The following is a 54,374-nucleotide window of genomic DNA, read 5'->3' on the forward strand; positions in this document are numbered from 1 at the left end:
ACCCATGCCCTTGGGGCCGTTGAACTTGTGGGCGCTCATGGACAGCATATCCACGCCCAGCTCCTTCACATCCACGGGGATGGCACCCACAGCCTGCACCGCGTCGGTGTGCATCCAGACACCGTGCTTGTGAGCGACCTCGGCGATCTCCTTGATGGGCTGGATGGTGCCGATCTCGTTGTTGGCCATCATGATGCTGACCAGCGCGGTATCGGGACGGATGGCAGCTTCCACGTCCTCGGGACGGATGTAGCCCTCGGCGGTGGGCTTGATATAGGTCACTTCAAAGCCCATGCGCTCCAGTGCAGCCATGCTGTGCATGATGGCATGGTGCTCAAAAGCGCTGGTGATGAGGTGCTTTTTGTTCTGGCGTGCCTTGGTGAAGGCGGTGCCCTTTACGGCCCAGTTGTCAGCCTCGGAGCCGCAGCTGGTAAAGAAGAGCTCAGCCGGACTTGCATTGATGGCCTTTGCCACCTGCGCACGACCGGTGTCCACGAATTCCTTAGCCTCATAGCCCACACTGTAATGGCTGCTGGGGTTGCCGCAGGCACCGCTCAGGGCTTTGACCATCATTTCCAGTGCCTCGGGAGCACAGGGAGTGGTGGCAGCATTATCCAGATAAACCACTTTTTCCATGTTTTCCATAGGAATGATCCTTTCTTATTGAATGCGTCTGCGGGAGCCTTGAATGCCCTGTGCAGATGCGGAATCCTTTCAACGGATAAGTTATACCATATCATTCCCTAGTATGTCAATATGAATACTGGATTTTCGTGATTCAGTCACCTTTTTTGCCCTTTCCGGTCAGTTTTCCCAGTACCACCTTCCACTTGGGGTAGCCCCAGCGCTTATCCTCGGCAAAATCGTCCGCCAGCTTCCACGGAAAATTGCTGCCGTCAAAGTAAAGATTGCCCGTCTCGTCCACGCGGTCCAGCTTTTGGGGCAGATACGCCTCGTCGTAGTAGCTCTTGCGGCGGTCGGGCAGCACCCAGTGCAGGGTGCCGTCCTCGTCCATGCCGGACGCCCATACGCCGAACACGAAGGTTGCGGCTTCGCCGTAGCAGTGCTGCTCAAAGCGGATGGCACCATCGTAATAGAACTTGATGACCTCCAGCGTGCCGGATTCCTTTTTGCCGTCGCGGCCCAAGGTGGGGCGGTAGTCCTGCTGGTAGCGGCAGCCGCAGTGACTGCCGGCAAAATCTTTTGCGTGGAACGACATGGAGTTATCCTTCTTTCTTTTTAAAAATGCCCTTCAAAGTCGCCCTCGATCTCATAGGGCCAGCTCAGGATGCCGCCCAGATCGTACAGGCGGGTGTAGCCAAGGCTTTCCAGCTTGCGCACGGCATCGGCACTGCGGCGGCCGGTGCGGCAGTAGACCAGCCATACAGCGTTCTTATCCGGCAGCACCTCAGCCGCACGGCTCAGCACCTGACCCAGCGGCAGCAGCTTTGCGCCGGGGATGTGGCCCACGGCAAACTCGTCCGGCTCCCGGACATCTACAGCAGCCGCCTCGTGTGCATCCAGCAGACGGATGGCATCGGCAGCCGTGATCTTCTCACTCATACTCTCACTCCTTATAATATCCTCTTATCCATCCTATGATAACAGACCTTTTTTGTTTGCACAAGAGGATACCTTTGCAAAATCCGAGCAACGTGCTATACTATAGGAAGCAATAAGGAGAGGATCGCCATGAAATTTTCGACCAAAAGCCGTTATGCCCTGCGCCTGATGGCCGAGCTGGCACGTTATGCGCCGGGCACCACCGTGAGCCTGAAGGAGATCAGTGAGCGGCAGAACCTGAGCCTGAAATATTTGGAGCAGATCGTGACCCCGCTGGCCCGTGTGGGCCTTGTAAAAAGCGAGCGCGGCAGTCAGGGCGGCTACCGCCTGACCAAAGCCCCTGCCGACTACACCGCCGGCGAGATCCTGCGCGCCATTGAGGGCAGCGTGGCACCCATTCCCTGCCTTGGCAGCGAGACCAACGAGTGCCCCATGTGGGAGCAGTGCTTCACCCTGCCCTTCTGGACCGGCCTTGATGAGGTGATCAACCAGTATATCGACAGCGTAACGCTGGAACAGCTTTCCAGCCAGCTGCCTGCATCCGATAAAAAAGAAGGCTGTTGCAGCTGCGGCACGAAAAATGCCTGAATCTTGAAAGAAATGCTTGACATTCGCCTTTGCATCGGCTATAATAACAAAGCATTCAGCGAATGCCTATAGGGGTATAGCTCAGCTGGTAGAGCAGCGGTCTCCAAAACCGCGTGCCGTGAGTTCGAAACTTACTACCCCTGCCATAAACGCACAGGTTCTTCGGAGCCTGTGCGTTTTGTTTTTGTACTCAAAGCAATCCGCGCTCCGTCAGCCTGCTTTTGCAGTCATACAACAAAAAAACACCCCGAAGTCCTAAGGCTTCGAGGTGTCTGCTATGGAGCTGCTATCCAGATTCGAACTGGAGACCTCATCCTTACCAAGGATGCGCTCTACCAACTGAGCTATAGCAGCAAATGGCGACCCGGATCGGGCTCGAACCGACGACCCCCAGCGTGACAGGCTGGTGCTCTAACCAACTGAGCTACCGGGCCATGATCGCTCAAGTTTCGCGCGGCGCTTACCGCCGGAACGTGCTTTATTATATCGAAAAAGCGTCCGCTTGTCAAGCATGAATTTACGAAAAACGCAAAAAAGCCTGAAAGAGCAGTTCAAAGCCCGCTCTGCCCTGTTCCGGACCCGCACAGCAGAAACGATCTACACAAAGAAAAACGCCCCGAAATCTTTCGACTTCAGGGCATCTGAGCTGGAGCTGCTATCCAGATTCGAACTGGAGACCTCATCCTTACCAAGGATGCGCTCTACCAACTGAGCTATAGCAGCGCAATCACAGCTCAGTTATAATACCACAGTTTCCACCGTTTGGCAAGAGGTTTTTGCAAAAAAATCTGGATTTTTGCAAAAAAGTCGTTTTTTACGCAAAAACTCCCCCAGTCTGCTTACGCAGACAGCCCCCTCGGAGATGGGGCCTTTGGCAGTACGGACAACTTTCCGGTTTTGCCAAGGGCTCCCTCTCTGAGGGAGCTGGCATCGCGCAGCGATGACTGAAGGAGTCTTACTTTATCACTCGATCAGGCCGTTCAGCAGGGACAGGCACTTGCGGCTGTGCAGCTTGCGGATCGCCTTTGCCTCGATCTGGCGCACACGCTCACGGGTAACGCCAAAGTCACGGCCAACCTCTTCCAGCGTACGGGGACGGCCATCGTCCAGACCAAAGCGCAGGCGGATGACCTTCTCTTCACGAGGGGTCAGGCTCTTGAGAGCCAGATTGATCTGCTGTGCCACCATGGCGCGGTCTGCGGCCTTGCCAGGGGCTTCGGCGTTTTCGTCTGCGACGAAATCGCCCAGAGAGGAATCCTCTTCCTCACCCACGGGGCTTTCCAGACTTGCCGGCTCCTGTGCCATGCGCTGGATCTCGCGCACACGCTCCACGCTCATATCCATGGCCTTTGCCAGCTCTTCCGGGGTCGGCTCGTGGCCGTTCTGGTACACCAGCTGGTTGGTGGCCTGACGCATCCGGTTGATGGTCTCCACCATGTGCACCGGAATGCGGATGGTACGGGCCTGATCCGCAATGGCACGGGTGATGGCCTGACGGATCCACCAGGTTGCATAGGTGGAGAAGCGGAAGCCGCGGTCACAGTCGAACTTCTCGGCAGCCTTGATCAGGCCGATGTTGCCCTCCTGGATCAGATCCAGGAATGCCAGATTGTGGCCCACATGCTTTTTGGCAATGGACACCACCAGACGCAGGTTCGCTTCGCTCAGGCTGCGGCGGGCGTTCAGGCCATCGCGGCGGGTCTTGAGCAGCTCAGCGCGCTTTTCGTCGCTCAGGGGGCCGTTCTCCACAGCCTCCATAGCTTCCTCTTCGGCAGCCTTTTCCTCGGCATCCTCGCTGGGCTTCTCGTTGCCCTCCTCGTCCAGATCTTCGGTATAGCTGCGGCTGTTCTCATCCTCTTCAAACGAGAAGCGGGCGCTGTTCTTTTTGATGTACTCCGGCCCGCCGTACTTCTGGCGGTCGGCCTGCAGGATGTGCGCCGCCTCGGCACCGGCATGGATGCGGCGGCTCAGCTCCACCTCCTGCTCCGCGCTCAGCAGCGGGATCTGGCCGATCTGCTTGAGGTAGTTCTTAACGGGGTCGTCCAGCAGTTCGTCCATGGCAGCCTTCAGGTCTGCAGGGTTCTCCTCGCTCTGCTCTTCCTCGTCCTCGCTGATGCCCATATCATCGTTGTTGTTCTCGGCATTCTCGACCTCGGCCATGATGCTGTCCACATCCAGCGTAGGCTCTGCATCCTCTTCCAGAACCTTGATGCCGCGTTCTTCCAGAAGGGTGTAGAGCGTTTCCTCATCCATTCTGCACTGTGCAGCCAGCGCCTTGGCCTCCTTGGCCGAAATGGTGCCTTCGCCTTTCGTCAACAGTTCCTTTAAAGTCATGCCCATTTTGCTCTCTCCTTCTTGCTCCGGGGATGCTCCCGCCGGGGGAAATCCTGTAATAAAGTGTTCCTGCGCATCAGATCACAAGTCCTCCGTTCACGCCGAACACCTGACCGGTGATGTAGCCCGCACCCTCGCCGGCAAGGAACACCAGCAGCTGCGCCACTTCGTCTGCGCTGCCAAGACGGCCCACAGGGGTCTCTTCGGCCAGCGCGGCCTTATCCTCGGCGGTGAATGCTGCCATCATATCGGTATCAATGACCCCGGGCGCAACACAGTTCACTGTGATGCCGCTTGGGCCTTCTTCTTTGGCCAAAGCCTTGGTCAGGCCGATCAGGCCTGCCTTTGCTGCAGAGTAATGCACCTCGCAGCTGCCGCCGGTCTGGCCCCACATGCTGCTCACGGTCAGGATGCGTCCGGCCTTGCGGCGGATCATACCCGGCAGCACCAGCTGACACAGGTGGAACGCACCGGTCAGGTTCACGTCCAGCATATGCTGCCACTCTTCCGGGGTGATGTCGGTGAACAGCTTCTGCTGGGCGATGCCCGCATTGCTCACCAGCACATCCACACGGCCCAGTGCCTGTTCTGCGGTGCGGAACGCAAGCTCGCAGCTGGCGCGGGACGCCACATCGCACTGCACGGCGGTGATGCCGGGCAGCTGTTTTTCCAGCTCTGCAGCGGCTTTGGCATTGCTGTGGTACAGCACCGCCACGCGGTAGCCCGCCGCATAGAACGCCCGGGCCGCAGCGGCACCAATGCCGCGGTCACCGCCGGAGATCAGCACACAGCGGCCATTGGCTGCTACCTGCACGGTAGGTGCCGGTGTTTTCTCCGGCTCTTCCTGCACAGGCTCCGGCATTTCCGGCTGCGGCGCAGGCTGGGGCTTTTCCAGCACCATCACCCGGGTGGGTTCGTCCACCACGGGTGCTGCCGCCTTTGGCTTTGGCGGTACGGGCGGCTCCTGTGCAGCCTGTTCCGGCTGCGGCTCCTCACCCGACAGATTGAACGTCAGTTCAAATTCATCTTCGTACAAGAGTATAGTCCTCCTGTCGTGATCTCTGCACTGCAAAGGTATGCCGTGCAGGAGATGTCTGTGCGGCCCATCGCCGTCCGTTCAGCGTCCATTTCTTATCCGGTCAAAGTCCGGTGCTCGGCGCGGCAGACAGCTGCATAAGATGGGTTTCGACAAAACACCATTAAATAATATAGCACAATTTGCCGAAAAAAGAAAGTGGAAGCCGCCTACTTTTTCACGCAGCTTCCACTTTTTTACGGTTTCTTCATATTCCATGCCGGTCATACAGGCGGTTTCCACTTCGGCCGGGCCGCAAGCCGTGCCCGCAGATCCTTGAAAAACGCCTGCAGCAGCTCCTGTGCTTCCTCTGCGCGCAGCCCCTGCTCCACCACCGGGTGGTGGTTGAAGGGCATTGCAAACAGGTCGGTCACACTGCCGCAGCAGCCCGCCTTGGTGTCTGCCGCGCCGTATACCACCCGCCGGATGCGGCTGTTGATGATGGCCCCGGCGCACATGGGGCACGGCTCCAGCGTGACGAACAGCTCGCACTCCCACAGCCGCCAGCCGCCCAGCTTTTTGCAGGCGGCATCAATGGCCAGCAGCTCTGCATGATGCAGGGCGTTTTTTTCGGTCTCGCGGGTGTTGTGGGCGGCAGCTACCACCTCGCCGCTGCGGGCCACCACGGCCCCTACCGGCACCTCGCCCAGTGCAGCCGCCTTGCGGGCTTCTTCCAGCGCAAGGCCCATCAGTTCAGAATCGGTCATAGGTTCCCCTTTATCCTGCTGCAAAAACCAGCAGATTATTCAATGTATGCAAAAGCATCCCCGGCCATACCCTGCCGGTGCGTTCACGAAGTGCGCCCAGCACAAGGCCGCAGCCAAGCGCCCACGCCATGCCCGCCGGGGTGCCGTGCTGCACCGCAAACAGTACCGCCTGCAGCGCCGCGGCCTGCCATCTGCCCAAGGGCTGCGCCAGCTGCTGGATGGCCCCGCGGAACACCAGTTCCTCCACGACAGGTGCAGCGATGCAGTGGTGCACAAAACTCAGCGCCCGCACATCCCACGCCGGGGCAGGCAGAAATGCCAGCACTTTTCCTGCCAGCAGGTAGGCCAGTGCGCAGCCGAACGCAGCCAGCAGCGCCCTTGTTTTTGCCTTTTGCTCCATGGCCTGCCCTCCCTGCCGTGCGGTTCTCAGCGCCTATCTTATCATAAGCAGCGGCTTTTACGCAAGTATTTTGCGCTGGGACGAAGCAATTTTCGCTCAGGTAATTGACTTTTCCCTGTGGATTCTGGTATAATGTTTCCCGACGTTTTATTGCAAAGCGTCGGGAAACATGACTTGAATTTGTTTTTACCGGAAATCCGGAGGTATTTTATGATCCGTATTCTCACCGATTCTGCGTCCGACATCCTGCCCGCCGAAGCCGAGCAGCTGGGCGTGACCGTGATCCCTCTGAACGTGACGCTGGAGGATGGCAGCATCCTGCGGGATGGCATCGACATGACCCCAACCGAGTACTATGCCCATCTGGCCAGCTGCCGCAAGCTGCCCACCACCAGCCAGCCCAGCCCGGAGCTGTTCGAGAAGTTCTATCTGGAAGCCGCTGCCGCCGGGGACGAAGTGCTGGGCATCTTCCTGTCCCACGAGCTGTCCGGCACATGGCAGTGCGCAAAGCTGGCCGCAGACCTCGCCAATGTAGACAACGTGCTGTTTGTGGACAGTGCCACCGTGTGTCTGGGTGAATCGCTGCTGGTGCGTCTGGCCGTGCAGCTGCGTGACGCAGGCAAGACGCTGGTGCAGATCGCCACCGATCTGGAGCACGCCAAGGAGCACCTGCATCTGGTTGCCGCAATCGACGATCTGAAGTATCTGCGCAAGGGCGGCCGTCTGCCTGCCGCTGTGGCCGTCGCGGGCGGGATGCTGGGCATCAAGCCCCTCATCACCATCAAGGACGGTAAGGTAGCCATGGCCGGTAAGGCCCGCGGCCTGCCCGGTGCCTATGTGGCCCTGTTCAAGAAGATCGAAGAGCTGGGCGGCATCAGCCCGGACTTTGCCGCTGTTGCCGGTTATTCTTCCAACCTGCGGGAAGTGCAGCCCATCGAGAACTACTTCCGTGAAAATCTGCACATGAGCGAACCGTTGGTGCGCCAGATCGGCTGCGTCATCGGCACCCACGCAGGCCCCGGTGCATTTGGTCTGGCATTCTTTGACAAAGGGCTGGTGCTGGAATAAGCGACCACCGAAAAAAGATCATCCGAGCAAAGTCGGGCAGCCTGCGGGCTGCCCGGCTTGTTTTTTGCAGCGGGAAACGGGCGCAAACTCCCTCAGTCAAAACCTAACGGTTTTGCCAGCTCCCTCGGGGAGGGAGCCTCTGGCGCGCCCGGCGCTCACAGCACTGCGTCCGAGATGAGCTTGCCCAGCAGCAGCACCAGCACCACCAGCATCATGGGACGGATGAAGCGCGCACCCTTTTTCAGGGCGAAATGGGACCCCAGCAGGTTGCCCAGAATGTTGCTGACGGCGCAGGGGATGCCGATGTGGAACACCACCAGACCGTTCATCAGATAGGTGAACAGGCTGGCGTAGTTGCTGGCAAGATTCAGCACCTTGCCGTTGCCGTTGGCGGTGCGCAGGTCAAAGCCCATCAGGGTGGTAAAGGCAATGATGGCAAAGGTACCGGTGCCCGGGCCCACGATGCCGTCGTACAGGCCGATGCCCAAGCCGATGCCCAGCGCCAGCAGGATCTTTTTCAGGTTCAGGGTTCCGTCGTCCCGGTTCTTGTCCGGCAGGTCGCGCTGCCACAAAATGACCACCGCCGCCACTGGCAGGATGAGGAACATCATGGTGCGCAGCAGTTCATCGCTGAGCAGCAGCACGATATGTGCCCCCAGTGCACTGCCCGCAAAGCTGCCAATGGCTGCAAGGATGCCCACCTTCAGGTTCATTGCACCGTTTTTGAAAAAGTTGGCTGTGGCAAAAGTGGTGCCGCAGGCGGCGCTGAATTTGTTGGTAGCATAGGTGTAGTGGGGCGGCAGCCCGGCAAACAGATAGGCCGGCAGGCTGATAAGGCCGCCGCCTCCGGCTGCCGAATCCACAAAGCCTGCAAAGCCCGTCATCAGAACGAGAAACGCCATCATCCATGGCGAGAGCGTGATCCCCATTGTTATAATTCCTTTTATTTTTCCAATTTTGTTCTTTGGGAGAACGTGCGTCTCAGGACAGGGACAGTCGTCCCTCACAGGCCAGCACCTGATCCAGGATCATCCGCGAGACGCGGGCACCGTACACCATGGCGGGGTGTTCATTGTACTCGATGATATCGTGAAAATCCTTGTTCATCAGCACGATGACATACTCGCCGTAGGGGGTGTGGACGATGCCGCCGTCGTTGCGGCAGGCGTTCATGCTGCCGCTCTTGCTGGCCACCCAGATCAGCTCCGGCGCTCCGGTCTCCTCGCAGTCCAGATAGTACTGGGGAAAATCGTGGGTCAGCATGGTGTTGTAGTGCTGCTGGCGCAGGATGGCAAGCATCTCCGCGCTGGCTTCCCGGCTGACCAGCTCCCCTTTTGCAATGCGGGCGAACAGCGCCGCGTAGTCGCGCGGCGTGGTGGTGCCAAGCCGGCGGTAGCGGTCAAAGTGCAGCGGATTGTGCAGCACAGTATGCGCAAAGCCCAGCTCCCGGATGCAGGCGTTGATGGTATCCAGTCCCAGATAGTCGATGATCATATTGGTGGCGATGTTGTCCGAGCAAATGATCATCATGGTAGCGGTGTCCTTCACCTTGAGCTTTGCGCCCACGCCCAGCGCGCGCAGCATACCGCTGCCGTCCACGAACTGGCTCTGCTCATAGGTGATCTCTTCGGCAAGGTCTGCTTTGCCGCGCTGCGCCTGCAAATACAATGTAGCGAGAATGAACGCCTTGATGGTGGATGCCGTCTCAAATTCTTCGTCCGCGCCAACCTCCACGGTATGGCCCTGCAGGTCGTCCACGAACACGCTCATTTTGCCCTGATAGCAGTACAGCTCCGCAGCAATGCGCTTTTCCAGCGTCATGTTTTTATCCATATCGGCATATTCTCCGTTGTTATTACAAGTTTTCTTCAAAAAAGCGCATGGCATTGCGGTAGTAGATACCTTCCACCTCGTCCTCGGTAAAGCCCTCTTTGCGCAGGGCATCCGCCAGCAGCGGCAGGAAGGCAGCATTTTCCAGCTGGTGGGGGCCATCGATGCCATCAAAATCGCTGCCAAGGGCAATCATCTGTGCACCGCCTACCTGCTTATAGTGGGCCGCATGCTTTGCAATCAGCTCCACCGTGCTGCGGCAGTTTTCCGGGTGGGTGGGGTCGGTGTCCAGAAAGGGCGCATAGTAGTTCAGGCCCGCAATGCCGCCGCGCTCCGAAAGGGCGCGGATCATCTCATCGGTCAGGTTGCGGGTGTGGGGTGCCAGTGCGCGGCAGTTGGAGTGGCTGGCCGCAAAAGGCCGGGTGCCGTGCTCCACGATATCCCAGAAGCCCTTGTCCGAAAGGTGGCTCACATCCACGATCATGTGCATCCGTTCCATCTCGGCCAGAAATTCAAAGCCCTTCCCGGTCAGGCCCTTTTCGGTCTGGGGCACCAGCACCCCGCCGGGGTTCCGCTGCGGGCTTGCCAGCTCGTTTTCGTGGTTCCATGTCAGGGTCATCATGCGCACGCCCAGCTCATACATCCGGCGCAGCACCCCCACGCTGCCCTTGCAGCAGGCGCCTTCCTCGATGGTGAGCATCCCGCTGATCTTTCCCGCCGCAGCATTCCGGCGGATGTCCGCCGCCGTGTACACCGGAGCAATTTTTTCCGGGTATGCCGCCATGATGCGCTTGAACTGGTCGATCTCTTCCAGCGCTGTCACCAGCGGGTCCGCTCCGGGCGTCTTATCACCCAGATTGACGAATGCTGCAAAGCACTGCAGCAGATAGTCGCCTTTCTGTAATTTTTCAAGGTCGATATGCAGATCGTTCTGCGCGAAGCTCTTGGGCCGGCCCGCATGTTCGGCTTTGCGCAGCTCGCTGAGGGTATCGCAGTGCAGATCCCAGACTTTCATGATGTTTTCTCCTCTTTATTCCTCTTGCAGCAGCTGCAGCAATTCCTCTGGTTTCATGGACAGGATCGCTCCGTCTGCCGAGCCGGTGACCGTCTCGGCAAGGTCCTGCTTTGCCTGCTGCAGCTCCACGATCTTTTCTTCAATGGTGTCCTGCGCAATGAGCTTGTACACCTGCACCGGATTGCGCTGGCCGATGCGGTAGGCGCGGTCGGTGGCCTGATTCTGCGCAGCCACGTTCCACCACGGGTCGTAGTGGATGACGATATCTGCCGCCGTCAGGTTCAGGCCGGTGCCGCCCGCCCGCAGCGAGATGAGGAACACGTCCGCTTCGCCGCTGTTGAACCGGCGCACAAGCTCTGCACGCACCGGCTTTGGGGTGGAGCCCTGCAGGGTAAAGTGGCTCACGCCCGCTTCGTCCAGCCGTTTTGCCAGCAGTTCCAGCATGGAGGTGAACTGGCTGAACAGCAGGATGCGGTGTCCGCCCTCCACAGCAGCCGTCACCAGCTCCATGCAGGCATCCAGCTTGGCACTGCCGCCGTCCCAGTTGTCTGCCACAAGGCGCGGGTCGCAGCAGATCTCCCGCAGGCGCATGAGCACTGCGAACACTGCCATTTTATCCTCCGGCTTTGCAGCGCGCAGCTTTTCCCGCGCGTCCACCACAGCGGCAAGGTAGAGCTTGCGTTGCTGCTCGTCCAGCTCGATGCGGTGGAGATTCTCGGTCTTGGGGGGCAGCTCTTTGAGCACCTCGGACTTCATGCGCCGCAGGATGAACGGCCCGGTGAGCTGGTTCAAACGGCGCAGTGCGTCTTTGTCGTCCTCCTGCACGATAGGCTTTTCAAACCGGGCGCAGAAGGTCTTGTAGGGCGGCAGATACCCCGGCATCAGGAAGGAGAAGATGCTCCACAATTCGCCCAAGCGGTTCTCCACCGGGGTGCCGGTAAGGGCAAATCGCACTTTGCTGTTTACCCCGCACACCGCCTTGTACTTTTGGGTAGTGTGGTTCTTGATGGCCTGCGCTTCGTCCAGAATGCAGGCGTAGAATTGCTGCCCGCTGTAAAGCTCCTCGTCCCGGCGCATCAGGTCATAGCTGGTCACCACAAGGTCGGCTTCCGCCCACTGCTTTGCCAGCTCTGCCCGGTGAGCAGCGTCGCCGTCCACAGCCACGCAGGAAAGCTGCGGCGTGAACTTCTGGCATTCCTCCTGCCAGTTGAGCACCAGCGATGCCGGGCAGACGATGAGGCTGGGCAGGCGCTGGCCGCTTTCCTTCATGGCCAGCAGGTAGCTGAGCACCTGCACGGTCTTGCCAAGGCCCATATCGTCGGCCAGAATGCCGCCCATGCCGTAGCCGTCCAGCGTGCGCAGCCAGCGGTAGCCATCCCGCTGGTACTTGCGCAGCACATTGTGCAGGCTTTCCGGCGGAGTATACTCGCTGTCCTTCACGGCGTGAAAGCTGCGGCTGATGCGGCGGAACGCATCGTCGCGGTTAAAACGCAGGCCGTTCTGGCCCGAGAGCGCCCAGTCGAGACTGGGTGCACGGTAGAGCGGCAGCTCGGCGTGGCCGCTCTTGAGCTTGGCCCCGGAAAGTTCCAGTGTATCGTTCAGTTCATCCAGCCCTTCCAGACTGTCGTCCAGCCGCAGCAGACGGCCGTCCCTCAGGCGGTGGTAGCGCTTTTTCTGGTGCAGGGAGTGCAGCAGGTCTTTCAGCTCTGCCACCGGGAACTCGCCGGTATCCACTTCCAGATCCAGCACACTGCCGTGCACCGAAACGCCCACCGTGATGCGAGGCGGCGCGGCCTGCAGGCTGCGGAAGGCATCCGTCAGGTATACTTCACCCTCGGCCAGCAGGGCCGGCACGCCCTCCTCCAACATGCGGTAGATCTCATCCTCGTCAGCGGTGCCGTACACTTCCTCTCTGCCGCCCACACCGGGCTGCAGATAAGAGGCCAGCAGCCGCTTTGCCCGGCTCTCGGCGCGCACATCCCGCAAAAGCCCTGCCGGAGACGGCACGAACGGCGTGACCTTATCCTCCCCATACAAAAACTCCGCGTGTGCTTCGATGCGGAAGCTGTCCGGTGCGTCCAGATAGAACTGCACCACCGGTTCCAGCGGGATCTGGTTCAGCAGCAGACGTTCCGGGTCCACGATGTTCAGCTTGCTGCCCAGCTCCGGCAGTACATAGCTGCAAAAGGCCGTGGCATCTGCGCTGGTAAAGAACAGGCTTTTGCCGCCCAGCGCCTGCAATGCGGGCAGGATGCGGGTGCACCCGGGCCGCTGCAGCCGCCAGAGCGTATCCTCGCTGAACAGGTAATCATAGTCAAGGCCCTGCACAGCGGAAAGTGCGGGTTCGCCTTCCACCTGCACACCGCCGCGGCGGCGCTCCACGGTCATGGTAATGACGGGCAGACCTTCCCGCAGCTCGTACCCGCCCAAAAAACCGGTATGCTCGTACAGCTGCACAAGGTCATCAAAGATCTCGCCGGTCAGGATCATGCCTCCCGCCGGGCCTTGTTCGGCCCCGCCGTACACCCGCACGGCGGCTTTGTCCATGCTCTGCCTTGCGTTCACCTGACGGCGCAGCAGCTGCAAAAGCGCACGGGACTCTTCATCAAAGGCATCCCACCGGTGCACAAAAGCCAGTGCCTTGCCGTAGCTGACGCTTTTGCCCATCTCGACGGCTTCCATCAGGTTCGGGATGCTTTTTACCACATACTGCCGCCCGCCGTCCGAGATGCGCAGCCGCAGCCATGGCTGTGCGCCGGGCACGAGGGTCAGCTCCGGTTCCAGATGGGCAAAGCCGGTGCGCTGGGCGGTCTCGTCCACGCCAAGGTTTTCAAGGGCTGCTTCCTTGTAGGTATCCAGCAGCCTGCGGGCCTCGTGATCCGACACCGGCGTTTCACCGTGCCACTTTTTTCCAAACAGCATTTCCAGCCCGGAGGCATAGCTGTCCCGCCGGGCCGGTTCCGGGGCAAGGCCCGCCGCGCCGCGCACAACACCGGGAATAGCATCCGGCTTTGCCGCCGGTGCAGGGGCATTCTTTTCGGCATCGTCCAGCAGCAATGCGCCGATATGCTTGCAGTAGGTGCCCTCGCCGTTCTGGTTATACGGGCAGCTGCAGGACGCACTGACAAAGCTGCCGTTCTCCCGCAGCCATGCCTGCGTATAGTAATAGCTGCCGCCGCTGCCCTGTACCATGGCCGAAATATGGCGCACGCCGTCCTCGTTCACGGTGCAGGTGCTCTGCTGGATGCGCTTGCGGTATTTCTTGGCCCGCTCAAAAATGTTATCGCCCAAAAGCGTGCGGATCTCGTCTGCATCCATGGCTGTTTCCTCCCGGTTTGGCTGTAAAACCTTCTTATCTTATAAGAATACCGCACCCGCACCCCGGATGCAAGAGGGATCTGCCGCCCAATTTCCATACAAAAAAATCCCGCTCCTTTTCAGGAACGGGATCATTTTACGATCTTGGAATGCTGCGGGGATCACTTGACAGTCTTGCCAAGCTCAGCATCCGTCTCAATGGCGCGCTCACGGATCTTTTCCAGCGTCTGCTCACTGAGGATATGCTCTGCCTTGCAGGCATCTTCGGCGGCGGTCTTTTCGTCCACGCCCAGCTGCATAAAGAAGTGGGTCAGCAGACGGTGACGGCTATAGATGCGCTCTGCGATCTCGCGGCCCGGTTCCAGCAGGGTCAGGTTGCCCTCGCCGTCCACCGCGATATAGCCGTTCTCGCGCAGCTTCTTCATGGCAATGCTGACGCTGGCTTTGGTAAAGCCCAGCTCATTGACAACGTCAATGGAGCGCACTTTGCCCATACGCTGACTCAGCATCAGGATCGTTTCAAGATAATCTTCTGCGGATTGGTGGATCTGCATGGTATGTTTGCCTCCTGTCTGTGCCGGGATGCAAAGCACCACGGTTTCATATAGTACAAGATATCACACTTTTTGCCGATGTGCAAGCAATTCGCGGAAGTTTGTTAAAGCAAACCAAATTTATCCTGCGCAAATCTGCTGTTTTGCCGTTTTTTAGTCGGCCGCGTTTTGTGCAAAGGCGATAAATTATTTTGCTTCCAGATATGCCGCCGGGCCGGACTGGTACAGGTCGCCGCCGTGGGCATCCAGGATCACCGTCAGCGGCATATCCTTCACAATCAGGCGGCGCACGGCTTCACAGCCAAGATCCGGCCACGCGATCACTTCCAGCGTCTGCACGCTTTTTGCCATCAGCGCACCGGCCCCGCCAAGCGCTGCCAGATACACAGCCCCGTTGCGCACCACAGCCGCCTTTACGGCATCGTCCCGCTTGCCCTTGCCGATCATGATCTTATTGCCAAGGTCCAGCAGGCGCGGGCTCATGGCATCCATGCGGCCGCTGGTGGTGGGTCCCGCCGAGCCGATCACCTGGCCCGGGCGTTCCGGCGTGGGGCCAACGTAGTAGATGGCGCTGCCGGTCAGATCAAAGGGCAGCGGTTCGCCTTTTTCCAGCGCTTCAATCATCCGCCTGTGGGCCTGATCCCGGGCAGTGTACACCACGCCGGAAAGCAGCACGGTGTCGCCCGCCTTGAGCGGGGCAAGGTCCTCGGCCGTGCAGGGAGTGGTAATTTTGTATTCCATAGCAATTCTCCTTTGGCATCCTCGCCCTCTCCGTCATCGCTCACGCGATGCCACCTCCCCCAAAGTGGGAGGCCTTGGCAGTCCACGCAAACTCTACGTCTTTGCCAAGGGCTCTCCCTTTGGGAGAGCTGGACGCAAAGCGGCCTGAGAGGGCGGAGACTCTTACAGTTCCGCGCTTGCACGGCGGGTCACATGGCAGGAAATATTCACCGCCGCAGGCAGGCCCGCCACATGGGTAGGCATCTGCTCAATGGCAAGGCCCAGACAGGTGGTCCTGCCGCCAAAGCCCTGCGGGCCGATGCCCAACTCGTTGATGGCGGCAAGCAGCTCCTGCTCCAGCTGTGCGTAATAGGGGTCGGGGTTCGGCACATCCAGCGGACGCAGCAGGGCCTTCTTTGCCAGATACGCCACCTTGTCAAAGCTGCCGCCCACGCCGATGCCCAGCACGATGGGCGGGCAGGGGTTGGAGCCTGCCAGCTTCACCGTGTCCAGCACGAACTTTTTGAAGCCCTCCACGCCGTCGGCGGGCTTGAGCATTTTGATCTGGCTCATGTTCTCGCTGCCAAAGCCCTTGGGTGCCACCGTGATGCGGCAGCCCTCGCCGTCCACCAGATGCACTGTGATGGCCGCAGGGGTGTTGTCGCCGGTATTGCCCCGGCGCAGCGGGTCGGCTACGATGCTCTTGCGCAGGTAGCCGTCGGTGTAACCCCGGCGCACGCCCTCATGGATGGCAGCTTCAAAGCTGCCGTCAATGTGCACATCGGTGCCAAGCTCCACAAACACGCAGGCCATGCCGGTATCCTGACAGATGGGCAGGTTTTCTTCTTTTGCGGCGGAAAGGTTCGACCACAAAAGGTCGAGAGTGCTCTTTGCCAGCGGCCACGGCTCTTCCTGCCGGGCCTTGTCCAGCGCCGCCTGCACGTCCTGCGGCAGGCGGGTGTTGGCTTCGATGCACAGCCGTGCAACGGTATCCGTGATCTCCTGTGCGGAAATGGTTCTCATAAACGCTTCCTCCGCTTACAGACGGGCAACGCCGGTCTCGCGGGCAGCCTTTGCCACGGCATTTGCCACAGCCTCGGCCACGCGGGGGTCGAACGCACCGGGGATGATGTTCTCCTCGCTGCGGTCGGCATCGGTGATGAGGTCGGCGATAGCGTAGGCGGCGGCCAGCTTCATCTCATTGTTGATGTCCCGGGCGCGGACGCTCAGTGCGCCCTTGAACAGGCCGGGGAAGCACAGCACGTTGTTCACCTGATTGGGGAAGTCGCTGCGGCCGGTGGCCATCACCCGCACGCCGCCGGCCTTGGCCTCGTCCGGCATGATCTCCGGGGTGGGGTTGGCCATGGCAAAAACGATGGCATCCTTGTTCATGGTCTTGCACAGCTCCGTGGTCAGGATGCCGGGCTTGGAAACGCCGATGAACACGTCGGCACCTTCCAGTGCTTCCTTCAGGCCGCCCTTGACCTGACGGGGATTGGTCACCTCACCCAGCCAGTTCTTGTGGGCTTCGGCGCTGTTGCAGCCCTTGTACAGGGTGCCGAACTGGTCCACTGCAATGATGTCCTTTGCACCGGCGGTCATGAGCATCTTGATGATGGCAGTGCCGGCAGCGCCGGGGCCGTTCAGCACGATGTGCACATCTTCCATCTTCTTGCCCACCACACGCAGGGCGTTGATGAGGGCAGCAGTAACAACGATAGCAGTGCCGTGCTGGTCATCGTGGAACACAGGGATGTCCAGCTCACGCTCCAGTGTTTCTTCGATCTCAAAGCACTCGGGGCTCTTGATGTCCTCCAGATTGATGCCGCCAAAGGTGGGCGCAATGGCCTTGCAGGCAGCAATGACGCTGGCAGCGTCGTGGGCATCGATGCAGATGGGGAAGGCATCCACGCCGCCGAACTCCTTGAACAGCACCGCCTTGCCCTCCATGACCGGCAGACCGGCTTCCGGGCCGATATCGCCCAAGCCCAGCACGGCGGTGCCGTTGGAAACGACAGCCACCATGTTGCCCTTGAAGGTGTACTTGTACACGTCGTCGGGGTTTTCCTTGATCTTGCGGCAGGGTTCGGCCACACCGGGAGTGTAGGCGGTGGACAGGTCATCGCGGGTGGCGACCTCCACCTTGCTTACGATGCCCACCTTGCCCTTGTGGGTCTCGTGCATTTCCAGAGCAGCTTTATTGTAATCCATTTGAATTTCCTCCAATATCTTACCGTCCTCGCCCTCTCCATTGCACAGCGATGACGGAAGGAGGAACTCCTCCAGTCTCGCATACGCTCGACAGCCCCCTCAGGGAGGGGCCTTATGTTCCCGGGAAGGCTCACTTATTTTTATTGTAACAGAACCGCCCGCCCATTTCCACCGGTTTTGGTCACTTTTGCGCCTGTAGACGGGCAAAAGTGATACAAACCCACCGCAGGATTTGTGGAAATTTTGCAAAGAACTTTCCTTTTGCCGTCAGAACGTATATAATAAATAAGTATCTGTTCTGCCTGTACCGGTCTTTTGCTGTGCATCAGGCCGATTTTTATGGAGGTATTTCTTTTGAAAAACAACACCAAAAAACTCCTGTGCATCCTGCTGGCCATCGCCGCAGCGGTGTGCGTCATTTTTGCCTGTTTCATGCTGACAAAGCACAAGCAGACCGACAGCGCTTCTTCGGCTGCCGCATCCGTCTCGCAGTTTGGCTCTGTTGCCGACTTCGACTACGAGGCCTTTGATTACAGCGATGGTCTGGACGAAAACGGCTATTGGAGCGGCATCAAAGCGCTGGACTATGTGACCCTGCCGGAGGACTTCGGCTCCATTGCCCTGAAGGAGAACGACCTGACCCCCACCGAAGATGAACTGCAGCAGCAGGTGGACAACCTGCTGAACCAGTACACCTCTTCCCAGCCCGTTACCGGCCGTGCCGCCCAGAGCGGAGATGTTGCCAACATCGATTACACCGGCACCGTGGACGGCGTGGCCTTTACCGGCGGCACTGCCACCGGCTACGACCTGACCCTTGGCAGCGGTTCCTTCATCGATGGCTTTGAGGACCAGATCATCGGGCACAATGTGGGCGATACCTTTGATGTGACCGTCACCTTCCCGGACGGCTACGGCGATTCCACCGATGCCGAGGGCAACACGATCACCCTCAGCGGCAAGGAAGCCGTGTTCAGCGTGACCCTGAACTCCATTTCCGAAAGCGTGACCCCTGAGCTGACCGACGAGTGGGTGGACTCCAACTTTGGCATCAGCGATGATCTGCACACCGTCGACCAGTTGCGCAGCTACTTTAACGATGCGCTGTATGCCACCAACTATGAGAACGCCATCGTGGACTACCTGATGTCGAACTCCACCTTCAAGGAGCTGCCCAGCGAGATCACCAGCTATTACATCCGCATGTTCCTGAACTACTACAACCAGTACGCCACCGCCTACGGCATGGATCTGAATGCTTTTGCCCAGACGCAGGGCTACACCGATGCCGATGCCATGCTGGCCGCATCCGACGCTTACTTTGAGCATCTGGCAAAGCAGGACCTGATCCTTCAGGCCGTGGCCGAGACCAAGAGCCTTGCTCCCACGCAGGAAGAGCTGGACGACGCCAACAGCACCTATGCCGACACCTACGGTGAGAACCGTGCGCACCTGAACGCCCTGCAGTCCTGTGTGCTGGACTGGCTGGAAGAGAATTCCACCGTAGCGTAAAAACACAAGAACCATTTAGAATGCCCTCCGCTTCGCTCTGGGCATAAATAGCGGAAATACTATTTTTTATTAGAGCAATACCGGACAGACTGCGGTCTGTCCGGTATTGCATTTTTCACAGAAGGGGCCGCAAAGAAAAACAGCATCTGAAAGCTCCGGCCCTTCCTGTGAAAAAGCAGCTCCGAAAAGCCCGCAGGCTTTTCGGAGCTGCAAATTAAAGATAAATTATCCTCTGAATATGCCCAGAGCAAAGCGGAGGGCATTTCAAATCGTCAGGCTTTTTCTTTCTTCCCGCCGTTCAGCTTCCAGAGCAGCCAAGCATAGAAGTAATTCATCAGCAGGATGGCGATGCACCACAGCACCGACGCCTGCACGCTCTGGTCATACACCTTCATGAAGGGATATGGCCCATCTACCACGCGCTGGATGTTCAGCCACAAAATGATGCCGCCGTACAGCACCGTGGGCAGCAGCGCCCACTTGACCGTACTGCGGGGCAGGCGCGGTGTGCGCTCCAGCAGCACAAAGGAGAAGATGGCCGCCAGCGGGTTGAGCAGGTGATGGTACAACATGGAGCTGGTGCACAGCATGATGTACCAGCCGTTGCCGTCCTCATACATGGGACCCAGCACGAACACCACCGTGAGAAAGGTCATGGTCAGGCAGCAGGTGGCAATGTACTTGAGGGTGTGCAGCCAGTGCGGCAGTTCCCTGCCGGTAAAGATGCACACCAGCTGGCCCACCGCTACCATGGCGCAGATGCAGGCCGAAAGGATGTTGGAATCCTCGGTGTAAAAAATGAACATCTGCTCTTTGCCCCAATCCCAGCTCATGGGCAGGGCAATGGGCTCCGCCCAGACGATGAACAGGTTCAGTGCGATGGAGAGCAGGCGGCGCACTGTATCAGCAAATTTCTTCATGGAAAGCCTTTCCGTCTTGTAATATTTCCTCGAAAATTTGAAAAAGGGCAGGTCTCCCTGCCCTTTTTCAAAAAACGCTTTATTTTGCGGTGTTGATGAAGCTACGGTTGTCCCACAGGTACTTGATGCCGGAAATGGCCGTCACGGCAGCCACCAGCCAGCACAGCACCATGGAAATGCTGATTACCAGGATCTGCCGCACGCCCTGCTCTGCGCCGGTAGCCGACATGCTTGCAATGGACATGCCAAAGAAGTAGAAGATGATGCTCAGCATCTGCAGCACGGTCTTCACCTTGCCCCACATATTGGCGGCGATCACCTTGCCGTCCTTGGCACCGGCTGCCACCATGCGCAGACCGGACACCGCGAACTCGCGGGCCAGAATGATGCACAGCACCACCGGGCTGCATACGCCGTCCCGCATCATGTAAATGAAGGCCACCGTGGTGAGCAGTTTGTCGGCCAGCGGGTCGGCAAACTTGCCGAAGTCCGTTACCATGTTCCACTTGCGGGCCAGATGGCCGTCCAGAAAATCAGTAAAGCTGGCAACAGCAAAGACGATGCCTGCGATCAGGTAATACGTCGGCTGGAAGGAGCCATCCGCGATGCCGTTCAGGCTGGTGAGAGACACAAAGACCATGAACACCGGCACCAGCAGGATGCGGGTCAAAGTGAGTTTATTGGGCAGATTCATACAGATTCCTCCAATTTGTTATTTTGCAACAGTACCATACAGATCGTAAAGGTCGCTGTCGTCCACCAGAACATCGTAGAACTGGCCGGGGTACAGCGGTTCCTCGCTGGAAACGCACACATTGCCGTCCACCTCAGGAGCATCGCCGGTGGTGCGGCACAGGTACAGACCGCTCTCCTCGTCGATGCCGTCGCAAAGCACATGCACGGTCTGGCCCACCTTTTCGGCCTGCTTCTGGGCCATGATGCCGGTCTGGATCTGCATCACCAGTTCGGCGCGCTTGTCCTTGACTTCCTGCTCGATCTGGCCGTCCATCTTGGCAGCAACGGTGTTCTCCTCGGCAGAATAGGCAAAGCAGCCCAGACGGTCGAACTTTACTTCCTTGACAAAATTGCACAGATCCTCGAACTGCTCCTCGGTCTCGCCGGGGAAGCCTGCGATCAGAGTGGTGCGCAGGGTGATGCCGGGGATCTCGCGGCGCAGCTTGCCGATCACTTCCAGCAGCTCGGCGCGGTTGGAGCGGCGGTTCATATTCTTGAGGATGGTGTCATTGCAGTGCTGGATGGGCAGATCGAGGTAGGGCACCACCTTCTCATTGCGCTTCATGGCGGCAATGAACTCATCCGTGATGCGCTCCGGGTAAGCGTACATAATGCGGATCCACTCGAGGCCCGGCACCTTGTTCAGCTTATCCAGCAGCTCGCAGATGCTGCCGGGCTTGCCCCAGTCCTCGCCGTAAGCGGTGGGGTCCTGTGCGACCACGATCAGCTCTTTCACGCCCTCACCGGCCAGCCAGCGGGCTTCGGCCACGCAGTCGGCCATATCGCGGCTGTGCAGCGGGCCGCGGATGCCGGGGATGGCGCAGTAGTGGCAGCGGTTGTTGCAGCCTTCAGCGATCTTTAAGTACGCATAGTGGGCAGGCGTGCCGATGACACGCTTGCCGCCCAGCGGAAAGTCCTTTTTGGCACCGTAGCTTTCCAGATGGTCCTCACCATGGAACAGGCGGGCCACGATGGTGTCGATGGCCTTGTTGGAGGCACAGCCCACCACCGCGTCCACCTCAGGGATCTCTTCCTCGATCTGGCTGCGGTAGCGCTCGGCAAGACAGCCGGTGACGATGACCTTCAGCTCCGGGTTCTGCTGCTTGTAGGAGCAGGCTTCCAGAATGTTTTCAATGGCTTCGGTCTTGGCGCTCTCGATGAAGCCGCAGGTGTTCACAAGGATCACATCTGCTTCGGCCAGATCGGCCACGGTCTCGTGGCCGGCAGACAGCAGGATGTGCACCATCACATCCAGATCGACCTGATTCTTGGGGCAGCCAAGGGAAATACACGCAATTTTCATAGGGGATGATACTCTCTTTCTCTTTTGAGGGGTGCTTTTTATTCTTCTTCCGCTCTTTTTATCGCTTCTTTTATGACCGAATACGCAAAGCCGCGGCGCTGCAGGGCAGCCACCACAAGGTCGCGGCGGCCATCGGCCAGCTTTTTCATGTAGCGGCTGCGCACCAGAGCGGCGGCAGCTTCCAGCTCCGGGCTTTCGCCGTCTGCGTCCGGGGCATAGACGCTTTCCAGCGCCTGCTCGATCTGCGCGCCGGAAAGGCCCTTCTGCCGCAGGTTCTGGGCCGCCGCACGGCGGCTCTTGCGGGCGGCAAGCAGGCTGTGTGCCCGGGCTTCGGCATAGCGGTCATCGTTTACGTAATCCAGCTCCACCATCTCAGCCACAGCAGCCGCTGCAGCCTGCTCGGTAAAGCCATAGCACAGCCGTTCATACAGCTGTGCCGAGGACATCTCGCGTGAGGCCAGCGCATCCAGTGCGCGGGCGCGGGCCTTGGCCGGGTCGGCGCACTTTTCTTCTTCCGGCTTCGGGCGGCGGCGTTTATAAAAGGACATTTAGTCCTCCACCATGATATCCAGTTCGCTCTCGCTGCTGCGGGCAGGAGCCTTGACCACCGGCTCCTTGGCGTCCTTTGCCGCTTCTGCAGGCTCTTCGGCCTTGGCCGCAGCGCCCTTGCCTGCCGGGCGGCGGGATGCGTACAGCTTGTCGGCATTGGCGCGGATCTGGCCCTCGATGTCATTTGCGATCTCGGGATTGTCCTTCAGGAACTGCTTTGCGTTGTCGCGGCCCTGACCCAGACGGACATCGCCATAGTTGAACCATGCGCCGCTCTTCTGCACGATGCCCAGCTTTACGCCCACATCGATGAGTTCGCTCATCTTGGAAATGCCCTCGCCGAACATGATATCGAACTCTGCCTCACGGAACGGAGGTGCCACCTTGTTCTTGACGATCTTGGCCCGGGTGTGGTTGCCGATGAACTGGCCGGAAGAGTCCTTCAGGCCCTCCACGCGGCGGATGTCGATGCGCACCGAGGCGTAATATTTCAGGGCGCGGCCGCCGGTGGTGACCTCCGGGTTGCCGTACATCACGCCCACTTTTTCACGCAGCTGGTTGATGAAGACGCAGACCGTGTTGGTCTTGCCGATGACCGAAGTCAGCTTGCGCATGGCCTGACTCATCAGGCGGGCCTGCAGGCCCACATGGCTGTCGCCCATTTCGCCCTCGATCTCAGCCCTCGGCACCATGGCGGCAACCGAGTCCACCACGATGGCATCGATGGCACCGGAGCGCACCAGTGCTTCGCAGATCTCCATGGCCTGCTCGCCGGTGTCCGGCTGGCTGACCAGCAGATTGTTGATGTCCACGCCCAGCGCTTCGGCATAGGTGGGGTCCAGTGCGTGCTCCACGTCAATGAAGGCCACTTCGCCGCCCTGCTTCTGGGCTTCGGCCAGAATGTGCAGAGCCAGCGTGGTCTTACCGCTGGATTCCGGGCCGTACACCTCAATGATGCGGCCGCGGGGCACACCGCCCACGCCCAGAGCCAGATCCAGACCCAGACTGCCGGTGGAAATGGCATCCACCTGCATGGAGGCGTTATCACCCAGCTTCATCACGGCACCCTTGCCGAACTGCTTTTCGATCTGGGCCAGCGCAGTGGCCAGCGCATCCTTTTTGGCCTCCGGCTCGGTCTTTTTGGTCGCCGGGGCAACGGTGTTGTTGTTCTGATTTTTTGCCATAGCGTGCTGCTCCTTTTCTTCCTGCTGCCCGCCGTGCGCGGGCTGTCCGTATACTTTCCAGTATAGTATACCACAAAATCAAAATATTACAACAAGAAGTTGTTTCTATTTTCACTTTTATTTTTCGGGTCTGTGGGCAATCATGCACCGGTCATTGCCGCCAAAATCCTTGCGGCACTCAATGTCTGCCCAGCCGTTTGCAGCCAGCAGTGCCGCCACAGCCTGCCGCTGCTGCCAGCCGATCTCCAGCACCAGCGCTCCGCCGGGCCGCAGTGCATTCTGGTAATGCTCTGCAAGGGCACGGTAAAACACAAGGCCGTCCTCCCCCGCTTCCAGCGCCATGGCCGGTTCCTGTGCCACCTCCGGCTGCAGGTGCCGCATTTCCTCGGCGGTGAGGTAGGGCGGGTTGGATACGATCAGATCAAGCTGCCCTTCCGGCAGGCCCTGCCAGTAGGTGAACAGGTCGCCCTCCACCGGCTGCACCGCATAGGCTGGCTTTGCCTTTGCGCGCAGAGCGTTCAGCGCCGGCCCCCAGTCAAAGGCCGGGACATCTGCCTGCTCAAACGCGGTAGGCTCCAGCAAGTCCTCCGTCTGCCCGCCCTGCCCTTTCAGGGCGCAGCGGCAGTTCTTTTCCAGATAAACAAAGGCTTCCGGGCTTTTTTCCACGCAGGTCACCTGCGCCGCCGGGCAGAAGCGCTTGACGCCCAGCCCCAAACAGCCGGTCCCCGCGCAGAGATCCAGCACCCGGGGCGCTGCAATGCCCGTCAGGGTATTGGCAGCCGCTTCCGCTACCACCTCAGTGTCTGCCCGGGGGCAGAGCACACCGGGGCCAACGGCAAGGTCAAAATCCAGAAAGCTCCAGATCCCGCACAGGTATTGCAGCGGTTCCCGCTGCTCACGGCGCGTGCAGAGGGCTTCCAGCTTTTCCGCTTCCTCTGTGGTCAGCACCCGGTCGGAAAGGCGGGCATCCCGCCCGGCTGCCACGCGGAACAGCTCCCGTGCATCGTAATCGGCATCCGGACACCCTGCAGCGGAAAGCCGGGCTTCCACGGCCCGCACCGCTTCGCGCGGGGTCAAACCAGCAATTACCATCTGCCATCCTCCGGGTCCTCGGGCAGCACAGGGGTCACAGCGGTAATGGCCACCTCGATCATGCTGTCGTCCGGTTCAAACACGGTCAGGTGCTGCACCCAGATGCCGGGCTGGCGGATGATGCGGGTGGCAATGTTATCGGACCGGCCGCACCACTTGAGCAGCTCATAGCTGATGCCCATGACCAGCGGCAGAAGCAGCAGCTTGAACAGCACCCGCAGGCCGATGCTGCCCCACGGCAGCACGCTGTAGAGGAACACGCTGACGATGACCACCAGAATGAGGAAGCTGGTGCCGCAGCGCGGATGGAACCGAGTGTACTTGCGCACATTCTCCACGGTCAGCTCATCACCGGCCTCATAGCAGGCAATGGTCTTGTGCTCGGCACCGTGGTACTCAAACACGCGGTGGATCTCCTTCATCTTGGAGATGGCCACCATATAGGTGAGGAAGATGCCAACTTTCAGCACCGCTTCCAGCACCACCTTGGCCCAGCGGCCCAATGTTACAAAGTGGTTCACGCCGCCCACGATGAGGGTGGGCAGCACGGTGAACAGCAAAATCGCCAGCAGTCCGCCCAGTACGGCGGCACAGGCCAGCAGTGCGTCCTCTGCCTTTTTGCCCAAGTGGTCGCCCACCCATTTTTCAAAGGCAGTCTCTTCCTCTTCAGGGTCGTAGTCGTCACCCATGCTCACCTGAGCCGAGTACATCATGTAGCGGTAGCCCACGATCAGGCTTTCGATCATGGAGATGGCACCGCGCACCAGCGGGATCTTTGTCCAGATGCCGTGGTTCTTCACAGGGTCGATCTTGGTCTCAATGGTGCCGTCCGGCTTGCGCACGGCGCAGCAGATGAGCTTCGGGCCGCGCATCATGATGCCTTCCATCAGCGCCTGCCCGCCGACGCTGGTCTTAAAACGTTCCTTTTTGGGTTGATTCATTGGGTTCTCCTATCGGATCATATTTTTCCCGGTTATTTTACCACAGAATTGTGACAAAATCTTCACGCCTTATGGTACAGCGGCAAGCCCAGTGTGACCACTGTGCCGCGGCCCAGCGTGCTCTTGATGTCCATGGTGCCGTCCAGTGCAGTCATGATGGAATCCACCAGCGCAAGGCCGATGCCGCTGCCCCGCACCGAATTGCTGCCCTTGTAGAACTTGGTCTTGACATTCTCAAGGTCTTCCGGCGGGATGCCGCGGCCCTGATCGATGATCTCCGCAAAAGCCTTATATTCGCCCGCCCACAGCTTGACCGTGATGCGCCCGCCGGGGGCCGAGTACTTGATGGCGTTGTCCATGATGTTGATGAACACCTGCCGCAGACGGTCCGGGTCGGCATAGACCGGGATCATCTCCTCCGGCTCGGTGTAGCTGAGCACAAGGCCCTCGCGCTGGATGCGTGCTTCACAGAACAGCACCGCATCGGTCAGCTCTGCCACAAGGTCCAGCGGGCGGCAGTCCATACGGATGCGGCCGTTCTGCAGACGGCTGAAATCCAGCAGCTCTTCCACCATGTTGTACAGGCGGCCCGTCTCGTTGTTGATGATCTCAAGGCCCTTGCGGTAGTTCTCGTCTGCCGGGTCGTCCAGTGTGCGCAGGGTCTCCACCCAGCCCCGGATGGAGGTGAGCGGCGTGCGCAGCTCGTGAGAGACGGAACTGATGAACTCGTTCTTCATCTTCTCGGTCTCTTCCAGCCCTTCGGCCATCTGGTTGATGGTGCCGCGCAGGCGGTCCACCTCGTCGTGCTCGTTGCCAGTGACCGGCAGGCGCACATCCAGCTCACCCCGGGCGATGCTGGCTGCGGTGCGCTCCACCTGTCCCAGCGGCACCACGATGCTGCGGATGAAGTACAGGCCGGACATCACGGTGAAAGCAAGGATCACCGCCGCGATCACAACACTTACCGCGAGGGCGTTCTTGATCTGCGCTCCCACAAGGGTCAGGCTGGTGACAAGACGCATCGCCGCCACATCCTCGGCGGCATAGGGCACCAGATAACAGGCCGCCATCACCAGCTCGCCGGACTGGGTGCGGTAGACCGCCACACCAAGGCCGTCAGAAGCCTCCTGCGCCTGCTCAAAGTCGATGCCGGTCACAATGCCGTCCGCATTTGTGCCGCTGGAGGACGCAATGACCCCGCCATAGCTGTCCAGCAGCATGAACTCGTATTTGTCCTTATCGGCAAACTGCTCCACCATGCGGCGCAGGGCCACGCTGCGGGTAGCCGCCGTGCTCTGCACCGTATCGCCGGTGTACATTTTCAGCTGGCCGGACACCGAAGAGAACCGCCGGTACATGGTCTGCTGCACGCTGTTATAATAGCTGCGTGTGTAGTTGTACAGGAACATGGTTTCGGCCAGCAGCACCAGCAGCACGGTGATGAGCAGGTTGCCCCGCAGCCACCGGCGGGTGATCCCGCTTCTCATTCTTCCCATCTGTAACCGTAGCCCCACACAGTAAGGATATGGGTGGGATGGCTGGGTTCATCCTCCACCTTCATGCGCAGACGGCGGATGTTCACATCCACGATCTTCACGTCACCAAAATAGTTCTCGCCCCACACGCCCTTCAAGATCTTCTCGCGCACCAGCGCAATGCCGGGGTTGCGGAAGAACAGCTCCATGATCTGGAATTCCACCTGCGTCAGCTCAATAGGCTGGCCTGCCTTGAGCAGCACGCGGCGGTTCTCGTCCAGCACAAATTCGCCGCTGGTGAGCATCCCCAGCGGGTTTTCCTTTTCTTTTTCGTCCCCGCCTGCAGTACGGCCGACGCGGCGGCACAGCGCTTTCACACGGGCCAGCAGTTCGCTTACGCTGAAAGGCTTGGTCATATAGTCATCGGCACCAATAGAAAGGCCGCGGATCTTGTCCTGCTCCTGTCCCTTGGCGCTGAGGATGATAATGCCGATCTTCTGATCGGTGCGGCGGATGGTCTCGCACAGGGAGAAGCCGTTCATGCCCGGCAGCATCACATCCAGAATGGCCGCATCGCAGCCCGGCTTCTTCTCCAGCAGCGGCAGAGCCGCCTCGGCGCTTTCGGCCTCCACAGCCTCCATGCCCGCAAGGCGCAGGTTCAGCGCGATCATCTCGCGGATGTTGGCTTCATCTTCAACGACAAGCACTCGTACCATGAACTGTTCCTCCGTTCTTTAGTTGAGCAGATACAGCGCCTTGGACAGGCGGTAATTTTTATCACGGATCTCCACATCCGGGGCAAGCTTCGCCTGCATCTGGCGGGATGCCACGATGCCAAGGCGGATCCAGCCCTTCAGGCTGGAGGTGGTGCGCACCAAACGCAGGGTCATTATCAGCTGGTCTTCGTCCACCGTGCGCAGCTCCACTGCACCATCATATTGTTCGCTGTCGGTCAGTTTGAGGTTGCCCTCCCACTCCATGGGCAGCTCGATATAGCAGTTGGTCTCTTCGTCCAGCAGCCCGAAGCTTTTTTCCGGGTGCGGGCTGGTATAGTCCATCCACACGATAAAATCCATGCGGCGGCTCTGGCTCATGTTCAGCAGGCCCGCTTCGTCCGGCTGGGTGGGGATCTCCACGATGCCGTCGCCGTCCAGATCCTGACTGACCAGACTGGGCACATTGCGCAGGGATGCGGTGTAAAGCTTTTCGGTGCTGATCTGATCGGCAGGCACCATCTGCTGCGTGTCCTCGTCAAAACGCAGCAGCACGCTGGCCAGATTGTTGCCGGAAATGCCGGTCCAGCCATCCAGCACCAGATAATGCCTGCCGTCCGCACCCACACCCGCCGCCACCGAGGCGCAGCCGGCGAACCGATTGGCGGAAAGGCCCATAACAGCCACCTGCTGGAAGCTGCCCTCTTTATCCACGGTCAGCAGTTCGATCTGCACGCCGCCGTCCTCCAGCGTAGACATCAGGATCAGATCCTGATTGCCGCCGCCGGTGATATCCTCCACCAGATACTGCTGGTACTGCTGCTCCAGGATCGTGGAAAGCACGCCGTCGGTGTAGGAATACACAGCCAGATAATGGTCGCCCTGTGCCGCTGTATAACCCACCACCAGTTGGGTGGCATCGCCGGGCTGCAGCTGGGCCAGCCCCACCGACTCTACCGTGTCTGCAAGGCCCTCTACGTTCTGGCGCACATGCCAGATGTCGGCATCATCCTTCTGCAGGATGGCAATGCACACGTTGGAGCTTTGGGCGGTGGTGTAAAGCACGGCGGCATCCTGCCTGCCGTCACCGTCCAGATCCTGCAGCAGGAAAGGCGAAAGCAGGTCGCCCTGCATGGGATATTTGAGCTGTGCGCTCTCCCCCAGCCAGTCGTTCAGGGCAGTCTGCACATCGCCGTAATCGCCGGAAAGCTTGGGCGCACGCAGAAGCTCTTCCACCTGCACCTGTTCACCGGGCATGCTGCAGCCTGCCAGAAGCAGGCACAGCAGCACGCAAGCCAACCACCGGCCAAAATGATTCGGATGTTTCAACCGCTGCGCCTCCTCTGTGTGGAAAACTTGTCCGGCCAAAGGCCGAAAACATGCTATTGTCAGTATACCACGGGGCGGGCGCAATTCCAACACCCGAAAACGAGAAAAGGGGCTGCTGCACCACATTTGGTGCAGCAGCCCCCTCGGGGTCCTGATTTTTATTCTTCGGTCTTGTCAAACAAGCCTTTTTCTTTTGCGGCGTTCCAGGTCAGGCAGGTGCGCAGCTTGCTGACGGGGAAGGCCGGGTGGAATTTATTGTTGTCCGCATCGTCCTTCATCAGATCCTGCTCCACTGCCCAGTGAGCAGCTTTCTGGGCATCGGTGTCGTCCTGCTCGATGTCGCTGTAGAGGGCGGTGCTTACAGGTTCCGGCTTGCCGGCGTGCTCCCACAGCAGCTCGGCCAGCTCGATACGGTTGGAGGGCATGGGGATGCCGGGCATATTGATGACGCGGTAGATGCCGGTGCCGGCTTCATAGATGATCGCACCTGCGGCAGCACCCACGACCACAGCAGAGATCGCGCCCTGAATGTTGCCGGTATCGCTGGGTCCAACCGGGTCGGGTTCAGGAATGGAGTCCTCCGCGAAGGTTGCCGTCACTTCCACATTCTTACTCGGCATGGTAAAGGTCGCCTTGGTGGGGTCGTTCTTGTCCGGGGTCAGGAAGTTGTCTGCTTCCTCACCGCCTACCTTCACCGTCCAGCCGGTGAAGTGCTGTCCCTCCGGCGCAATGGCTGTCAGGTGCACGGTTTCACCCACCGGCACAGTGCTGCCGCTCGGTACGGACGCATCGCTGCCGTCAATGTTCGCAGTCACATGATCGCCGATGTTCAGCGTGGGATTCCCCTCAAAGTTTGCCTTTATTTCCACGTTCTCAGCCGGCATGGTAAAGCTCACTTTGGCGGGGTCGTCCGTGTTCGGCTTCAGGAAGGTGTCCGGGTCTTGCTCAACACCATTCACCTTCACCGTCCAGCCGGTAAAGCGCTCGTTGGCTTTCAGCGCCCTGCGCGTTGCTGTTACAGTATCGCCCTTAGCAGCTTTGGTCTTATCCACAGTGCAGTTTACAGCCGTGATATTATACGGAATATCGCTATAATACGGTTCCGCCTTAACATTATAAGCGGGCATGGTCAGGGTCAGGGTCGCGGTGGTGGCGATGCCATTCTTCAACAGCTTGGCAAGTTCTGTTTCGTCCGTGATTTCACTCTCAGTATCACTTACATTATACAGCTTCCAGCCTGCAAATGTCTTTCCTTCGGGAGCATTTCCGGCAGTCAAAATCACTTCAGTGCCTGCGGCCACAGGAGCCTTCAGTTCTTCAGCTTCGCTCTCAAGCTTTGCAGTGGCATTGACTGTGGTCACAGTGTACAGCGGACGCACATAACCGCATGTATTGCAGTCCTTGTCTTTTGCATTGTCGTAAACATGGGGGGCTTCCTGCGCATCCGTCAGGCCCGGGCAGTTTGCAGTAGTGCACTCCCTCCAGTGTTTGGTACCGTCATGGTTCCACTTGTAATTATGCCAATGCACATTCAGTACGACATTCATTTTTTTGTTGTTTTGTCCGATATCATAATCGTAGCGGAACGTCTTGGAATTGGGGTCAACCGTAAGGATATTTTCATTTTCATTGATTGTGCCGCCACCTGTAGCAGTTGCTTTGCTTGCGTCAAATTTTCCCGGCAAAGTGGTAAGGTCAAACTTTCCATCACCTTCAACTGCAATATTATAGCTGCAGTCCTTCCCAATAAACGTCTCCAAAGCCGTATTGTTCGTTGCATCCAGCGACGTCAGATTTGTATTAGAAACATCCAACTTCTCCAGATTCGTGTTCGCACTTACATTCAATTCCGTCAGATTTGTATTAGAAACAAGCAACTTCTTCAGATTCGTGTTCGCACTTACATCCAATACACTCAGTGGATTTTTTGCGCAGCTTAACACTTCCAACTCTGTCTGATTTCCCAGATCCAGATTGCTCAATTTATTCTCATAACACCAGAACTCTTTAAGTTTTTTATTTTCACTGACATCCAATTTCGTCAGATTGTTGTGTCCGCAGACTAATCTCTCTAATTCCTTGTTTTGACTTACATTCAATGTACCCAAGGAGTTTTCTTTACAAGAAAAATCTTTCAGCTTCTTATTTTCGCTCACGTCGATCGACTGTAACTTATTACCGTCACAGTAGAACTCTTTCAATAGCGGCAGCTCGCTTACATCCAGCTCTTCCAATTTGTTGTATATACAGTTAATCTTTGACAGATTTTTGTTATTGCTCAAATCTATCGTTTCTATCGTTGTCAGATTATCATAATAGCACTCGAGGAGCCAGATGTTCGTAAAAAACTGGATTCCCTTTAAGTTACTTATTTCTTTATTATCACAAGTAATCCACTTTGCGTTCGCGATCTCACTTGGGCTGAAACGGTTGTCGAGATTTTTATCCCATTCTCCCGCCACATAGTCTCTAAAATTTTTGTCCGGAAAGTTTTTCTCGTTGATTGCAATATACCCCTCCGGCACAGCAGCATCCGCCTGCGCACTCACGCCATTTTCCGGTTCTGCCGCCCCCGGCTCCGCCGCAAATGCGCCCACCGGCAGAACCGACAGCATCATGCACACCGCAAGTGCTGCACTGAGAAGTCTCGTACTCTTTTTTCTCATGTTCTCTTCCTCTTTTCGTTTGTTATTTTGCAGGCACCCACCCCAAAAGGCACCGTCTGCATTTTAAGTTTACCCCCCCCCCCATACAACATATCAAGAGGCATTTTGCTAGAAAATAGGTTCGAGTTTTTTAGTGGAATTGTTGAAATGTTTGCGGTTTTGCCCACTATTCCCGGGAACATTCAGAAGCAATGAAAATGCCACGCAAAAAAAAAGCCCTCTCCCATTGCTGGGAAAGGGCTTTTGAACACTGTATCAAACAGTCAGAGCAGATCAGACGAGCTCCAGAACTGCCATCTCAGCAGCGTCGCCGCGGCGAGCGCCGATCTTGATGATGCGGGTGTAGCCGCCGTTGCGGTCAGCGTACTTGGGGCTGATCTCATCAAACAGCTTCTTTGCAACATCTTCCTTGGTGATGTAGGCATAAACCTGACGCTTGGTGTGCAGGTCGCTTGCCTTGCCAAGGCTGATCATCTTCTCGGCCATGGAACGAACGTCCTTAGCGCGAGTGACAGTGGTCTCAATCTTGCCATTCTCTAACAGGTAGGTAACCATAGCACGCATCATAGCGTTGCGGCTGTCGCTGGTTCTACCGAGCTTTCTGGTACCGGGCATCCCGTTTCACTCCTTAATTATTTTTAGTTATCGTCATCCGTGTTCAGCTTGAAGCCCAGAGAATCCAGCTTTGCCATGACCTCTTCCAGGCTCTTGCGACCGAGGTTGCGGACCTTCATCATCTCGTCCTCGCTCTTGCTGACCAGATCTTCCACCGTGTTGATGCCTGCGCGCTTCAGGCAGTTGAAGGAACGCACGCTCAGATCCAGCTCTTCAATGGTCATTTCCAGAGCCTTTTCCTTGTCGTCGTTGGTCTTCTCCACCATGATCTCAGCGCCGGCTGCCTCATCGGACAGGTTGACGAACAGGTTCAGGTGCTCGGTCAGCACACGGGCAGCCAGAGAAACGGCTTCCTGCGCATTGATCGTGCCATCGGTCCAAACCTCAATGGTCAGCTTGTCATAATCGATCGCCTGGCCAACACGGGTGCTCTCGACGTTGTAGTTCACCTTGAGCACAGGGGTGTAAATGCTGTCAACGGGAAGAGTGTTGATATCGTTCTTCTCGATGATAGCCTGTTTGTTGCGCTCTGCGGGCACATAGCCGCGGCCCTTATCGAAGGTCAGCTCCATGACGAGCTTGCCGCCCTCGCCCAGGGTTGCGATGTGCCACTCAGGGTTCAGAATTTCGATGTCGTCGCCCTGCTTGATGTTGTCAGCGGTGACCTCACAGGGGCCGACTGCCTCAACACGCACTGTCTTCGGACCATCGGTGTACAGCTTTGCAGCAATACCCTTCAGGTTCAGGACAATTTCGGTAACGTCTTCCTTGACGCCCTCAATGGTGGAGAACTCGTGAACCACGCCATCAATCTTGACGCTGGTCACGGCGACACCGGGCAGAGAGGAAAGAAGCACACGACGCAGGCTATTGCCCAGTGTGATGCCAAAGCCACGCTCCAGCGGTTCTGCCACGAATTTGCCGTAGCGGCCGTCCGGGGACAGGCTTGCCGTTTCGATTTTGGGACGTTCAATCTCCATCATATCTATGCCCTCCTTGTCAAACCGGCGCTGCCGCCGGCCCATTATTAAATTCTTTCAAAGAAAAGAATGCGAAAGTGAGCCGTCCACGGGGAAGGCCCAGCCTTCTTAATGGATTACTTGGAGTACAGCTCGACGATGAGGTGCTCTGCGACTTCGTAGTCGATATCGCTGCGCTCGGGCAGCTTTGCGACAACACCCTTCAGAGAACCGGTCTCACGGTTCAGCCATGCGGGCAGAGCAACAACGGGAGCCTCGGGGCCGGTCAGCTTTGCAAACTTTGCAGAGCTGCGGCTGGACTCGCGCACTTCGATCACGTCGCCAGCCTTCACCTGGTAAGAAGGAATGTTGACCTTCTTGCCGTTGACGGTGAAGTGAGCGTGGGACACCAGCTGACGAGCGTCGCGGCGGGTCTGAGCAAAGCCCAGACGGAACACGACGTTGTCCAGACGGCACTCCATGATCTGCAGCAGGTTCTCACCAGTCTTGCCGGGGCGGGCCTCAGCACGCAGGTAAGCATTGTGGAACTGCTTTTCCAGAACGCCGTAGATAAACTTGACCTTCTGCTTCTCCTTCAGCTGAGATGCGTACTCAGACTGCTTCTTGCGCATGTTGCCATTGGAGTTGCGGGTGGTATTCTTCTTTGCATAGCCCATGACCGCAGGAGAAATGCCCAGGGCCTTGCAACGCTTTGCGATAGGCTGCGTATTCTTTGCCATAATTCAATTTCCTCCTTCGATCAGACACGACGGCGCTTCGGGGGACGGCAGCCATTGTGGGGGATGGGAGTCACGTCCTTGATCAGGGTGACTTCCAGGCCGGTAGCCTGCAGCGCACGAATAGCGGACTCACGGCCAGCGCCGGGGCCCTTGACGTAGACCTCAACGGTCTTCATGCCATGCTCGATAGCAACCTTGGCTGCGGTCTCAGCAGCAGACTGGGCTGCGAACGGAGTGCTCTTACGGCTGCCGCGGAAGTTCAGGGAGCCGGAGGAGCACCAGGACACTGCATTACCCTGCAGGTCGGTGATGGTGACAACAGTATTGTTGAAGGTAGACTGGATATGAGCCTGACCAGCAGCAATGTTCTTGCGCTCTTTGCGCTTCATGCGGACATTAGCGCCCTTCTTGGCATTATTTGCACTTGCCATTTCTCAAATCCTCCTTACTTCTTCTTGTTAGCGACAGTGCGCTTGGGACCCTTGCAGGTACGTGCATTGGTCTTGGTACGCTGGCCGCGGCAGGGCAGATTCTTGCGATGGCGGGTGCCACGGAAGGACTGGATCTCAACCAGGCGCTTGATGTCCAGAGCAACGTTGCGGCGCAGGTCGCCTTCAACGATGATGTTAGCCTGATCGATGTAGTCACGGATCTTAGCCTCTTCTTCCAGAGTCAGGTCCTTGACGCGGGTATCGGGGTTGATGCCAGTTGCTTCCAGGATCTTGTTAGCAGTGGTCTGGCCGATACCATAAACGTAGGTGAGACCCACCTGAACGCGCTTCTCGCGGGGCAGGTCAACGCCGGCAATACGTGCCATAGTAGTTTCCTCCAAAAATCATCCCATGTCAGTGTCGGGGTCTGCGCCGGGACTCTACGCACTTGACCCCCAGGCGCCCGAATTAGCCCTGGCGCTGCTTATGCTTGGGGTTCTGGCAGATGACCATCACGCGGCCTTTGCGGCGGATGACCTTGCACTTTTCGCAGATGGGTTTCACGGAAGGCTTGACCTTCATGATGTTGAACCTCCTTTTGGTTGATACCCTGGTGCTTATTTGGAGCGCCAGGTGATGCGGCCCTTAGAAAGATCATAGGGCGACATTTCCACGGTAACCTTGTCCCCGGGCAGGATACGGATGAAATTGGTCCGCAGCTTGCCGGAGATGTGCGCTAAGAGGATGTGACCGCTGGGAGTGAGCTTCCCGGTGTTCTTATCCTCGCTCAACATTTCCACCTTAAAGATGGCGTTGGGCATGGCTTCACGCACAATGCCTTCGATCTCGATAACGTCTTCCTTAGACAAGCTATTTGCCTCCTCATTGGATCTGCTCAGTTTGTCGTTGAACCTGAACCGGTGCCTTTGCCTTGGAACCCTGAAAGCGCCGCGGTTTTCGCGTGCCTGCGCCCGTTTGACCGCAGCTTGCCGCTTCAGCGTTCTCCAGTTCCAGTGCCGGTCCACAGACGGACAGGCGGCGATGATCGCCACATACTTCATCTTTCGCGGCACAAAATCCGCAAAACGGGCAGAAAATCCCTGTCCGCCGAGGAAGTATCTGGCTTCCACAGCCATTTATAGATTATACACCTTTTGTTGTCAATTTGCAAGAGGTTTTTTCCGTATTTCCGATAAAAAATTCTCGAAATTCAAAAGCTGTCCTTTCTCTCCCCGGTCTTGGTTTTTCTCCACCGCAAAGATGAAACTTTTTCACCAAAAGTTGTCATAATTGCACAAACAGCAGGTCTGTCCCTGCAAAAACGCCGCCTGCGGCGGAGCATTTCTGCTCTTCACAGGCGGCGCTTCTCATATTTCAGGGATCAGCTTACTTCAGGCTGAACTTTTCCGGGTCAAAATCCGGGTCATCCCAGAAGCGGGTCATGATCTCAGTGTGATCCTTCAGGATCGCATTGGAGTGCTCAAAGTGCGCAGCCAGACCACCGTCCTTGGTCTTGACGGTCCAGCCGTCCTTGGACTGGGTGATCTTGCAGTCGTACTGGCAGATCATGGGCTCAATGGCAATGGTCATGCCGGGCACAAGGCGCGGGCCGCGGCCCTGATGGCCGTAGTTGGGCACTTCCGGGTCCTCGTGCAGCTCACGGCCGGTGCCGTGGCCCACGAACTCGCGGACGACCGAGAAACCGGCATCCTCGCAGTAGCTCTGCACGGCATAGCCAATGTCGCCGATGCGGTTGCCGGCCACAGCCTGCTCGATGCCCTTATAAAGAGCAGCCTTGGTCACATCCAGCAGGCGCTGTGCTTCCAGATCGACCTTGCCCACCGCATAGGTGCAGGCATTGTCGCCGTTGAAGCCGTCGATCTTTGCGCCGGTGTCGATGCTGACGATATCACCGGGACGAATGACGATGTCATGCGAAGGGATACCATGGATGATGGTATCGTTCAGGCTGATGCAGGCCGTGCCCGGAAAGCCATACAGACCCTTGAAATTGGGGGTTCCGCCGTGCTTCACGATGAAGTCGTAGATCAGCTTATCCAATTCCCATGTGGTCATACCTGCTTCGATATGCTCACCGCCGTACTTCAGGGCAGCTGCGCTCAGGGCATTTGCCTTGCGCATGCCGTCCAGCTCTTTCGCATTTTTGATCTGAATCACGATTATGCCTCCAAAGCTTTCATGACTTCAGCCGTGGTCTCCTCGATGGAGGGGCAGAACTTGATCTCTGCCAGCTTGCCGCGGGTACGGTAGAACTCCACCAGCGGCTCGGTCTGCTCATGATATGCTTTCAGACGATCCAGTACGGTGGCAGGCTGGTCGTCCTTGCGGATGACGGTCTTGCCGCCGCACAGGTCGCATACACCCTCGACCTTGCTCTTCTTGTTGACGATGTGGTAGCTTGCGCCGCACTTCTCGCAGACGCGGCGGCCGCTCATGCGGTCAACGATCACATTGTCCTCGACCTGCAGCTCCAGCACCTTGTCGATGCGGATGCCCATGGTCTCGATGGCCTCGGCCTGAGCGATGGTGCGGGGCACACCGTCCAGGATAAAGCCGTTTGCACAGTCCGGCTGAGCCAGACGCTCTTTCAGGATGCCGATGATGACCTCATCGGGCACCAGAGCGCCAGCGTCCATAAAGCTCTTTGCCTTCAGGCCCATCTCGGTGCCTTCCTTGACAGCAGCGCGCAGAATGTTGCCGGTGCTGATGGAGGGGATGTTCAGCTTGGCGCAGATGATCTCGGCCTGAGTGCCCTTACCAGCACCAGGTGCGCCCAACAGGATCAGATTCATAGGATCATTCCTTTCCTTTGTTAGAGGATGTAAACTCCAAAAAAGTAAAAAAGCACTGAAAAGTTCGAGCGTACTCTCCTTTCCAGTGCTTTCTCACATCTTAATTATTGTGGATCAACCAAGGAAACCCTTGTGGTTGCGCATCGTCATGAAGCTGTCGAGGCTACGGGTGGTATCAAGTGCCACACCAACCACAATCAGCAGGCTGGTACCGCCCAGCTGGATGCTCATACCGGTCAGGTTGCCCAGAATGATCGGCAGCACAGCCACCGCAGCCAGGAAGATGGCACCGATGAGGGTGATCTTGTTCAGGGTGCGGGTGATGAAATCGCTGGTCGGCTTGCCGGGACGGAAGCCGGGGATCGAGCCGTTGTTGCGGCGCAGATTGTTGGCGATCTCAACGGGGTTGTACTGGATGGCCACATAGAAGTAGTTGAATGCCAGAATCAGCAGCAGGTAAATCACAACGTACAGCCAGGAGGTGTAGTTGAAGGTGTGGAAGAATGCATACCACACCGGGTGTGCCTGCTGGTCGATCTGCAGGAAGCTGCCGATGGTGCCCGGGATGGACACCAGAGCCGAAGCGAAGATGATGGGCATAACGCCGCTCATATTCAGCTTCAGGGGCAGATAGCTGTTCTGACCGCCCATCTGCTTGCGGCCTACCACGCGCTTTGCGTACTGAATGGTGATGCGGCGCTCTGCGTTGGTCATGACGACCACGAAGACCACAGCCACCAGTGCCAGCACGATCAGCAGCGGCAGGAAGAAGTAGTACTGGGGCTTGCCGGACGCTGCCTGAGTCAGCAGACCCTTGACAGAGGTGTACAGCGAAGACCAGTTAGAGACGATCGAAGCAAAGATGATGAGCGAGACACCGTTGCCGATGCCCTTGTCATCGATCTGCTCACCGCACCATGTGATCAGCTGTGCGCCAGCCACAAAGGTTGCGATGATGACGATGGCGGCAAAGATGCCGGCACCGCCGGAAACGTACTTCAGTGCGCCCATATTGCGGATCACGAAGTAGTAGCCGATGCTCATGATCAGAGCGACCACAGCACCTGCGTACCGGTTGATCTGCTGCAGCTTCTGCTGGCCGTCGGCTTCCTTTGCCAGATTTTCCAGCGCGGGAATTGCCACGGTGAGCAGCTGCACAATAATGGAGGCGTTGATATAGGGTGTCACACCTAACGCGAAGAGCGTGCAACGGGCCAGAGCACCACCGCTCATCATGTTCAGATAGGAGAGCATGTCGCCGTTTGCGAACATCTGCGTCAGCGCAGAGCCGGAAACGAACGGAACGGGGATGGCACAGCCCAGACGGTACACCACGAGGATCGCCAGCGTGAACAGGAGACGATTTTTAAGCTCGGGGATCTTCCATGCGTTACGGAATGTCTGGAACACCTTACATCACCTCAGCCTTTCCGCCTGCCTTCTCGATTTTCTCTTTGGCAGAAGCGGAATAGGCTGCGGCCTTCACGGTCAGAGCCTTGGTCAGCTCGCCGTTGCCCAGAACCTTAACGCCGTCCAGAGTCTTCTTGACCAGACCCTTTGCCTTCAGAGCCTCGGTATCGACGACATCGCCGGCATTGAAAGCAGCTTCCAGATCAGCCACGTTGACGATGGCGTACTGGGTAGCAAAGATGTTGTTAAAGCCAACCTTGGGCAGGCGGCGTGCCAGAGGCATCTGGCCGCCCTCGAAACCAGCGTGCTTCACGCCGGAACGGGCCTTCTGGCCCTTGCTGCCGAAGCCGGCAGTCTTGCCATTGCCGGAGCCAATGCCGCGGCCCTTGCGGGTCACAGCCTTGTTTGCGCCGGGAATCGCGTGCAATTCATGAAGTTTCATTATGCGTATACCCCCTGCTATTAGGCTTCGGTGACGCTGAGCATAAAGCCGATCTTTGCGATCTTGCCCTGCGTAGCGGCATTGTCAGGCTGAACGGTAACGTCGCCCGGCTTCTTCAGGCCCAGAGCCTCAGCGGTAGCGATCTGCTTAGCGCCGCGGCCAATCAGGCTCTTCTTCAGCTCGATCTTGAGCATCTTATCTGCCATGGTTTGTTACCTCCTTAACCCAGAATTTCTTTCACGGTCTTGCCGCGCTTCTCAGCGACAGACTCAGCGCTGACCAGGCCGCACAGACCTGCGAAGGTAGCAGAAACAACGTTGATGGGGTTGTTGGAACGCATAGACTTCGCACGGATGTCCTTGATGCCAGCAGCCTCAATGACGGCACGCACAGGGCCGCCGGCGATCATACCGGTACCAGGTGCAGCCGGCTTGAGCAGAACGGCGCCTGCGCCGTACTTGCCGACGATCTCGTGGGGGATGGTGGTGCCCTTCAGGGCAACCTTGTGCATGTTCTTCTTAGCAGCAGCTTCGCCCTTGCGGATTGCCTCAGGCACTTCGCCGGACTTGCCGATGCCGTAACCAATGGTGCCCTTGCCGTCGCCCACGACAACCAGAGCGGCAAACTTCATGATGCGGCCGCCCTTGACAGTCTTGGAAACGCGGTTGATGGAGACAACCTTGGTGATCATGCCGTCGTCTTCACGGTTTCTCATAGCCATAATGTGTTTCCTCCTCTCATTACAGCTTCAGGCCGCCCTCACGGGCGCCATCAGCCAGGGCCTTAACACGGCCATGATAAACGTAGCCACCACGGTCGAACACGACCTCGGTGATGCCCTTTTCCAGAGCCTTTGCTGCGATCTTCTTGCCGATCTCAGCAGCGGCCTCGACGTTGCCGCCGTTGCCGTTGAAGTCCTTGTCCATAGTAGAAGCCGACACCAGAGTCACGCCCTGCTCATCATCGATGATCTGAGCGTAAATGTGCTTGGCGGAGCGGAAAACATCCAGGCGAGGACGTGCTGCGGTGCCGCTGATCTTGTTACGAACGCGGCGATGACGACGAAGACGAGCTTCGTTCTTGTCGATCTGCTTAACCATTGTCTTTCACTCCTTACCTTATTTCTTGCCCTTGCCGGCCTTGCCTTCTTTGTGCTTGACAACCTCGCCCTCGTAGCGAATGCCCTTGCCCTTGTAAGGCTCGGGCGGCTTCTTGGCGCGGATCTCGGCAGCATACTGGCCGACCTTCTGCTTGTCAATACCGGTAACGGTGAAGTGGTTGGGATCCTGCCACACGATGGTGCAGTCCTCAGTATCAGGAATGTTCACCTGATGAGAGAAGCCCAGGTTCATGACCAGGTTGGAGCCCTGCTTCTGGCAGCGCAGACCAACGCCCACGATCTCCAGCTTCTTCTCGTAGCCGTTCACAACACCGTTCACCATGTTGGCGATGTTGGTACGGGTCAGGCCGTGCAGGCTGCGGGCCTGGGGTTCGTCATTGGGGCGGGTAACCAGAACTTCATTGCCCTCGACCTTGACGGTCATCAGGGGATGATAGTTGGAATTCAGGCTGCCCTTGGGGCCCTTGACGGCGACGTGATGTGCTGCCTCATCGACAGTGACAGTAACGCCGGCAGGAATGACGATGGGTTTTCTTCCAATTCTCGACATTGTCTTTTACCCCTTTCTTACCACACGTAGGCCAGGACTTCGCCGCCGACGTGTGCAGCACGTGCAGCCTTATCAGTCATGATGCCCTTAGAGGTGGAAATGATTGCGGTGCCCAGGCCCTTCATGACCTTGGGCATATCCTCGCAGTTGGTGTAGATGCGCAGGCCGGGCTTGGACACGCGGCGCAGACCAGCGATAACGGGCTCGCCGTTAGCCTGATACTTCAGGGTGACAACGATGGTGCCCTGAACGGTGTCGTTCTTGACCTGCATGCCCTTGATGTAGCCCTCGTCAACCAGAATCTGGCAGATAGCCTTCTTCATGTTGGAAGCGGGGATCTCCACAGAAGGGTGTTTGGCAGTGCTAGCGTTGCGGATGCGAGTCAGCAGGTCCGCGATAGGATCAGTAATCTGCATTTGCCACTAACCTCCTTAGATTAGCTCTCGTTTGTTTTATAATGATACCGCCCCGAAACATCGTTGCCCCGGGGCGGATATCCGACAAATTATCCGGCCCTCTGGCTTGATTACCAGGAAGCCTTCTTCACGCCCGGGATCTCGCCCTTGTAGGCCAGCTCACGGAAGCACACACGGCACACGCCGTACTTGCGCAGCACGGAGTGGGGACGGCCGCAGATGCGGCAGCGGGTGTATGCACGGGTAGAGAACTTAGCAGGACGAGACTGCTTCAGCTTCATAGACAGTTTAGCCATTGTAGAAATCTCCTCCCTTAGTTGTTCTCTGCGAACGGAGCGCCCAGAGCCTTCAGCAGCTCCTTGCCCTCTTCGTCAGTCTTGGCAGTGGTGACAAAGCAGACATCCATGCCGCGGACTGCATCGACCTTCTCGAAGTCGATCTCGGGGAAGATGATCTGCTCCTTGATGCCGCATGCAAAGTTGCCGCGGCCGTCAAAACCGTTGCCGTTGATGCCGCGGAAGTCGCGGACACGGGGCAGTGCGATGTTGAAGAAGCGATCGACAAACTCATACATACGCTCACCGCGCAGGGTGACCTTGCAGCCGATGGGAGTGCCCTGGCGCAGCTTGAAGTTAGCAACGCTCTTCTTGGCACGGCACACAACTGCCTTCTGGCCAGTGATCTGGCCCAGATCCTTCATGACAGCTTCCAGGATCTTCTCGTTGTCCTTGGCTTCGCCGCAGGCAACGTTGATGACGACCTTGTCCAGCTTGGGGATCTGCATAACGCTCTTGTAACCGAACTTGGAGTTCAGAGCAGGAGCAATTTCATTGACATACTGTTCTTTCAAACGAGCCATTGTTCCTTACTCCTTTCTTACAGCTCAGCGCCGCACTTCTTGCAGACGCGAACCATCTTGCCGTCCTTCTCGACGTGGCCCACACGCACGGCCTTGCCGCACTTGGGGCAGATGGGCATGACCTTGGATGCGTACATAGCACCCTCAGCCTTGACGATGCCGCCCTGCTCACCCTGACGACGAGGCTTGACGTGCTTGGTAACCATGTTCTGGCCCTCAACGATGACCTTGTTCTCAGAGGGGCTGACCTGCAGGACCTTACCAGTGTGGCCCTTGTCCTTGCCGCTGATGATCATAACGTTGTCGCCGGTTTTAACATGAAGATTATTCATTTTTAAAACCTCCTTACAGCGATTCCGGAGCCAGGCTCAGGATCTTGGTGTAGCCGGCATCGCGCAGCTCGCGAGCAACGGGTCCAAAGATACGGGTACCCTTGGGGCTCTTGTCGGCCATAACGATAACGGCGGCGTTCTCATCGAAACGGATGTAGGAGCCGTCGTCGCGGCGCACGCCATGCTTGCTGCGCACGATGACAGCCTTCACAACGTCGCCCTTCTTAACGGAGCCGCCGGGGGCTGCCTTCTTGACAGAGCAGACCACGACGTCACCAATGTTTGCGTATCTCTTGCGGGTGCCGCCCAGCACGCGGAAGCACATCAGCTCCTTGGCACCGGTGTTGTCGGCAACTTTGAGATAAGTTTGCATCTGAACCATATCAGATATCTCCTTTCAAACTGTTCAAAGCAGCGGGCAAATTACTTTGCCTTCTCAACGATACGGACCAGGCGCCAGCGCACATCCTTGGACAGGGGGCGGCACTCCATGATCTCAACACGGTCACCGATGCCGCACTCGTTCTGCTCATCACGAGCCTTGAACTTGGCGGTACGCTTCAGGATCTTCTTGTACAGGGGGTGCTGCACGCTATCCTTAACGGCAACCACGATGGTCTTATCCATCTTGTCGGACACGACGACGCCGACGCGGGTCTTTCTCAGATTACGTTCTTCCATCGTTTAACCTCCTTACTGCTTCTCAGCCAGAACGGTCATCACGCGAGCGATGTCCTTCTTGACTGCTTCGATGCGGCCGGGGTTCTCCAGCTGGTTGATGGCATGCTGGAAGCGCAGGTTAAACAGCTCGGCCTTCAGGTCTGCCAGCTTGCTGGTCAGCTCTGCGGTCTGCATTTCGCGGAGTTCATTAGCCTTCATTGGTGCCATCCTCCTTCACGGAGTCCTCACGGACAACAAATTTGCACTTGATGGGCAGCTTGTGCATAGCCAGGCGCAGTGCCTCACGAGCAGTTGCCTCATCGACATCTGCCAGCTCGAACAGAACGCGGCCCGGCTTCACAACAGCGACCCAGTATTCGGGAGAGCCTTTACCGGAACCCATGCGGGTCTCAGCGGGCTTTTCAGTCACGGGCTTATCGGGGAAGATCTTGATCCACACCTTGCCGCCACGCTTGATGTAACGAGTCATGGCAACACGAGCAGCCTCGATCTGGGTGGAAGAGATCCATGCCGGCTCCAGAGCAACAAGGCCGTACTGGCCCTGGCACACCACGTTGCCGCGGGTAGCCTTGCCGGTCATGCGGCCGCGCTGAACGCGGCGGTACTTAACACGCTTAGGCAGTAACATTACTTGTTGCCTCCTTCCTTCTTCTGAGCGGTCTTAGCGCTCTTCAGGACTTCGCCCTTGTAGACCCACACCTTGACGCCGATGCGGCCGTAGGTGGTAGCAGCCTCTGCAAAGCCGTAGTCAATGTCAGCACGCAGGGTCTGCAGGGGGATGGTGCCCTCGTGATAGCTCTCGGTACGAGCGATATCAGCGCCGCCCAGACGGCCGGAGCACATTGCCTTGATGCCCTTTGCGGGAACGGTTGCGCGATCGCGGGGGCTCATGGCATTGCGCATGCACTGCTTCATGGCACGGCGGAAGGTCACGCGGTTCTCCAGCTGACGAGCGATATCCTCAGCAACCAGCTGAGCGTTGGTAGCAGCGCTCTTGACCTCGATGACGTTGACGATGACAGTCTTGCCATACTCCTTGGTCAGCTTGTTCTGCAGAGCAACGCGCTCTTCGCCGCCCTTGCCGATGACCATGCCGGGCTTAGCGCAGTAGATGTTGACAGTTACGCGAGGAGCGGAAGTGGACGGGTCCACAGTACGCTCGATCTCGATCTTGGGCACACCAGCATCCTTCAGCTGAGCCTTCAGCTCAGTGCGGATCTTGTGGTCCTCGACGAGGTTATCGCTGAAATCCTTCTTGGAGGCAAACCAGCGGCTGTCCCAGTCTTTAATAACGCCGACACGAATGCCGTGCGGATTTACTTTCTGGCCCATTGTTTTCCCTCCTTACTCTTTCTCTTTCAGAACAACGGTCATGTGGCTGGTGCGCTTCAGGATGCGGTAGCCGCGGCCCTGTGCACGAGGCATCATGCGCTTCAGCGTCGGGCCGGGGCAGACGTAGCACTCGGCGACGTAGAGGTTGTTCTTGTCCATATTGAAGTTGTTTTCCGCATTAGCGGCTGCAGACTTCACCAGCTTCAGAAGGGGCTCACAAGCTGCCTTCGGGGTGTACTGCAGGATTGCCAGCGCTTCGTCCAGGGGCTTGTTACGGATCAGATCCATAACGATAGACACCTTACGAGGACTAATGCGGGCATAACGAAGAATTGCCCGAGCTTCCATGTTGTGTTCCTCCCTCTATTACTTAGAATTACCAGTGTGGCCCTTGAAGGTACGGGTGGGAACGAACTCACCCAGCTTGTGGCCAACCATGTCCTCAGTCACATACACAGGCACATGCTTGCGGCCGTCGTGGACGGCAAAGGTGTGACCAACGAATTCGGGGAAGATCGTGGAGGCGCGGCTCCAGGTCTTGATGACCTGCTTCTTGCCGGAAGCGTTCATCGCTTCAACGTGCTTCATAAGAGCAGCCTGGACGAAAGGTCCTTTTTTAATGCTTCTACCCATTGTCTTAAACTCCTCTCTTACTTACCTGCACGCTTCACGATCAGCTTATCGGAGCGCTTATGATGCTTGCGAGTCTTGAGACCCAGAGCGGGCTTGCCCCAGGGAGTCATAGGACCGGAGTGACCAACAGGTGCGCGGCCCTCGCCACCACCGTGGGGATGGTCGCAGGGGTTCATGACGGTACCACGGCTGCCGGGACGCACGCCCATGTGGCGCTTGCGGCCAGCCTTGCCCAGGTTGACGTTCTCGTGGTCGATGTTGGAAACCTGACCGATGACTGCAGTGCAGTTCACGGGCACGTTGCGCATCTCACCGGAGGGCAGACGAACCAGAGCGTAGCCATTCTCCTTAGCCATCAGCTGAGCCATGTTGCCAGCGGAACGAACCAGCTGAGCGCCGCGGCCGGGATACAGCTCGATGTTGTGGATGATGGTACCGACGGGGATGTTCTCGAAGGGCAGGCAGTTGCCGGGCTTGATGTCGGCAGACTTGCTGCTGATGACCACATCGCCCACCTTCAGGCCATCGGGAGCAATGATGTAGCTCTTGACGCCATCGGTGTACTCGACCAGAGCGATGAATGCGCTGCGGTTCGGATCGTACTCGAGAGTCTTGACGGTAGCGGGCATATCGGTCTTCTGACGCTTGAAGTCGATGACACGATACTTGGTGCGGTTGCCGCCGCCCTGATGACGGACGGTGATGCGACCGGTGTTGTTGCGGCCGCTGTGCTTCTTCATGGGCTCCAGCAGGCTGCGCTCGGGAGCGACCTTAGACAGGACGCTGTAATCCGTGACGGTCATGCCGCGGCGGCCCGGAGTAGTGGGGCCATACTTCTTGATAGCCATAGTGCTATTCTCCTTTGTTTATCTTATGAATTATTATCGGGGTCATATCCCCATAGAGGAACCCTCGGCGGGTTCGGCTTAGACCATGCTGTTGAAGAACTCGATTTCCTTGGAGTCCTTGGTCAGGGTCACGATAGCCTTCTTGGATGCAGCGGTGTAACCGGCGTGCATGCCCTGGCGGCGGAAACGGCCGCGCACAGAGATGGTGTTGACCTTTGCGACCTTAGCGCCCGGGAACAGGACCTCAACGGCCTGAGCGATCTCGACCTTGGTAGCATCGGTAGCGACCTTGAAGGTGTACTTCTTGTCAGCGATGCCAGCCATGGAGTTCTCGGTAATGACCGGCTTCAGGATGATATCATGTGCGGTTTTCATTAGCCAAGCACCTCCTCGAGCTTCTTAGCTGCGTCGACGCTGATGATCAGCTTGTCGGCGTTCAGCACATCGTAGGTGTTCACGCTGCCTGCGAAGGTGGTCTTCACACCGGCAATGTTGCCAGCGCTCTTGACGAACTTTGCATCGACAGTCTCATTGACCAGCAGGTTCTTCTTGCCGGCGCCAACAGCGTTCAGCATTGCAACCACGGTCTTGGTCTTGTACTCATCGCAAGCGAACTTGTCAACAACGACCATGTTGCCATTGGCAGCCTTGTCGGACAACACGCTCAGCAGAGCCAGGCGCTTGACCTTGTTGTTGATGTGGTAGTTGTAGCTGCGGGGCTTGGGGCCCAGAGCGACGCCGCCGTGAGTCCACTGCGGTGCACGGATGGAACCCTGACGAGCGTGGCCGGTGCCCTTCTGACGCCAGGGCTTCTTGCCGCCGCCGGAAACTTCCATGCGGATCTTGGTGTTCTGGGTGCCCTGACGCTGGTTGGCCAGGAAGTTCACCACAGCAATGTGGACAGCCTTCTCGTTCGGGGTGATACCGAACACGGCGTCGGAAAGCTCGATCTCGCTAACATGCTGACCGTTCATATCGACTACGTTAAACTTTGCCATTGTAGCTTTCCTCCTTACGCCTTCACGCTGTTGGCCAGGGTGATGATGGTGCCCTTGGAACCGGGGACCGCACCCTTGACAGCGATCAGATTGTTCTCGGTGTCAACCTTGACAACAGTCAGGTTCTGCACGGTGACGCGCACAAAGCCCATGTGGCCGGGCAGGCGCTTGCCGGGGAACACGCGAGCAGGGGTAGAAGTGGAACCGTTGGAACCTGCATGACGAGCAACAGGACCGGTGCCGTGGCTCTCACGCAGACGGTGCTGACCGTAGCGCTTGATAACGCCCTGGTAGCCCTTGCCCTTGGAAACGCCCACAACGTCCACCTTGTCGCCCTCTGCGAAGACATCAGCCTTCAGCACGTCGCCAACGTTCATTGCGGAAACATCTTCCAGACGGAACTCGCGCAGGGTCTTCTTGGGGGCAACGTTTGCCTTCTTGAAGTGGCCTGCAGCTGCCTTGTTGACCTTCTTGGCGGAAACCTCGCCGAAGCCCAGCTGAACAGCCTGGTAGCCATCGCTCTCGACGGTCTTCTTCTGCACGACGGTGCAGGGACCAGCCTCGATGACGGTGACGGGAACGACCTTGCCGTTCGCGTCGAACAGCTGGGTCATACCGACTTTCTTGCCGATAATGCCTTTAACCATTTTCTTTTCCTCCTGTAAAGGTTATTGGTTGGCAGCGCACGTCACTGCCAACATGACCCCTCGGGAAACGAGGGCATCGAATTTGATCGAGTGTCTTTTACAGCTTGATCTCGATGTCCACGCCAGCGGGGAGCTGGAGGCTCATCAGAGCCTCGACCGTCTTGTTGGACGGCTTCAGAATGTCGATCAGACGCTTATGAGTGCGGCTCTCGAACTGCTCGCGGCTATCCTTGTACTTGTGGGTAGCGCGCAGAACGGTAACGATCTCACGATCGGTGGGCAGGGGGATGGGGCCGGACACGCGTGCACCGGTGTGCTTTGCGGTCTCCACGATCTTCTCTGCTGCGGCATCGATCAGCTGAGCATCATAGCTCTGCAGACGGATTCTGATTTTCTCTTTGACTGCCATTGCTTACGCCTCCTGAAAAAATTGATTTTGCCCTAGGCGAGCCGATAAATTGCTCTACACAGTTCCGGGTGTTCCTCGATTTGGCACTATAAAAACCGGTGAACCGCATGGCAGTTCTCCCGGAAACATATTAGCAAATCAAATCCGAACATTGGTTCCGCCCGTTTCGCAGAGGAGTAACTTCTCTGCCGAGGGAACGTATTCCATCGCTGTCAGTAATTCTTTCGCCCGGTTCTAAGATCGGACATACTCCGCGGAAATAACCCATCGCAGCTATCGCCGGATGACAACCTCCCGCATCTACGCATATCGCTGGCCTGCACGACTTGTATCGCACAAGCCCTTTGCAGCCGAGAGTTATTCTATCACACCTTCGTGCATTTGGCAAGTGTTTTTTAGAAAAAAGAACGAATTTTCTTTTTTATTTTCTCCGTTTTGTCATAGCGCGCATTTTCTGTGCAAGATGCACAATCCGCAGGCTTTTCTGCCGGTGGAAAACTCTGCCGTGCCCGCTGCGCAGTGCTTAGTATGGACCGTTCTGCCGCTTTTATACATATATAATAAAAAGCAGCGCCGCCGCTCCCGCAGGAAGCAGGCGCTGCAAATGCCGTTCGCCTTTACGACCCCACCCGTGAAAAAGTCAATCGGGAAAATCCGCAGATTTTCCCGATTGGCAAATTTAAAATAATTCTTCCGCTGAAGATGCGCAGAGCAGCGCGGCGCGCAGTTCAAATCATTTCTTCTTCAGCTGCTCCTCCAGCCCATCCCGGGGCGTGATATAGACCGTGGTGTACACCTCGTACAGCACCATGCCGGGCTTTGCACCGCTGGCTTTCCAGATGTTTTTCACCTCGGTGGTGTCCACCGCCACCTTGGCGCCGGTGCCTGCCTTGTAGGTGCTGGAGTAGATGACTGCCAGCTCCGCGGCCTCCTGCTTGGTGGTGTCCGGGATCTCCTCGCCCCGGCTCATGACCACAACGTGGCTGCCGGGGGCCTTCTGCACATGGAACCACAGGTCTTTGCCCCGGGCGGTGTGCAGGGTGAGCTTGTCGTTCTGGGCATTGTTCCGGCCCACCAGGATCTCAAAGCCATCGGTGGAAGTGAACCGCAGGAAATCTGCAGGCTTCTGGCGCTTATCCCGCTGCTTGTAGTATTTCAGGTAGCCCTGACTCTTCAGCTCTGCCCGGATCTCGTTGAGGGCCGCTTCACCGGAAGCGGACTCCACCTCGTAGAGCACCGTTTCCAGATAGGCGATCTCCTTTTCACCCTCTGCCAGCAGGTCCACCAGCATCCGGGCGGCGGTCTGCTTCTTTTTATAGTTCTTGAAGAAGTTCTGGGCGTTCTGGCTGGGTGTGAACCGCAGGTCCAGCGGGATGGTCACCTCTTTGCCCTCGTCGTACCAGTTGGGCACGGTGATGCTCTTCATGCCCTTCTGGGCCAGATAGAGGTTTGCCGAGAGCAGCTCACCGTACAGACGCAGCTTTTCGCTCTTGCCGCTGGCAGCAAGCTCTTCCTGACGGGCGGCCTGCTTGCGCACGGCGCGCTCGTACATATTGTGCACGGCCTTGTGCAGCTCCTTGCTTTTGGTGCGCAGGCGTTCCGCGCGGTCCTTCTCAGCGTAGTAGCCCTCCAGCATGGCGTTGAAGGAGGGCCACTCCTTTATAATATATTTTTCGCCGTACTGCTGCGGGCGGAAGAAGGTATACTCGATGGGCTTTCCGTTGGGGTCGGTGACGCTGCAGGGCGTACCGCCGGTTGCGTGCTCTTCCTTCAGCTCGTCGATGGCAGCCATAAGCTTGCGCTTCTGTTCCTCGGTCAGCTCATTGGCGGGCAGATGTTCGCCGTCAAAGGCACGCCATGCAGCTTCGCGGCAGACCACCGGGCCAACACCGGCCACGGTCTTGTTGAGGGCATCTGCCACCGGCAGATCTCTCTGGCAGGCTGCTGCCACGATGGACGCACTGCTCACCAGCAGGAAGTCCGGTCTTGCAGGCTTGGGCGGCGTGGTGTAGGGCAGGCCCGGCAGCAGCTGGCGCACATCGCTGTCCTCAAAATCCACGCGCTTGAGTGCGTCAATAATCTTGCCGTTCTGCACCAGAACCAGATTGGAGTAGCGGCCCATCAATTCGGCACACAGGGTGTTGCGCACAAGGTCGCCCATCTCGTTGGTGCACTGGAAATCAAAATAGACGATGCGGTCTCCCGGCTCCATGTGCACGTCCAGCAGCCTGCCGCCGGTGAGATGCTTGCGCATCAGCATACAGAAGGAGGGCGGCGTTTCCGGGTTTTCAAAGCTTTCTTCGGTCAGGCACACGCGGGCGGAACCACTGCGGGCCGAAAGCAGCAGCGCATAGGTATCCGTGCGGGTGCGCAGGGTGAGCACCAGCTCATCACGGGTGGGTTCAAATAGTTTTGCGATCTTGGCGTCGGTCAGCGTTGCTTTGAGCTCTGCTGCCGTAAGGGCCAGTGTCGCGGCATCCAATGCCATAGTGTTTACCTCATTTAACGATTTTAAATGGCCGCCGCATTCGCTTTGGCCATAATCAGCGGAATTTTTATTTGTATTTGTAATTCGGCAAAGCCTGCGGGCTTTGCCGAATTACTCTTTCACAGAAGAGGCTTGCAGCGGCAATCTTCATCTCAGCCGGAAAATCGCTGCAAGAAAAAGCAGCAGCTTTCCCTTATAAATACGTATACGGGTCCCGGTTCTCGGTGCTCACCAGCACTTCCAGCTCCGGCAGGGCGGCGCGCAGCTTTGCAGCCACGGCGGCAGTCACCGGAAATTCGGTGGCATAGTGGCCCGCCGCAATGAGCGAAAGGCCCAGCCGCTTGGCATCGATGGCGTGGTGGTGGTTGGCTTCACCGGTCAGCAGGCAGTCCGCGCCCATAGCAATGGCATCTGCAAACAGGCTTCCGCCCGCACCGCTGATGACCGCCAAGCGCTTGACCGGCTTACCCGCATCCACAAACTTCACCTGCACCGCCGGGCCGTTCTTCGGCTGGTTGCAGCGCGCAGCAAGCTCCTGCTGTGCCTTGCGGGCAAGCTTTGGAACCGCGATTTCTTCAATGGCTCCCACACGGCCGCAGCCCTCGGCAAAGGTTTCCATATTCTTCATGTCAAAGATGCCTGCCAGCACTTCGTTCACGCCGCCCTCGGCAGCATCCAGATTGGTGTGCATACAGATGGCAGAAATGCCCGCCTGCACCAGCTGGAAAGGCACATCCTGCGGGCCGATCTTTTTGAGCGGATCAAAAATGACCGGGTGGTGGGACACGATCATCTCACACTGCTTTGCGGCGGCTTCAGCCACCACTTCGGGGGTGATGTCCAGTGCTGCCAGCACCCGGTGCATCTGCCCGCCGCAGTCCACCAGCAGGCCGGGATTATCCCAGTGTTCCGCCAGCTCCAGCGGCGCGATGGCCTGCATTGCTTCGTATACCTGATTAACTGTTATCATATCTTCACCATCCTCGCCCTCTCCGTCATTGCTTACGCAATGCCACCTCTCCCATGGTGAGAGGCCTTGGCATTCCATGCAGCGTTCATCATTTTGCCAAAGGCTCTCCCTTTGGGAGAGCTGGACGCGAAGCGGCCTGAGAGGGCAAGCCAGCTAATAAACGATCGATTTCCTGCGCAAGTTCGCTGCCATCCGGTACGCCAAGGCGCATCCGGGGCAGCTTTGCCTTCTGCCAGTCGGCGTAGCCTTTTCCCCCAGGCCACTCTCCCGTACTGCCAAACAGGCACTCGGCAAAGGTGGGCGCATACACCCTGCCGGTGTACTCCGCCGCCATCACCGCGTACCAGCGGCCCGCCGCCTGCACCGGGCGGTCGGCTGCAAAGGAGAAGCCATGCTCCCACAACCAGCGGCGCAGCGCGTCGTGGCGGGTGGCCGGGATCATGATGATCCGCGGCCCTCCCACGGTGAACACCCACGGGGCTTTCTCTAAAATTTCCCAAGTGGTCTGGGCGGAAACGCCCGCCAGCACGATGCTGTCTACTTCGTTCTCCGTAAGCACAGAAAGACCGTCGCCAAGCCGAAGCTCAGCGCGGTCTTTACAGCCTGCATGTTCCAGCGTCTGCTCTGCCTTTGCCAGCGGGCCGGGCCGCAGGTCGGCACCGATTACCTTCGGGTATTTTCCCGAAGCCGCCAGCACCGCCGTCAGCTTGCCGTGGTCGCAGCCGATGTCTGCCACCGGCTCTCCCGGCCGCACAAGCTCTGCGGCGGCAGCCAGACGCGCATCCAGTGTGGGCAGCAATTTATGCCTTCTTTGCGGCCAGATGCTCGTTCAGCTTCTCGATCAGCTCATCGCAGTCCACGCCGTGGACAGCACAGGCCTCCTCGATGCTCTCGCCGCGGGATGCAGGGCAGCCCAGGCAGTGCATGCCGATCTCCATGAAGTAGGGAGCGGTGGTCTGGTCCATATCCAGGATATCGCCGATGATGGTCTCGCGGGTCACCTGCTTTGCGTCCTTGTGTTCTTCCTTCTTGAGCATATTGAAAATATCAAACATGATGGTTTTCCTTTCCTGTTGGGTAAAATCACGGCATCACCTACCGTTCTTCTATACTATACCCTAAACCGGTACTGTTTTTCAAGTATCTGCTGGGATTTTCAGCGTTTACTGGTAATTCTTATCCAGCGAGAAGCCGCGCCCGCTCACCTCGGTCACATGGCTCACGATCATAAAGCAGGTGGGGTCGATGGCATGGGCCAGCTTTTCCAGCTTCGGCAGCTGGCGGTTGCTCACGATGCTCAGCAGCACCTGCTCCGGCTCGTGACTGTAGCCTCCCTCGCCATGCAGCACGGTCACACCGCGGTCCAGCTGGGTGAAGATGGCCTCGCGGATATCATCGGCGTGCTGGCTGATGATCTTTACCTCGGTGCGGGTCGTGCCGAAGATGAGCACCTTGTCCAGCACCACTGTATACACGATCACCATCACGATGCCGTACAGACACTGCTGCAGCGGGCTGAACGCCGCCTGCAGGCAAAGGATGAGCATATCGAACACCAGCATACTGGCCGACACCGGGATGTGGAAATATTTGTTCAGCACCAGCGGAGGGATGTCCATGCCGCCGGTGGATGCGCCTGCCCGGATGGTGATGCCCAGCGAAATGCCTACGCCGAGGCCTGCAAAAATGGTGTTGAGCACCAGATCATCGGTGAGCACAAAGCCTGTGAACACCCGCTCCCACAGGGCCAGAAACAGGGGGCTGAGCACGGTGCTGGCAATGGTGGTGATGGCAAAGCGCCGCCCCAGCAGCACCCAGCCCACCGCAAGCATGGTCATGTTGATGACGAACAGCACACCGGACACCGGCAGTCCCAATGCACGGTTGATGCCCAGTGCGATGCCGGTGGCACCGCCGGTGATCAGGCCTGACGGCACAAGAAACAGCACCACCGTGAGCGCATACAGTGCATTGCCCACGATGATGGACAGCGAATTGAATGCGATCTGCTGCTCATATGAAAGCTTTATCATCTTTTGTCCCTCATTCTTGAATTTCTTTCTTCTATGATAACGAAAAAATCCGCATTTATCAAGCGTTTCGCCCATAAATGCGGAATAGTCCCGGAATAAATTACATTTTGTTGTTTACTGCGCAGCGGTCTCCTGCACCGGTTCCTCGTCCTCCAGCAGACGCAGACCGGCGGTATCCGTCACCGGCAGCGAGAACACGATCGCGCCCGCCTTTGGCCCGGCACCGTCCATGATGGCTTTCATGATGCGGTTCTTTTCCGGCGTGCGGGCCACGATAAGCACCAGCTCCTTTTCGTTCACCAGCTCCATGCCAAGGAACTGGGCTGCGCCTTCCATGCCGGTACCCTTGGCGTGGATCACCGTGCCACCGCCGGCACCTGCTGCGCGGGCGGCATCCATAATGGTGCCGGTGTGGCCCTGATTGGCGATTACCAGCAGCAGTTCGTAACGGGTATCCTTCAAGGTGCTCTCCTCCTTCAATGTCAGCGGCTGGTGCTGGGTGAGGAACATCAGCGCCCTTCTGCCGCCGATGCTGCTCAGCGGCACCGTGAATGCAATGCCGGTGCCCGGCACGTCGATGCGCATTTTGCGGCGCAGGTCTGTCCGGACGGCCTTCCATGTATCCTCTGTCACCACCGCCAGCAGCACGGCCTTCTCGGTCTTTTCCAGACCCAGCGTGGCCAGCGTCTCCCGCACCGCTGTGCCGCTGCCCACCGTGCGCAGGTTCACATCCACGCCGCGCTGCTGGTACAGCTGCAAAAAGGCATCGGTGGAGCGGCGGTCGGTGATGGTCACCATCAAAAACAACGAACTCATGCCGAGCCCTCCTTACAGTTCAATGATATC

General features: G+C 58.0%; 68 protein-coding genes and 4 tRNA genes (2 of these 72 cut by a window edge). 4 read left to right on the forward strand and 68 right to left on the reverse strand.

Annotated elements, in window-relative coordinates; all coding sequences use genetic code 11:
• The 3 genes from WMO17_RS04295 to WMO17_RS04305 form a co-directional block, all read right to left on the reverse strand.
• Positions 1-645: the 5' portion of a cysteine desulfurase family protein gene (locus WMO17_RS04295; protein WP_005937861.1), read on the reverse strand. It extends 573 nt beyond the left edge of the window; the window shows 645 of its 1,218 coding nt (coding positions 1-645); it begins with the start codon at positions 643-645; its stop codon lies off the left edge, out of view.
• Between the two features lie 133 nt (positions 646-778).
• Positions 779-1,219 (reverse strand): hypothetical protein, encoded by a 441-nt coding sequence (locus tag WMO17_RS04300; protein ID WP_249236449.1) that lies wholly within the window; start codon positions 1,217-1,219, stop codon positions 779-781.
• Positions 1,220-1,239: 20 nt separating this feature from the next.
• The gene (locus WMO17_RS04305; protein ID WP_005937868.1) at positions 1,240-1,563 is read right to left on the reverse strand and encodes a rhodanese-like domain-containing protein; all 324 of its coding nucleotides are present in this window, start codon (positions 1,561-1,563) and stop codon (positions 1,240-1,242) included.
• Positions 1,564-1,692: 129 nt separating this feature from the next.
• Here WMO17_RS04305 and WMO17_RS04310 point away from each other — a divergent pair, with 129 nt between their 5' ends.
• Together WMO17_RS04310 and WMO17_RS04315 are read left to right on the forward strand one after the other, a co-directional pair.
• The gene (locus WMO17_RS04310) at positions 1,693-2,151 is read left to right on the forward strand and encodes an RrF2 family transcriptional regulator (RefSeq protein ID WP_005937871.1); all 459 of its coding nucleotides are present in this window, start codon (positions 1,693-1,695) and stop codon (positions 2,149-2,151) included.
• A 70-nt stretch (positions 2,152-2,221) separates the two neighbouring features.
• Positions 2,222-2,297 (forward strand) — tRNA-Trp (locus WMO17_RS04315).
• Between the two features lie 132 nt (positions 2,298-2,429).
• On the opposite strand, the gene WMO17_RS04320 is transcribed toward WMO17_RS04315, so the two are convergent.
• The 8 genes from WMO17_RS04320 to WMO17_RS04355 all read right to left on the reverse strand — a co-directional run bounded on the left by WMO17_RS04320 (position 2,430) and on the right by WMO17_RS04355 (position 6,667).
• Positions 2,430-2,505, reverse strand: a tRNA-Thr gene (locus WMO17_RS04320).
• A gap of 3 nt (positions 2,506-2,508) precedes the next feature.
• Positions 2,509-2,585 (reverse strand) — tRNA-Asp (locus WMO17_RS04325).
• Positions 2,586-2,798: 213 nt separating this feature from the next.
• Positions 2,799-2,874: transfer RNA gene (locus tag WMO17_RS04330), tRNA-Thr, on the reverse strand.
• A 240-nt stretch (positions 2,875-3,114) separates the two neighbouring features.
• Entirely contained in the window at positions 3,115-4,491 is a 1,377-nt protein-coding gene (locus tag WMO17_RS04335) for a sigma-70 family RNA polymerase sigma factor (protein WP_005937878.1), read from the reverse strand.
• Positions 4,492-4,561: 70 nt separating this feature from the next.
• Complete coding sequence (gene ymfI, locus WMO17_RS04340) at positions 4,562-5,521, reverse strand: elongation factor P 5-aminopentanone reductase (protein WP_349137552.1); 960 nt, start codon at positions 5,519-5,521, stop codon at positions 4,562-4,564.
• An 81-nt stretch (positions 5,522-5,602) separates the two neighbouring features.
• Positions 5,603-5,788 (reverse strand): hypothetical protein, encoded by a 186-nt coding sequence (locus WMO17_RS04345; protein ID WP_143405584.1) that lies wholly within the window; start codon positions 5,786-5,788, stop codon positions 5,603-5,605.
• On the reverse strand, positions 5,785-6,267 hold the full coding sequence (locus WMO17_RS04350) for a nucleoside deaminase (protein ID WP_349137553.1): 483 nt from the start codon (positions 6,265-6,267) through the stop codon (positions 5,785-5,787). The genes WMO17_RS04345 and WMO17_RS04350 overlap by 4 nt, the downstream gene beginning before the upstream one ends.
• Positions 6,268-6,277: 10 nt before the next feature.
• Entirely contained in the window at positions 6,278-6,667 is a 390-nt protein-coding gene (locus WMO17_RS04355; protein ID WP_097777160.1) for a CPBP family intramembrane glutamic endopeptidase, read from the reverse strand.
• Between the two features lie 210 nt (positions 6,668-6,877).
• On the opposite strand from WMO17_RS04355, the gene WMO17_RS04360 reads away from it, so the two are divergent.
• Positions 6,878-7,735 (forward strand): DegV family protein, encoded by an 858-nt coding sequence (locus WMO17_RS04360; RefSeq protein WP_349137554.1) that lies wholly within the window; start codon positions 6,878-6,880, stop codon positions 7,733-7,735.
• Positions 7,736-7,890: 155 nt separating this feature from the next.
• Here the strand turns inward: WMO17_RS04360 and WMO17_RS04365 are convergent, their stop codons facing one another.
• From WMO17_RS04365 to WMO17_RS04400, 8 genes are all read right to left on the reverse strand, one after another.
• The gene (locus WMO17_RS04365; protein ID WP_349137555.1) at positions 7,891-8,664 is read right to left on the reverse strand and encodes a TSUP family transporter; all 774 of its coding nucleotides are present in this window, start codon (positions 8,662-8,664) and stop codon (positions 7,891-7,893) included.
• 52 nt (positions 8,665-8,716) lie between these two features.
• A complete protein-coding gene (locus WMO17_RS04370; protein WP_349137556.1) occupies positions 8,717-9,568 on the reverse strand; it encodes a serine hydrolase in 852 nt (283 codons plus the stop codon).
• Between the two features lie 22 nt (positions 9,569-9,590).
• Positions 9,591-10,580, reverse strand: a complete 990-nt coding sequence (locus WMO17_RS04375) for a dipeptidase (protein WP_349137557.1) — start codon at positions 10,578-10,580, stop codon at positions 9,591-9,593.
• 15 nt (positions 10,581-10,595) lie between these two features.
• Entirely contained in the window at positions 10,596-13,898 is a 3,303-nt protein-coding gene (locus tag WMO17_RS04380) for a DEAD/DEAH box helicase (RefSeq protein WP_349137558.1), read from the reverse strand.
• Between the two features lie 161 nt (positions 13,899-14,059).
• Entirely contained in the window at positions 14,060-14,452 is a 393-nt protein-coding gene (locus tag WMO17_RS04385; RefSeq protein WP_120079792.1) for a metal-dependent transcriptional regulator, read from the reverse strand.
• A 186-nt stretch (positions 14,453-14,638) separates the two neighbouring features.
• Complete coding sequence (locus WMO17_RS04390) at positions 14,639-15,193, reverse strand: Fe-S-containing hydro-lyase (RefSeq protein ID WP_349137559.1); 555 nt, start codon at positions 15,191-15,193, stop codon at positions 14,639-14,641.
• 162 nt (positions 15,194-15,355) lie between these two features.
• Entirely contained in the window at positions 15,356-16,195 is an 840-nt protein-coding gene (locus WMO17_RS04395) for a fumarate hydratase (RefSeq protein WP_097774411.1), read from the reverse strand.
• A 15-nt stretch (positions 16,196-16,210) separates the two neighbouring features.
• Complete coding sequence (locus tag WMO17_RS04400; protein WP_005937919.1) at positions 16,211-17,383, reverse strand: NAD(P)-dependent malic enzyme; 1,173 nt, start codon at positions 17,381-17,383, stop codon at positions 16,211-16,213.
• Between the two features lie 354 nt (positions 17,384-17,737).
• Here WMO17_RS04400 and WMO17_RS04405 point away from each other — a divergent pair, with 354 nt between their 5' ends.
• Complete coding sequence (locus tag WMO17_RS04405) at positions 17,738-18,895, forward strand: trigger factor (protein ID WP_291017097.1); 1,158 nt, start codon at positions 17,738-17,740, stop codon at positions 18,893-18,895.
• 272 nt (positions 18,896-19,167) lie between these two features.
• Here WMO17_RS04405 and WMO17_RS04410 read toward each other — a convergent pair whose 3' ends face one another.
• The 49 genes from WMO17_RS04410 to WMO17_RS04650 all read right to left on the reverse strand — a co-directional run.
• Positions 19,168-19,815, reverse strand: a complete 648-nt coding sequence (locus WMO17_RS04410; protein WP_005937933.1) for a hypothetical protein — start codon at positions 19,813-19,815, stop codon at positions 19,168-19,170.
• A gap of 79 nt (positions 19,816-19,894) precedes the next feature.
• A complete protein-coding gene (pgsA, locus tag WMO17_RS04415; RefSeq protein ID WP_349137560.1) occupies positions 19,895-20,509 on the reverse strand; it encodes a CDP-diacylglycerol--glycerol-3-phosphate 3-phosphatidyltransferase in 615 nt (204 codons plus the stop codon).
• A gap of 18 nt (positions 20,510-20,527) precedes the next feature.
• Entirely contained in the window at positions 20,528-21,853 is a 1,326-nt protein-coding gene (gene rimO / locus WMO17_RS04420) for a 30S ribosomal protein S12 methylthiotransferase RimO (protein WP_005937940.1), read from the reverse strand.
• 38 nt (positions 21,854-21,891) lie between these two features.
• Entirely contained in the window at positions 21,892-22,401 is a 510-nt protein-coding gene (locus WMO17_RS04425) for a regulatory protein RecX (RefSeq protein WP_097777150.1), read from the reverse strand.
• Positions 22,402-23,586, reverse strand: a complete 1,185-nt coding sequence (gene recA / locus WMO17_RS04430) for a recombinase RecA (protein WP_349137561.1) — start codon at positions 23,584-23,586, stop codon at positions 22,402-22,404. It lies immediately after the preceding gene.
• Between the two features lie 117 nt (positions 23,587-23,703).
• Positions 23,704-24,678 carry a N5-glutamine methyltransferase family protein gene (locus tag WMO17_RS04435; protein WP_349137562.1) on the reverse strand — a complete coding sequence of 325 codons (975 nt, stop codon included), beginning with the start codon at positions 24,676-24,678 and terminating at the stop codon, positions 23,704-23,706.
• Positions 24,672-25,619: a DUF1385 domain-containing protein gene (locus WMO17_RS04440; protein ID WP_097774403.1), complete on the reverse strand. Its 948-nt coding sequence runs from the start codon at positions 25,617-25,619 to the stop codon at positions 24,672-24,674. Before WMO17_RS04440 ends, WMO17_RS04435 begins: the two co-directional genes overlap by 7 nt.
• 62 nt (positions 25,620-25,681) lie before the next feature.
• Complete coding sequence (locus tag WMO17_RS04445) at positions 25,682-27,106, reverse strand: sensor histidine kinase (RefSeq protein WP_120079784.1); 1,425 nt, start codon at positions 27,104-27,106, stop codon at positions 25,682-25,684.
• The gene (locus WMO17_RS04450; RefSeq protein ID WP_005937958.1) at positions 27,103-27,810 is read right to left on the reverse strand and encodes a response regulator transcription factor; all 708 of its coding nucleotides are present in this window, start codon (positions 27,808-27,810) and stop codon (positions 27,103-27,105) included. Before WMO17_RS04450 ends, WMO17_RS04445 begins: the two co-directional genes overlap by 4 nt.
• 18 nt (positions 27,811-27,828) lie before the next feature.
• Positions 27,829-29,136, reverse strand: a complete 1,308-nt coding sequence (locus WMO17_RS04455) for a hypothetical protein (protein ID WP_349137563.1) — start codon at positions 29,134-29,136, stop codon at positions 27,829-27,831.
• A gap of 158 nt (positions 29,137-29,294) precedes the next feature.
• Positions 29,295-31,802: an InlB B-repeat-containing protein gene (locus tag WMO17_RS04460; protein WP_349137564.1), complete on the reverse strand. Its 2,508-nt coding sequence runs from the start codon at positions 31,800-31,802 to the stop codon at positions 29,295-29,297.
• Between the two features lie 273 nt (positions 31,803-32,075).
• Positions 32,076-32,417 (reverse strand): 50S ribosomal protein L17, encoded by a 342-nt coding sequence (gene rplQ / locus WMO17_RS04465; protein WP_005921819.1) that lies wholly within the window; start codon positions 32,415-32,417, stop codon positions 32,076-32,078.
• A gap of 23 nt (positions 32,418-32,440) precedes the next feature.
• Positions 32,441-33,400: a DNA-directed RNA polymerase subunit alpha gene (locus WMO17_RS04470; protein ID WP_044953267.1), complete on the reverse strand. Its 960-nt coding sequence runs from the start codon at positions 33,398-33,400 to the stop codon at positions 32,441-32,443.
• 113 nt (positions 33,401-33,513) lie between these two features.
• Entirely contained in the window at positions 33,514-34,116 is a 603-nt protein-coding gene (gene rpsD / locus WMO17_RS04475) for a 30S ribosomal protein S4 (protein WP_005937973.1), read from the reverse strand.
• Between the two features lie 20 nt (positions 34,117-34,136).
• Positions 34,137-34,547, reverse strand: a complete 411-nt coding sequence (gene rpsK / locus WMO17_RS04480; protein ID WP_005934894.1) for a 30S ribosomal protein S11 — start codon at positions 34,545-34,547, stop codon at positions 34,137-34,139.
• Positions 34,548-34,561: 14 nt separating this feature from the next.
• Positions 34,562-34,933 carry a 30S ribosomal protein S13 gene (rpsM, locus tag WMO17_RS04485; RefSeq protein WP_005937976.1) on the reverse strand — a complete coding sequence of 124 codons (372 nt, stop codon included), beginning with the start codon at positions 34,931-34,933 and terminating at the stop codon, positions 34,562-34,564.
• An 82-nt stretch (positions 34,934-35,015) separates the two neighbouring features.
• A complete protein-coding gene (gene rpmJ, locus WMO17_RS04490; protein WP_005921832.1) occupies positions 35,016-35,129 on the reverse strand; it encodes a 50S ribosomal protein L36 in 114 nt (37 codons plus the stop codon).
• A gap of 35 nt (positions 35,130-35,164) precedes the next feature.
• Positions 35,165-35,416, reverse strand: coding sequence for a translation initiation factor IF-1 (gene infA, locus WMO17_RS04495; RefSeq protein WP_005937979.1), 252 nt, complete (start codon positions 35,414-35,416; stop codon positions 35,165-35,167).
• A 517-nt stretch (positions 35,417-35,933) separates the two neighbouring features.
• Positions 35,934-36,725 carry a type I methionyl aminopeptidase gene (map, locus tag WMO17_RS04500; RefSeq protein ID WP_097777145.1) on the reverse strand — a complete coding sequence of 264 codons (792 nt, stop codon included), beginning with the start codon at positions 36,723-36,725 and terminating at the stop codon, positions 35,934-35,936.
• A 2-nt stretch (positions 36,726-36,727) separates the two neighbouring features.
• Positions 36,728-37,360, reverse strand: coding sequence for an adenylate kinase (locus tag WMO17_RS04505; protein ID WP_005937991.1), 633 nt, complete (start codon positions 37,358-37,360; stop codon positions 36,728-36,730).
• A 114-nt stretch (positions 37,361-37,474) separates the two neighbouring features.
• Positions 37,475-38,770 (reverse strand): preprotein translocase subunit SecY, encoded by a 1,296-nt coding sequence (gene secY, locus WMO17_RS04510; protein ID WP_005937994.1) that lies wholly within the window; start codon positions 38,768-38,770, stop codon positions 37,475-37,477.
• A gap of 1 nt (position 38,771) precedes the next feature.
• Positions 38,772-39,212: a 50S ribosomal protein L15 gene (gene rplO, locus WMO17_RS04515; protein WP_005934902.1), complete on the reverse strand. Its 441-nt coding sequence runs from the start codon at positions 39,210-39,212 to the stop codon at positions 38,772-38,774.
• 20 nt (positions 39,213-39,232) lie between these two features.
• Positions 39,233-39,418, reverse strand: coding sequence for a 50S ribosomal protein L30 (rpmD, locus tag WMO17_RS04520; RefSeq protein WP_005934904.1), 186 nt, complete (start codon positions 39,416-39,418; stop codon positions 39,233-39,235).
• 14 nt (positions 39,419-39,432) lie between these two features.
• A complete protein-coding gene (rpsE, locus tag WMO17_RS04525) occupies positions 39,433-39,933 on the reverse strand; it encodes a 30S ribosomal protein S5 (protein WP_005937997.1) in 501 nt (166 codons plus the stop codon).
• A gap of 19 nt (positions 39,934-39,952) precedes the next feature.
• Positions 39,953-40,312, reverse strand: a complete 360-nt coding sequence (gene rplR, locus WMO17_RS04530) for a 50S ribosomal protein L18 (protein ID WP_005938000.1) — start codon at positions 40,310-40,312, stop codon at positions 39,953-39,955.
• Positions 40,313-40,330: 18 nt separating this feature from the next.
• A complete protein-coding gene (gene rplF, locus WMO17_RS04535) occupies positions 40,331-40,882 on the reverse strand; it encodes a 50S ribosomal protein L6 (RefSeq protein WP_005938003.1) in 552 nt (183 codons plus the stop codon).
• Positions 40,883-40,899: 17 nt separating this feature from the next.
• The gene (rpsH, locus tag WMO17_RS04540) at positions 40,900-41,298 is read right to left on the reverse strand and encodes a 30S ribosomal protein S8 (protein WP_005938007.1); all 399 of its coding nucleotides are present in this window, start codon (positions 41,296-41,298) and stop codon (positions 40,900-40,902) included.
• Positions 41,299-41,408: 110 nt separating this feature from the next.
• Entirely contained in the window at positions 41,409-41,594 is a 186-nt protein-coding gene (locus WMO17_RS04545; protein ID WP_005921866.1) for a type Z 30S ribosomal protein S14, read from the reverse strand.
• Positions 41,595-41,611: 17 nt separating this feature from the next.
• On the reverse strand, positions 41,612-42,157 hold the full coding sequence (gene rplE, locus WMO17_RS04550) for a 50S ribosomal protein L5 (protein ID WP_005938011.1): 546 nt from the start codon (positions 42,155-42,157) through the stop codon (positions 41,612-41,614).
• Positions 42,158-42,174: 17 nt separating this feature from the next.
• A complete protein-coding gene (rplX, locus tag WMO17_RS04555; RefSeq protein WP_005934911.1) occupies positions 42,175-42,489 on the reverse strand; it encodes a 50S ribosomal protein L24 in 315 nt (104 codons plus the stop codon).
• 13 nt (positions 42,490-42,502) lie between these two features.
• Complete coding sequence (gene rplN / locus WMO17_RS04560) at positions 42,503-42,871, reverse strand: 50S ribosomal protein L14 (RefSeq protein WP_005938014.1); 369 nt, start codon at positions 42,869-42,871, stop codon at positions 42,503-42,505.
• A 41-nt stretch (positions 42,872-42,912) separates the two neighbouring features.
• Entirely contained in the window at positions 42,913-43,170 is a 258-nt protein-coding gene (gene rpsQ / locus WMO17_RS04565) for a 30S ribosomal protein S17 (RefSeq protein WP_005938017.1), read from the reverse strand.
• A 12-nt stretch (positions 43,171-43,182) separates the two neighbouring features.
• A complete protein-coding gene (rpmC, locus tag WMO17_RS04570; RefSeq protein WP_005921879.1) occupies positions 43,183-43,368 on the reverse strand; it encodes a 50S ribosomal protein L29 in 186 nt (61 codons plus the stop codon).
• Positions 43,358-43,798, reverse strand: a complete 441-nt coding sequence (rplP, locus tag WMO17_RS04575) for a 50S ribosomal protein L16 (RefSeq protein WP_005938020.1) — start codon at positions 43,796-43,798, stop codon at positions 43,358-43,360. The genes rpmC and rplP overlap by 11 nt, the downstream gene beginning before the upstream one ends.
• Positions 43,798-44,502, reverse strand: a complete 705-nt coding sequence (gene rpsC / locus WMO17_RS04580; RefSeq protein WP_005938023.1) for a 30S ribosomal protein S3 — start codon at positions 44,500-44,502, stop codon at positions 43,798-43,800. The genes rplP and rpsC overlap by 1 nt, the downstream gene beginning before the upstream one ends.
• Before the next feature lie 12 nt (positions 44,503-44,514).
• The gene (gene rplV, locus WMO17_RS04585; RefSeq protein ID WP_005921882.1) at positions 44,515-44,850 is read right to left on the reverse strand and encodes a 50S ribosomal protein L22; all 336 of its coding nucleotides are present in this window, start codon (positions 44,848-44,850) and stop codon (positions 44,515-44,517) included.
• Between the two features lie 18 nt (positions 44,851-44,868).
• Positions 44,869-45,135 carry a 30S ribosomal protein S19 gene (rpsS, locus tag WMO17_RS04590; protein WP_005921883.1) on the reverse strand — a complete coding sequence of 89 codons (267 nt, stop codon included), beginning with the start codon at positions 45,133-45,135 and terminating at the stop codon, positions 44,869-44,871.
• A 17-nt stretch (positions 45,136-45,152) separates the two neighbouring features.
• Positions 45,153-45,983: a 50S ribosomal protein L2 gene (gene rplB, locus WMO17_RS04595; RefSeq protein WP_005938027.1), complete on the reverse strand. Its 831-nt coding sequence runs from the start codon at positions 45,981-45,983 to the stop codon at positions 45,153-45,155.
• Between the two features lie 78 nt (positions 45,984-46,061).
• A complete protein-coding gene (rplW, locus tag WMO17_RS04600; RefSeq protein ID WP_005938030.1) occupies positions 46,062-46,358 on the reverse strand; it encodes a 50S ribosomal protein L23 in 297 nt (98 codons plus the stop codon).
• Entirely contained in the window at positions 46,358-46,981 is a 624-nt protein-coding gene (rplD, locus tag WMO17_RS04605) for a 50S ribosomal protein L4 (RefSeq protein ID WP_005938033.1), read from the reverse strand. The genes rplW and rplD overlap by 1 nt, the downstream gene beginning before the upstream one ends.
• A 14-nt stretch (positions 46,982-46,995) precedes the next feature.
• Positions 46,996-47,628: a 50S ribosomal protein L3 gene (gene rplC, locus WMO17_RS04610; RefSeq protein WP_005938036.1), complete on the reverse strand. Its 633-nt coding sequence runs from the start codon at positions 47,626-47,628 to the stop codon at positions 46,996-46,998.
• A gap of 97 nt (positions 47,629-47,725) precedes the next feature.
• Positions 47,726-48,037, reverse strand: a complete 312-nt coding sequence (rpsJ, locus tag WMO17_RS04615; RefSeq protein ID WP_005934923.1) for a 30S ribosomal protein S10 — start codon at positions 48,035-48,037, stop codon at positions 47,726-47,728.
• A gap of 733 nt (positions 48,038-48,770) precedes the next feature.
• Positions 48,771-50,525 (reverse strand): Rqc2 family fibronectin-binding protein, encoded by a 1,755-nt coding sequence (locus tag WMO17_RS04620; protein WP_349137565.1) that lies wholly within the window; start codon positions 50,523-50,525, stop codon positions 48,771-48,773.
• Positions 50,526-50,718: 193 nt separating this feature from the next.
• Positions 50,719-51,495: a Nif3-like dinuclear metal center hexameric protein gene (locus tag WMO17_RS04625; protein WP_349137566.1), complete on the reverse strand. Its 777-nt coding sequence runs from the start codon at positions 51,493-51,495 to the stop codon at positions 50,719-50,721.
• 88 nt (positions 51,496-51,583) lie between these two features.
• Positions 51,584-52,294: a class I SAM-dependent methyltransferase gene (locus WMO17_RS04630; protein WP_349137567.1), complete on the reverse strand. Its 711-nt coding sequence runs from the start codon at positions 52,292-52,294 to the stop codon at positions 51,584-51,586.
• A 1-nt stretch (position 52,295) separates the two neighbouring features.
• Positions 52,296-52,550 (reverse strand): DUF1858 domain-containing protein, encoded by a 255-nt coding sequence (locus tag WMO17_RS04635; protein WP_005938058.1) that lies wholly within the window; start codon positions 52,548-52,550, stop codon positions 52,296-52,298.
• 108 nt (positions 52,551-52,658) lie between these two features.
• Positions 52,659-53,528 carry a YitT family protein gene (locus WMO17_RS04640; protein WP_349137568.1) on the reverse strand — a complete coding sequence of 290 codons (870 nt, stop codon included), beginning with the start codon at positions 53,526-53,528 and terminating at the stop codon, positions 52,659-52,661.
• 114 nt (positions 53,529-53,642) lie between these two features.
• Positions 53,643-54,344 carry a P-II family nitrogen regulator gene (locus WMO17_RS04645; protein ID WP_349137569.1) on the reverse strand — a complete coding sequence of 234 codons (702 nt, stop codon included), beginning with the start codon at positions 54,342-54,344 and terminating at the stop codon, positions 53,643-53,645.
• Between the two features lie 12 nt (positions 54,345-54,356).
• Positions 54,357-54,374, reverse strand: partial view of a DUF1538 domain-containing protein gene (locus tag WMO17_RS04650; RefSeq protein ID WP_349137570.1) — the 3' end only. Its footprint extends 1,530 nt past the window's final position; only the last 18 of its 1,548 coding nucleotides appear in the window; the start codon falls outside the window, past its right edge — the gene reads right to left on this strand; its stop codon occupies positions 54,357-54,359.

Origin of the sequence: Faecalibacterium faecis, assembly GCF_040096475.1 — a bacterium.
GTDB lineage: Bacteria > Bacillota > Clostridia > Oscillospirales > Ruminococcaceae > Faecalibacterium > Faecalibacterium taiwanense.

Coding starts and splice junctions, on each gene's coding strand:
- WMO17_RS04300 (WP_249236449.1), bottom strand. CDS start 1,219: ATGTCGTTCCACGCAAAAGATTTTGCCGGCAGTCACTGCGGCTGCCGC.
- WMO17_RS04305 (WP_005937868.1), bottom strand. CDS start 1,563: ATGAGTGAGAAGATCACGGCTGCCGATGCCATCCGTCTGCTGGATGCA.
- WMO17_RS04310 (WP_005937871.1), top strand. CDS start 1,693: ATGAAATTTTCGACCAAAAGCCGTTATGCCCTGCGCCTGATGGCCGAG.
- WMO17_RS04335 (WP_005937878.1), bottom strand. CDS start 4,491: ATGGGCATGACTTTAAAGGAACTGTTGACGAAAGGCGAAGGCACCATT.
- WMO17_RS04345 (WP_143405584.1), bottom strand. CDS start 5,788: ATGACCGGCATGGAATATGAAGAAACCGTAAAAAAGTGGAAGCTGCGT.
- WMO17_RS04350 (WP_349137553.1), bottom strand. CDS start 6,267: ATGACCGATTCTGAACTGATGGGCCTTGCGCTGGAAGAAGCCCGCAAG.
- WMO17_RS04355 (WP_097777160.1), bottom strand. CDS start 6,667: ATGGAGCAAAAGGCAAAAACAAGGGCGCTGCTGGCTGCGTTCGGCTGC.
- WMO17_RS04360 (WP_349137554.1), top strand. CDS start 6,878: ATGATCCGTATTCTCACCGATTCTGCGTCCGACATCCTGCCCGCCGAA.
- WMO17_RS04365 (WP_349137555.1), bottom strand. CDS start 8,664: ATGGGGATCACGCTCTCGCCATGGATGATGGCGTTTCTCGTTCTGATG.
- WMO17_RS04370 (WP_349137556.1), bottom strand. CDS start 9,568: ATGGATAAAAACATGACGCTGGAAAAGCGCATTGCTGCGGAGCTGTAC.
- WMO17_RS04375 (WP_349137557.1), bottom strand. CDS start 10,580: ATGAAAGTCTGGGATCTGCACTGCGATACCCTCAGCGAGCTGCGCAAA.
- WMO17_RS04380 (WP_349137558.1), bottom strand. CDS start 13,898: ATGGATGCAGACGAGATCCGCACGCTTTTGGGCGATAACATTTTTGAG.
- WMO17_RS04385 (WP_120079792.1), bottom strand. CDS start 14,452: ATGCAGATCCACCAATCCGCAGAAGATTATCTTGAAACGATCCTGATG.
- WMO17_RS04390 (WP_349137559.1), bottom strand. CDS start 15,193: ATGGAATACAAAATTACCACTCCCTGCACGGCCGAGGACCTTGCCCCG.
- WMO17_RS04395 (WP_097774411.1), bottom strand. CDS start 16,195: ATGAGAACCATTTCCGCACAGGAGATCACGGATACCGTTGCACGGCTG.
- WMO17_RS04400 (WP_005937919.1), bottom strand. CDS start 17,383: ATGGATTACAATAAAGCTGCTCTGGAAATGCACGAGACCCACAAGGGC.
- WMO17_RS04410 (WP_005937933.1), bottom strand. CDS start 19,815: ATGAAGAAATTTGCTGATACAGTGCGCCGCCTGCTCTCCATCGCACTG.
- pgsA (WP_349137560.1), bottom strand. CDS start 20,509: ATGAATCTGCCCAATAAACTCACTTTGACCCGCATCCTGCTGGTGCCG.
- rimO (WP_005937940.1), bottom strand. CDS start 21,853: ATGAAAATTGCGTGTATTTCCCTTGGCTGCCCCAAGAATCAGGTCGAT.
- WMO17_RS04425 (WP_097777150.1), bottom strand. CDS start 22,401: ATGTCCTTTTATAAACGCCGCCGCCCGAAGCCGGAAGAAGAAAAGTGC.
- recA (WP_349137561.1), bottom strand. CDS start 23,586: ATGGCAAAAAATCAGAACAACAACACCGTTGCCCCGGCGACCAAAAAG.
- WMO17_RS04435 (WP_349137562.1), bottom strand. CDS start 24,678: ATGGTAATTGCTGGTTTGACCCCGCGCGAAGCGGTGCGGGCCGTGGAA.
- WMO17_RS04440 (WP_097774403.1), bottom strand. CDS start 25,619: ATGAATCAACCCAAAAAGGAACGTTTTAAGACCAGCGTCGGCGGGCAG.
- WMO17_RS04445 (WP_120079784.1), bottom strand. CDS start 27,106: ATGAGAAGCGGGATCACCCGCCGGTGGCTGCGGGGCAACCTGCTCATC.
- WMO17_RS04450 (WP_005937958.1), bottom strand. CDS start 27,810: ATGGTACGAGTGCTTGTCGTTGAAGATGAAGCCAACATCCGCGAGATG.
- WMO17_RS04460 (WP_349137564.1), bottom strand. CDS start 31,802: ATGAGAAAAAAGAGTACGAGACTTCTCAGTGCAGCACTTGCGGTGTGC.
- rplQ (WP_005921819.1), bottom strand. CDS start 32,417: ATGCCCGGTACCAGAAAGCTCGGTAGAACCAGCGACAGCCGCAACGCT.
- WMO17_RS04470 (WP_044953267.1), bottom strand. CDS start 33,400: ATGATGGAGATTGAACGTCCCAAAATCGAAACGGCAAGCCTGTCCCCG.
- rpsD (WP_005937973.1), bottom strand. CDS start 34,116: ATGGCAAAGAATACGCAGCCTATCGCAAAGCGTTGCAAGGCCCTGGGC.
- rpsK (WP_005934894.1), bottom strand. CDS start 34,547: ATGGCAAGTGCAAATAATGCCAAGAAGGGCGCTAATGTCCGCATGAAG.
- rpsM (WP_005937976.1), bottom strand. CDS start 34,933: ATGGCACGTATTGCCGGCGTTGACCTGCCCCGCGAGAAGCGCGTTCAG.
- rpmJ (WP_005921832.1), bottom strand. CDS start 35,129: ATGAAGGTCAAGCCTTCCGTGAAACCCATCTGCGAAAAGTGCAAGGTC.
- WMO17_RS04505 (WP_005937991.1), bottom strand. CDS start 37,360: ATGAATCTGATCCTGTTGGGCGCACCTGGTGCTGGTAAGGGCACTCAG.
- rplO (WP_005934902.1), bottom strand. CDS start 39,212: ATGAAACTTCATGAATTGCACGCGATTCCCGGCGCAAACAAGGCTGTG.
- rpmD (WP_005934904.1), bottom strand. CDS start 39,418: ATGGCAGATAAGATGCTCAAGATCGAGCTGAAGAAGAGCCTGATTGGC.
- rpsE (WP_005937997.1), bottom strand. CDS start 39,933: ATGGCTATGAGAAACCGTGAAGACGACGGCATGATCACCAAGGTTGTC.
- rplR (WP_005938000.1), bottom strand. CDS start 40,312: ATGGTTAAGCAGATCGACAAGAACGAAGCTCGTCTTCGTCGTCATCGC.
- rplF (WP_005938003.1), bottom strand. CDS start 40,882: ATGTCGAGAATTGGAAGAAAACCCATCGTCATTCCTGCCGGCGTTACT.
- rpsH (WP_005938007.1), bottom strand. CDS start 41,298: ATGCAGATTACTGATCCTATCGCGGACCTGCTGACTCGCATCCGCAAC.
- WMO17_RS04545 (WP_005921866.1), bottom strand. CDS start 41,594: ATGGCTAAACTGTCTATGAAGCTGAAGCAGTCTCGTCCTGCTAAGTTC.
- rplE (WP_005938011.1), bottom strand. CDS start 42,157: ATGGCTCGTTTGAAAGAACAGTATGTCAATGAAATTGCTCCTGCTCTG.
- rplX (WP_005934911.1), bottom strand. CDS start 42,489: ATGAATAATCTTCATGTTAAAACCGGCGACAACGTTATGATCATCAGC.
- rplN (WP_005938014.1), bottom strand. CDS start 42,871: ATGGTTCAGATGCAAACTTATCTCAAAGTTGCCGACAACACCGGTGCC.
- rpsQ (WP_005938017.1), bottom strand. CDS start 43,170: ATGGAAGAACGTAATCTGAGAAAGACCCGCGTCGGCGTCGTCGTGTCC.
- rpmC (WP_005921879.1), bottom strand. CDS start 43,368: ATGAAGGCTAATGAACTCCGCGAAATGCAGACCGCAGAGCTGACCAGC.
- rplP (WP_005938020.1), bottom strand. CDS start 43,798: ATGTTACTGCCTAAGCGTGTTAAGTACCGCCGCGTTCAGCGCGGCCGC.
- rpsC (WP_005938023.1), bottom strand. CDS start 44,502: ATGGGCCAGAAAGTAAATCCGCACGGCATTCGTGTCGGCGTTATTAAA.
- rplV (WP_005921882.1), bottom strand. CDS start 44,850: ATGGAAGCTCGGGCAATTCTTCGTTATGCCCGCATTAGTCCTCGTAAG.
- rpsS (WP_005921883.1), bottom strand. CDS start 45,135: ATGGGTAGAAGCATTAAAAAAGGACCTTTCGTCCAGGCTGCTCTTATG.
- rplB (WP_005938027.1), bottom strand. CDS start 45,983: ATGGCTATCAAGAAGTATGGCCCCACTACTCCGGGCCGCCGCGGCATG.
- rplW (WP_005938030.1), bottom strand. CDS start 46,358: ATGAAAACCGCACATGATATCATCCTGAAGCCGGTCATTACCGAGAAC.
- rplD (WP_005938033.1), bottom strand. CDS start 46,981: ATGGCAAAGTTTAACGTAGTCGATATGAACGGTCAGCATGTTAGCGAG.
- rplC (WP_005938036.1), bottom strand. CDS start 47,628: ATGGTTAAAGGCATTATCGGCAAGAAAGTCGGTATGACCCAGCTGTTC.
- rpsJ (WP_005934923.1), bottom strand. CDS start 48,037: ATGGCAGTCAAAGAGAAAATCAGAATCCGTCTGCAGAGCTATGATGCT.
- WMO17_RS04620 (WP_349137565.1), bottom strand. CDS start 50,525: ATGGCATTGGATGCCGCGACACTGGCCCTTACGGCAGCAGAGCTCAAA.
- WMO17_RS04625 (WP_349137566.1), bottom strand. CDS start 51,495: ATGATAACAGTTAATCAGGTATACGAAGCAATGCAGGCCATCGCGCCG.
- WMO17_RS04635 (WP_005938058.1), bottom strand. CDS start 52,550: ATGTTTGATATTTTCAATATGCTCAAGAAGGAAGAACACAAGGACGCA.
- WMO17_RS04640 (WP_349137568.1), bottom strand. CDS start 53,528: ATGATAAAGCTTTCATATGAGCAGCAGATCGCATTCAATTCGCTGTCC.
- WMO17_RS04645 (WP_349137569.1), bottom strand. CDS start 54,344: ATGAGTTCGTTGTTTTTGATGGTGACCATCACCGACCGCCGCTCCACC.